At 68.8% G+C, this 54,748-nt stretch carries 56 protein-coding genes, 1 tRNA gene and 2 pseudogenes (1 of these 59 running past the window's edge); 36 read left to right on the top strand and 23 right to left on the bottom strand.

The features are described from left to right. From ACZ4WQ_RS26125 to ACZ4WQ_RS26105, 5 genes and pseudogenes are all read left to right on the top strand, one after another. Positions 1-346, top strand: a pseudogene (locus tag ACZ4WQ_RS26125) (DUF6879 family protein); it begins 146 nt to the left of the window's first position. A gap of 7 nt (positions 347-353) precedes the next feature. Next, on the top strand, positions 354-1,121 hold the full coding sequence (locus tag ACZ4WQ_RS26120) for a Scr1 family TA system antitoxin-like transcriptional regulator (protein WP_398375851.1): 768 nt from the start codon (positions 354-356) through the stop codon (positions 1,119-1,121). Between the two features lie 170 nt (positions 1,122-1,291). Then, positions 1,292-1,447, top strand: coding sequence for a hypothetical protein (locus ACZ4WQ_RS26115; protein ID WP_385347339.1), 156 nt, complete (start codon positions 1,292-1,294; stop codon positions 1,445-1,447). 64 nt (positions 1,448-1,511) lie between these two features. Beyond that, positions 1,512-2,087, top strand: a complete 576-nt coding sequence (locus ACZ4WQ_RS26110; RefSeq protein WP_385347393.1) for an RNA polymerase sigma factor — start codon at positions 1,512-1,514, stop codon at positions 2,085-2,087. Next, positions 2,084-2,689, top strand: coding sequence for a hypothetical protein (locus tag ACZ4WQ_RS26105; RefSeq protein ID WP_398375853.1), 606 nt, complete (start codon positions 2,084-2,086; stop codon positions 2,687-2,689). Before ACZ4WQ_RS26110 ends, ACZ4WQ_RS26105 begins: the two co-directional genes overlap by 4 nt. Before the next feature lie 102 nt (positions 2,690-2,791). On the opposite strand, the pseudogene ACZ4WQ_RS26100 reads toward ACZ4WQ_RS26105, so the two are convergent. Continuing rightward, positions 2,792-3,461 (bottom strand): annotated as a pseudogene (locus ACZ4WQ_RS26100) (nucleotidyl transferase AbiEii/AbiGii toxin family protein). After that, positions 3,458-3,805 (bottom strand): transcriptional regulator, encoded by a 348-nt coding sequence (locus tag ACZ4WQ_RS26095; RefSeq protein ID WP_385347343.1) that lies wholly within the window; start codon positions 3,803-3,805, stop codon positions 3,458-3,460. The pseudogene ACZ4WQ_RS26100 and the gene ACZ4WQ_RS26095 overlap by 4 nt, the downstream one beginning before the upstream one ends. Before the next feature lie 416 nt (positions 3,806-4,221). Between ACZ4WQ_RS26095 and ACZ4WQ_RS26090 the strand changes: the two genes are divergently transcribed. Next, positions 4,222-4,443, top strand: a complete 222-nt coding sequence (locus ACZ4WQ_RS26090) for a type II toxin-antitoxin system VapB family antitoxin (RefSeq protein ID WP_311728473.1) — start codon at positions 4,222-4,224, stop codon at positions 4,441-4,443. Then, complete coding sequence (locus ACZ4WQ_RS26085) at positions 4,440-4,850, top strand: PIN domain-containing protein (RefSeq protein WP_385347345.1); 411 nt, start codon at positions 4,440-4,442, stop codon at positions 4,848-4,850. Before ACZ4WQ_RS26090 ends, ACZ4WQ_RS26085 begins: the two co-directional genes overlap by 4 nt. Positions 4,851-5,722: 872 nt before the next feature. On the opposite strand, the gene ACZ4WQ_RS26080 is transcribed toward ACZ4WQ_RS26085, so the two are convergent. Further along, on the bottom strand, positions 5,723-6,235 hold the full coding sequence (locus ACZ4WQ_RS26080) for a transposase (protein ID WP_468022458.1): 513 nt from the start codon (positions 6,233-6,235) through the stop codon (positions 5,723-5,725). A gap of 109 nt (positions 6,236-6,344) precedes the next feature. Here ACZ4WQ_RS26080 and ACZ4WQ_RS26075 point away from each other — a divergent pair, with 109 nt between their 5' ends. Together ACZ4WQ_RS26075 and ACZ4WQ_RS26070 are read left to right on the top strand one after the other, a co-directional pair. Then, positions 6,345-6,677, top strand: a complete 333-nt coding sequence (locus tag ACZ4WQ_RS26075) for a hypothetical protein (protein ID WP_398375858.1) — start codon at positions 6,345-6,347, stop codon at positions 6,675-6,677. Continuing rightward, positions 6,670-7,251 (top strand): hypothetical protein, encoded by a 582-nt coding sequence (locus ACZ4WQ_RS26070; protein ID WP_398375860.1) that lies wholly within the window; start codon positions 6,670-6,672, stop codon positions 7,249-7,251. The genes ACZ4WQ_RS26075 and ACZ4WQ_RS26070 overlap by 8 nt, the downstream gene beginning before the upstream one ends. Positions 7,252-7,796: 545 nt before the next feature. On the opposite strand, the gene ACZ4WQ_RS26065 is transcribed toward ACZ4WQ_RS26070, so the two are convergent. After that, on the bottom strand, positions 7,797-8,873 hold the full coding sequence (locus ACZ4WQ_RS26065; RefSeq protein ID WP_398375862.1) for a hypothetical protein: 1,077 nt from the start codon (positions 8,871-8,873) through the stop codon (positions 7,797-7,799). Between the two features lie 668 nt (positions 8,874-9,541). Between ACZ4WQ_RS26065 and ACZ4WQ_RS26060 the strand changes: the two genes are divergently transcribed. Next, positions 9,542-10,957, top strand: coding sequence for a hypothetical protein (locus ACZ4WQ_RS26060; RefSeq protein WP_398375864.1), 1,416 nt, complete (start codon positions 9,542-9,544; stop codon positions 10,955-10,957). 359 nt (positions 10,958-11,316) lie between these two features. On the opposite strand, the gene ACZ4WQ_RS26055 is transcribed toward ACZ4WQ_RS26060, so the two are convergent. The 3 genes from ACZ4WQ_RS26055 to ACZ4WQ_RS26045 all read right to left on the bottom strand — a co-directional run bounded on the left by ACZ4WQ_RS26055 (position 11,317) and on the right by ACZ4WQ_RS26045 (position 12,528). After that, positions 11,317-11,637: a hypothetical protein gene (locus tag ACZ4WQ_RS26055; RefSeq protein ID WP_398375866.1), complete on the bottom strand. Its 321-nt coding sequence runs from the start codon at positions 11,635-11,637 to the stop codon at positions 11,317-11,319. Beyond that, on the bottom strand, positions 11,634-12,056 hold the full coding sequence (locus ACZ4WQ_RS26050; protein WP_468022457.1) for an ATP-binding protein: 423 nt from the start codon (positions 12,054-12,056) through the stop codon (positions 11,634-11,636). The genes ACZ4WQ_RS26055 and ACZ4WQ_RS26050 overlap by 4 nt, the downstream gene beginning before the upstream one ends. A gap of 64 nt (positions 12,057-12,120) precedes the next feature. Continuing rightward, on the bottom strand, positions 12,121-12,528 hold the full coding sequence (locus tag ACZ4WQ_RS26045) for an NUDIX hydrolase (protein ID WP_398375932.1): 408 nt from the start codon (positions 12,526-12,528) through the stop codon (positions 12,121-12,123). 111 nt (positions 12,529-12,639) lie between these two features. On the opposite strand from ACZ4WQ_RS26045, the gene ACZ4WQ_RS26040 reads away from it, so the two are divergent. The 11 genes from ACZ4WQ_RS26040 (at position 12,640) to ACZ4WQ_RS25990 (ending at position 19,789) form a co-directional block, all read left to right on the top strand. Further along, on the top strand, positions 12,640-13,425 hold the full coding sequence (locus ACZ4WQ_RS26040; RefSeq protein ID WP_398375870.1) for a GntR family transcriptional regulator: 786 nt from the start codon (positions 12,640-12,642) through the stop codon (positions 13,423-13,425). Positions 13,426-13,620: 195 nt separating this feature from the next. Next, positions 13,621-13,971: an SCO3933 family regulatory protein gene (locus ACZ4WQ_RS26035; RefSeq protein ID WP_398375873.1), complete on the top strand. Its 351-nt coding sequence runs from the start codon at positions 13,621-13,623 to the stop codon at positions 13,969-13,971. A 5-nt stretch (positions 13,972-13,976) separates the two neighbouring features. After that, on the top strand, positions 13,977-15,350 hold the full coding sequence (locus ACZ4WQ_RS26030; RefSeq protein WP_398375875.1) for an FtsK/SpoIIIE domain-containing protein: 1,374 nt from the start codon (positions 13,977-13,979) through the stop codon (positions 15,348-15,350). An 80-nt stretch (positions 15,351-15,430) separates the two neighbouring features. Next, complete coding sequence (locus ACZ4WQ_RS26025; protein WP_398375877.1) at positions 15,431-15,640, top strand: hypothetical protein; 210 nt, start codon at positions 15,431-15,433, stop codon at positions 15,638-15,640. 15 nt (positions 15,641-15,655) lie between these two features. Then, positions 15,656-16,249: a DUF2637 domain-containing protein gene (locus ACZ4WQ_RS26020; RefSeq protein WP_398375879.1), complete on the top strand. Its 594-nt coding sequence runs from the start codon at positions 15,656-15,658 to the stop codon at positions 16,247-16,249. An 11-nt stretch (positions 16,250-16,260) separates the two neighbouring features. Continuing rightward, the gene (locus ACZ4WQ_RS26015) at positions 16,261-16,449 is read left to right on the top strand and encodes a mobile element transfer protein (RefSeq protein ID WP_014177726.1); all 189 of its coding nucleotides are present in this window, start codon (positions 16,261-16,263) and stop codon (positions 16,447-16,449) included. A 12-nt stretch (positions 16,450-16,461) separates the two neighbouring features. Beyond that, positions 16,462-16,647 (top strand): hypothetical protein, encoded by a 186-nt coding sequence (locus ACZ4WQ_RS26010; RefSeq protein WP_398375882.1) that lies wholly within the window; start codon positions 16,462-16,464, stop codon positions 16,645-16,647. 39 nt (positions 16,648-16,686) lie between these two features. After that, a complete protein-coding gene (locus tag ACZ4WQ_RS26005; protein ID WP_398375885.1) occupies positions 16,687-16,983 on the top strand; it encodes a hypothetical protein in 297 nt (98 codons plus the stop codon). A gap of 160 nt (positions 16,984-17,143) precedes the next feature. Then, positions 17,144-18,427, top strand: coding sequence for a replication initiator (locus ACZ4WQ_RS26000; RefSeq protein ID WP_398375889.1), 1,284 nt, complete (start codon positions 17,144-17,146; stop codon positions 18,425-18,427). Beyond that, complete coding sequence (locus ACZ4WQ_RS25995; RefSeq protein ID WP_361192641.1) at positions 18,420-18,632, top strand: excisionase family DNA-binding protein; 213 nt, start codon at positions 18,420-18,422, stop codon at positions 18,630-18,632. Before ACZ4WQ_RS26000 ends, ACZ4WQ_RS25995 begins: the two co-directional genes overlap by 8 nt. Then, positions 18,632-19,789 carry a tyrosine-type recombinase/integrase gene (locus ACZ4WQ_RS25990; protein ID WP_398375892.1) on the top strand — a complete coding sequence of 386 codons (1,158 nt, stop codon included), beginning with the start codon at positions 18,632-18,634 and terminating at the stop codon, positions 19,787-19,789. Before ACZ4WQ_RS25995 ends, ACZ4WQ_RS25990 begins: the two co-directional genes overlap by 1 nt. A 61-nt stretch (positions 19,790-19,850) precedes the next feature. Here ACZ4WQ_RS25990 and ACZ4WQ_RS25985 read toward each other — a convergent pair. Beyond that, positions 19,851-19,924 (bottom strand) — tRNA-Gly (locus ACZ4WQ_RS25985). Between the two features lie 511 nt (positions 19,925-20,435). Here ACZ4WQ_RS25985 and dcd point away from each other — a divergent pair. Both dcd and ACZ4WQ_RS25975 read left to right on the top strand, forming a co-directional pair. Then, positions 20,436-21,011 (top strand): dCTP deaminase, encoded by a 576-nt coding sequence (gene dcd, locus ACZ4WQ_RS25980; protein ID WP_385347375.1) that lies wholly within the window; start codon positions 20,436-20,438, stop codon positions 21,009-21,011. A 6-nt stretch (positions 21,012-21,017) separates the two neighbouring features. Then, positions 21,018-21,515 carry a phosphoribosyltransferase gene (locus tag ACZ4WQ_RS25975; protein WP_311729184.1) on the top strand — a complete coding sequence of 166 codons (498 nt, stop codon included), beginning with the start codon at positions 21,018-21,020 and terminating at the stop codon, positions 21,513-21,515. 57 nt (positions 21,516-21,572) lie between these two features. Here ACZ4WQ_RS25975 and ACZ4WQ_RS25970 read toward each other — a convergent pair whose 3' ends face one another. The 3 genes from ACZ4WQ_RS25970 to ACZ4WQ_RS25960 all read right to left on the bottom strand — a co-directional run bounded on the left by ACZ4WQ_RS25970 (position 21,573) and on the right by ACZ4WQ_RS25960 (position 25,820). Then, positions 21,573-22,496 (bottom strand): Yip1 family protein, encoded by a 924-nt coding sequence (locus ACZ4WQ_RS25970; protein ID WP_398375897.1) that lies wholly within the window; start codon positions 22,494-22,496, stop codon positions 21,573-21,575. 143 nt (positions 22,497-22,639) lie between these two features. After that, complete coding sequence (locus ACZ4WQ_RS25965) at positions 22,640-24,172, bottom strand: FG-GAP repeat domain-containing protein (RefSeq protein ID WP_385347379.1); 1,533 nt, start codon at positions 24,170-24,172, stop codon at positions 22,640-22,642. A 115-nt stretch (positions 24,173-24,287) separates the two neighbouring features. Then, the gene (locus ACZ4WQ_RS25960; protein ID WP_398375899.1) at positions 24,288-25,820 is read right to left on the bottom strand and encodes an FG-GAP repeat protein; all 1,533 of its coding nucleotides are present in this window, start codon (positions 25,818-25,820) and stop codon (positions 24,288-24,290) included. Positions 25,821-26,308: 488 nt separating this feature from the next. On the opposite strand from ACZ4WQ_RS25960, the gene ACZ4WQ_RS25955 reads away from it, so the two are divergent. Further along, positions 26,309-29,389, top strand: a complete 3,081-nt coding sequence (locus ACZ4WQ_RS25955; RefSeq protein WP_398375901.1) for a SpoIIE family protein phosphatase — start codon at positions 26,309-26,311, stop codon at positions 29,387-29,389. Between the two features lie 89 nt (positions 29,390-29,478). Here the strand turns inward: ACZ4WQ_RS25955 and ACZ4WQ_RS25950 are convergent, their stop codons facing one another. Then, positions 29,479-31,782, bottom strand: coding sequence for a (Fe-S)-binding protein (locus tag ACZ4WQ_RS25950; RefSeq protein ID WP_398375903.1), 2,304 nt, complete (start codon positions 31,780-31,782; stop codon positions 29,479-29,481). Positions 31,783-32,083: 301 nt separating this feature from the next. Here ACZ4WQ_RS25950 and dnaK point away from each other — a divergent pair, with 301 nt between their 5' ends. The 4 genes from dnaK to ACZ4WQ_RS25930 are packed head-to-tail and all read left to right on the top strand — an operon-like array spanning position 32,084 to position 36,283. Further along, positions 32,084-33,952: a molecular chaperone DnaK gene (dnaK, locus tag ACZ4WQ_RS25945; protein ID WP_311729178.1), complete on the top strand. Its 1,869-nt coding sequence runs from the start codon at positions 32,084-32,086 to the stop codon at positions 33,950-33,952. After that, complete coding sequence (grpE, locus tag ACZ4WQ_RS25940; RefSeq protein ID WP_311729177.1) at positions 33,949-34,596, top strand: nucleotide exchange factor GrpE; 648 nt, start codon at positions 33,949-33,951, stop codon at positions 34,594-34,596. Before dnaK ends, grpE begins: the two co-directional genes overlap by 4 nt. A 36-nt stretch (positions 34,597-34,632) precedes the next feature. After that, on the top strand, positions 34,633-35,814 hold the full coding sequence (gene dnaJ / locus ACZ4WQ_RS25935; protein ID WP_311729176.1) for a molecular chaperone DnaJ: 1,182 nt from the start codon (positions 34,633-34,635) through the stop codon (positions 35,812-35,814). Positions 35,815-35,818: 4 nt separating this feature from the next. Then, a complete protein-coding gene (locus ACZ4WQ_RS25930; protein ID WP_311729175.1) occupies positions 35,819-36,283 on the top strand; it encodes a heat shock protein transcriptional repressor HspR in 465 nt (154 codons plus the stop codon). Positions 36,284-36,384: 101 nt separating this feature from the next. On the opposite strand, the gene ACZ4WQ_RS25925 is transcribed toward ACZ4WQ_RS25930, so the two are convergent. The 5 genes from ACZ4WQ_RS25925 to ACZ4WQ_RS25905 all read right to left on the bottom strand — a co-directional run bounded on the left by ACZ4WQ_RS25925 (position 36,385) and on the right by ACZ4WQ_RS25905 (position 40,416). Continuing rightward, complete coding sequence (locus ACZ4WQ_RS25925) at positions 36,385-37,176, bottom strand: ABC transporter permease (RefSeq protein WP_311729174.1); 792 nt, start codon at positions 37,174-37,176, stop codon at positions 36,385-36,387. Continuing rightward, entirely contained in the window at positions 37,173-38,171 is a 999-nt protein-coding gene (locus tag ACZ4WQ_RS25920) for an ATP-binding cassette domain-containing protein (protein ID WP_468022456.1), read from the bottom strand. The genes ACZ4WQ_RS25925 and ACZ4WQ_RS25920 overlap by 4 nt, the downstream gene beginning before the upstream one ends. 62 nt (positions 38,172-38,233) lie before the next feature. Next, a complete protein-coding gene (locus ACZ4WQ_RS25915) occupies positions 38,234-39,079 on the bottom strand; it encodes a DUF4097 family beta strand repeat-containing protein (RefSeq protein WP_311729172.1) in 846 nt (281 codons plus the stop codon). Between the two features lie 85 nt (positions 39,080-39,164). Further along, positions 39,165-39,683, bottom strand: a complete 519-nt coding sequence (locus ACZ4WQ_RS25910) for a hypothetical protein (protein ID WP_398377428.1) — start codon at positions 39,681-39,683, stop codon at positions 39,165-39,167. Positions 39,684-39,981: 298 nt separating this feature from the next. Then, on the bottom strand, positions 39,982-40,416 hold the full coding sequence (locus ACZ4WQ_RS25905) for an ATP-binding protein (protein ID WP_398377427.1): 435 nt from the start codon (positions 40,414-40,416) through the stop codon (positions 39,982-39,984). Positions 40,417-40,603: 187 nt separating this feature from the next. Here ACZ4WQ_RS25905 and ACZ4WQ_RS25900 point away from each other — a divergent pair, with 187 nt between their 5' ends. The 3 genes from ACZ4WQ_RS25900 (at position 40,604) to ACZ4WQ_RS25890 (ending at position 42,678) form a co-directional block, all read left to right on the top strand. Further along, positions 40,604-41,455: a helix-turn-helix domain-containing protein gene (locus ACZ4WQ_RS25900; RefSeq protein ID WP_398377426.1), complete on the top strand. Its 852-nt coding sequence runs from the start codon at positions 40,604-40,606 to the stop codon at positions 41,453-41,455. 11 nt (positions 41,456-41,466) lie between these two features. Further along, positions 41,467-41,664 carry a DUF397 domain-containing protein gene (locus tag ACZ4WQ_RS25895; RefSeq protein ID WP_311729167.1) on the top strand — a complete coding sequence of 66 codons (198 nt, stop codon included), beginning with the start codon at positions 41,467-41,469 and terminating at the stop codon, positions 41,662-41,664. Between the two features lie 165 nt (positions 41,665-41,829). Next, on the top strand, positions 41,830-42,678 hold the full coding sequence (locus ACZ4WQ_RS25890; RefSeq protein WP_398377425.1) for a hypothetical protein: 849 nt from the start codon (positions 41,830-41,832) through the stop codon (positions 42,676-42,678). Between the two features lie 43 nt (positions 42,679-42,721). Here ACZ4WQ_RS25890 and ACZ4WQ_RS25885 read toward each other — a convergent pair whose 3' ends face one another. Beyond that, the gene (locus ACZ4WQ_RS25885) at positions 42,722-43,528 is read right to left on the bottom strand and encodes an SDR family oxidoreductase (protein ID WP_398377424.1); all 807 of its coding nucleotides are present in this window, start codon (positions 43,526-43,528) and stop codon (positions 42,722-42,724) included. A 107-nt stretch (positions 43,529-43,635) separates the two neighbouring features. On the opposite strand from ACZ4WQ_RS25885, the gene ACZ4WQ_RS25880 reads away from it, so the two are divergent. Continuing rightward, the gene (locus ACZ4WQ_RS25880; protein WP_398377422.1) at positions 43,636-44,256 is read left to right on the top strand and encodes a TetR/AcrR family transcriptional regulator; all 621 of its coding nucleotides are present in this window, start codon (positions 43,636-43,638) and stop codon (positions 44,254-44,256) included. A 45-nt stretch (positions 44,257-44,301) separates the two neighbouring features. Here the strand turns inward: ACZ4WQ_RS25880 and ACZ4WQ_RS25875 are convergent, their stop codons facing one another. Then, positions 44,302-45,549, bottom strand: a complete 1,248-nt coding sequence (locus ACZ4WQ_RS25875; protein WP_385351562.1) for an RNA polymerase sigma factor — start codon at positions 45,547-45,549, stop codon at positions 44,302-44,304. A 47-nt stretch (positions 45,550-45,596) separates the two neighbouring features. Continuing rightward, positions 45,597-45,953 carry a YciI family protein gene (locus ACZ4WQ_RS25870; protein WP_311729162.1) on the bottom strand — a complete coding sequence of 119 codons (357 nt, stop codon included), beginning with the start codon at positions 45,951-45,953 and terminating at the stop codon, positions 45,597-45,599. A gap of 309 nt (positions 45,954-46,262) precedes the next feature. Here ACZ4WQ_RS25870 and proP point away from each other — a divergent pair, with 309 nt between their 5' ends. Then, entirely contained in the window at positions 46,263-47,798 is a 1,536-nt protein-coding gene (gene proP, locus ACZ4WQ_RS25865; RefSeq protein ID WP_398377434.1) for a glycine betaine/L-proline transporter ProP, read from the top strand. 74 nt (positions 47,799-47,872) lie between these two features. Further along, a complete protein-coding gene (locus tag ACZ4WQ_RS25860; RefSeq protein WP_311729161.1) occupies positions 47,873-48,241 on the top strand; it encodes a cupin domain-containing protein in 369 nt (122 codons plus the stop codon). A 55-nt stretch (positions 48,242-48,296) separates the two neighbouring features. On the opposite strand, the gene ACZ4WQ_RS25855 is transcribed toward ACZ4WQ_RS25860, so the two are convergent. Then, a complete protein-coding gene (locus ACZ4WQ_RS25855; protein ID WP_358849397.1) occupies positions 48,297-48,701 on the bottom strand; it encodes a pyridoxamine 5'-phosphate oxidase family protein in 405 nt (134 codons plus the stop codon). 132 nt (positions 48,702-48,833) lie between these two features. Here ACZ4WQ_RS25855 and clpB point away from each other — a divergent pair, with 132 nt between their 5' ends. Then, positions 48,834-51,425, top strand: a complete 2,592-nt coding sequence (clpB, locus tag ACZ4WQ_RS25850; protein ID WP_311729159.1) for an ATP-dependent chaperone ClpB — start codon at positions 48,834-48,836, stop codon at positions 51,423-51,425. 167 nt (positions 51,426-51,592) lie between these two features. After that, complete coding sequence (locus tag ACZ4WQ_RS25845; protein ID WP_311729158.1) at positions 51,593-52,129, top strand: YbjN domain-containing protein; 537 nt, start codon at positions 51,593-51,595, stop codon at positions 52,127-52,129. 63 nt (positions 52,130-52,192) lie between these two features. On the opposite strand, the gene ACZ4WQ_RS25840 is transcribed toward ACZ4WQ_RS25845, so the two are convergent. Then, a complete protein-coding gene (locus tag ACZ4WQ_RS25840) occupies positions 52,193-53,401 on the bottom strand; it encodes a hypothetical protein (protein ID WP_398377420.1) in 1,209 nt (402 codons plus the stop codon). 134 nt (positions 53,402-53,535) lie between these two features. Further along, entirely contained in the window at positions 53,536-54,726 is a 1,191-nt protein-coding gene (locus ACZ4WQ_RS25835) for a pyridoxal phosphate-dependent aminotransferase (RefSeq protein ID WP_398377419.1), read from the bottom strand. Between the last annotated feature and the right edge of the window lie 22 nt (positions 54,727-54,748).

Below are 54,748 nucleotides of genomic sequence, written 5' to 3'. Positions count from 1 at the left end.
GCGTGTCACGGGTGAGGGAAAGACCGTCAGGCGCGTGCGTGTCGTCACGGAGCCTCACTCCCAGTACGTCGGCTGGGAGCACTCATTGACCCACCTCAACCTGGAAGCCGCCGAGGACATCCGATGGCTTCCTCGGCACCAGTTGCCGCAGGAAGTGACCTTCCCGGTCGACGGCAACGACTGGTGGTTGTACGACGATCGCCTTCTTGCCGTCGGCCACTTCGACCCGGAGGGCCGAGTGCTGGGGTCGGAAATCATCGAAGATCTGGACATCGTGGCCGACTGCATCCGCGTGCGTGACCTTCTCTGGTCCGCCGCCATCCCCCACGCCGAGTACAAGCCCTGACCCATCAGTGAGCAACCAGGCACAAGAAGCACGACAAGCGCTGGGCGCCCGGCTCCGCGGTTTCCGCAAGGATGCGGGATTCGCGAGCGGCCGGGCGCTCGCCCGCGCGCTCGGCTGGCAGGAATCGAAGGTCTCACGACTCGAAAACGGAAAGCAGAACGCCAGCGAGGACGACATCAGACTCTGGTGTACGGCGACAGGGCGGCAAGACCACATTGATGACCTAATCGCGACCGTGCGCCACATCGACGAACTCTGGCAGGAATGGCGCCGACTACTCCAGACAGGCGCGGAGAAGCGACAGAGCCAGGGCCTTCAGGTCTACGCCAAGACCAAGGTCTTCCGTATCTGGCATCCCACAGTCGTGTGGGGGACGCTCCAGACAGCCGACTACGCCGCAGAGACCTTCAGACAGGTTGTCGACTACTACGAGATCCCCGACGACGCGGAAGCCGCCACGGCCAAGCGGCTTGAACGACAGCAGTACCTGTATCAGGGGAGTCGGATCTTCAACGTGTTGCTCGGCGAACAGGCTCTCTACAGCAACCTTGGCGGCCCGGAGGTGATGAAGGGGCAGCTCGACCGCCTGCTGGCTGTGATGCGGCTAGCTGCGGCCGCCGCCGCCCACGACCGGCACCATCGTGTACGGCTCAAGCCACGACTCCGGCAATGCCCAGAGCAGCGTTCTCTACCTCAGGTGCGTCTGAGAATGGCTCTTGTGCACGGGCGCCAGTCCGCCAGCGCCCGTGCACAATGCCCGAATGAACCCTGCTGAGGCCAACGCCACCCACTGGTCACTGTCCAAGGAGGCAACCGGTCGGCTCATCACCGCGGCCGATCAGAGTGCCGGCCTGCGAGACGAGCAGCAAGAACGCTTCGCGGCCTGGGAGATCGATGCGCCAACAGGCCGGGCCCTCACGGAGACCCTCATCCCCAGCCGCTGTTGTGGCCGGGGGAGGCCAGGCCAAGGACCTCTTCGGCGGTGTCGAGGGCCCGCTCGCAGGCTCGGAGGTCGCCAAGGCCCGCGTATGCCTCGGCCTGCACGGCGGCTACCCAGTGGCGGGCTGGCAGCAGACCATGGACGACGCCCTGAACTCCTGACGCGTCCGTACGCCCTCGCCTGAAAGGATCCGGCCGGTGCCGGACAGGACGGGTTGTGGAATCCATGACGGAAGAGGAGTCGCGCCAGAGGCGGCAGGCGCGCTTCGAAAGATTGGCGCACGTGGTGGTGGAACCGTTGCACCGGTATCTGTTGCGACGGACGAGCGCCGACATGGTCGACGACATCCTGGCGGAGGCGATGCTGGTGCTGTGGCGCCGTATTGACGACGCCCCCGGCCTGGGGCCGGCGCCAGGTTCCCTGCCCGACCCCGATGACGTGCTGCCGTGGTGCTACGGGGTGGCGCGGGGCTGCTTGGCGAATGCCCGCCGTGCCGACGGGCGCCGACTCCGGCTGGTGGAGCGGTTGATCCGGACGCAGGAACAGCAGCTGGCTGGGGTCGCCGACCACAGCGGTCTGCACGCCGCGCTCGCCGCCCTCGGGGCGCTGGACCGCGAGGTGGTGCGGCTGTGGGCGTGGGAGGAGCTGGCACCCCGGCAGATCGCGGAGGCGACCGGGCTGACGCCCAACGCGGTGAGCATCCGGCTACACCGGGCGAAAAAGAAACTCGCCGATCAGTTGGGGCGAAAGCATGACGAACCATCCGGACACAAGAGGGATGAAGGAAGGAGCGGTCAGTGAATGACGACGAGTTGCTGGCCCGGCTGAAGTCCGCGGACCCGGCGCTGACCCCGCATGCTCCGCTGCCCGACATCGACCGACTTGTGGAGGACATCTTGACCACCGACACCGCGCTCCAGACCGGCAATACGGCCCCCGCGAAGACCGCTGCGCGACGGAGCCGCCGTCAGCTCTTCGGACTCGCGGCAGCTGCCGGTCTGCTTCTGCTCGGCGGCGGCATCGCCGGAGGAGTCATGGCGAACAACGACAACGGGCACTCGGACTCGGCCGGCCCATTGACACTCACCACCCACAGCGGCTTCGGCAGCCAGAAGTGTGTGACACCCAGTCCCGACACCCTGCGCGGGTACCCGACCCTCTTCGTGGGAACGGTCACCTCCATCAAGGGCTCCACGGTCACCTTCCGCGTCGACTACTGGTTGAAGGGCGGCGACACGGCGACGGTCGTGCTCGACAGCGACGCGAGCCGGCCGGAGGCGCTGACGTTCTCGAAGGGTGAGCGCTACATCGTGGCTGCCGAGAACGGCGTCGTCCCGGTGTGTGGCGCGAACGGGGCCTCGGATGAGACCGTCGACGAGTTCCGCCAGGTATTCGGGAAGTAACGGAAAGCAGCTGCACGGACGATCCGAGCCCACCGACGGTCGCGGTGGGCTCGGGCCGGTTCGGGAAGTCGGATCGAGAGCTGATCTACCCCACCTGCCGCGCTACTCGTCATCGACTTCCAGCTCGTGGAGCCGCTCCGTGATGTCGTCGGCCCACGACTGTGCCCATCTGCGCAGTTCGGCGGTGGCTGCTTCGTCGAGGCCGTACGCGGCGAACTCGGCGTCGTCGATCCAGTCGATGCCGGTGAGCCGGGCCTGGAGGTCGTCGAGGTCGAAGGTGTCGCGGGCATGGCGTCGGCCGAGTGTCTCCAGTTCAGTATTACTCCAACGGTCCGCCGCAGCTCGGACATCAATCAGGTCGCGGGCGAGCCCGCGGTCGGCCAATGCGCGCACCTTGGTACCGACCACGTCTTCGAGGGAGAGCACCAGACCGTGTTCTGTCTTCACAGGCGGGCGCCAGAGTGCTTCTTTGAGGATGTCGACCTCACACTCTTCGCCGCTGCCGACATCAGTGACGATCAGCCGCGCGGACAGTGGATCGGTTTCCAACGCCCGGACGTGCCAACCGCGTTCTTCCAGTCCCGCGCGTACCGTCCGAGCGATGTTTGTCCATCCGTTCCGGATTCTCTGTAGCGACGTCCAGATCCTGGCTGAGCCGGTCGACCAACCCATGCGCTTGCACCGCGTAGCCGCCGGTGAGGACGAGCGGGTAGGCACCTCCCACGGCAAGCACATCTGAGAGCAGTCGACGGTGCAGGTCTGTGAGGTTCACGCGACGGCCTGGGCATGGTGAGCCAGCTCGGGAAAGGTGCTCTCCCAGGCGTCGCGGATGTCGCGACTGATCAAAGTGCGGAGGACGGGCCACATGCTGACCAGCAGGTCCTGGTTGAGGTACTGCACCAGATCGTCGTGCATCCCCTCGGCCAAGGCGATCCGGTAGAAGCTCATCCTCAGCCGGGGCTGGTCAAGATCGAAGTGAGTTAGCCCCGACCATGCCATGTGCAGCGGGAGGCCGACGATGCCATGGGCCGGGCCTGCGAGCGCCGAGAGCTCGGCGGGGAGCCGCCGAGTGAACTTGCCGCGGTGGGCCTCGGAGGCGCTGGGCGTTGATGCCATGTCTCGATTATTCCGCAGGGCAAAGCCGCTGGGGGCCTGCTGGAGAGAAGGGCTTGGTCAACAAACAAGGCCCGGGTCGCTGACCTGGGCCTTCGTCGTGGAGCGGGTGACGGGAATCGAACCCGCGCTCTGAGCTTGGGAATCACCGGCCAAAACGATCAGGATGTGTGCCTGACCTGCACGAACGCCTCCTCGGCCGGTTGCTCCGCGAGCTTTGTCATGGCCGCTGTTGTCCGTGGTTCCCCGAGCGTTCTGGCACGCATCTGGCACGGTCATGCTCCGGCTGAGCTCTGGGGTGGTTCCCGCACGGGTTGGTCGATGACTGCCGCGGAATGGGCGCCCAGCGGCTACGTGGCAGGGTCCATGTTGGTCGCGTACAATGCAATGTACATCACCAACATCGCGGGAGGTGCGGCATGTCCGTGACGCAAATCGATATCGATGATGACGCTCTGCAGCGGGCTATGGAGCTTTCCAAGGTGAGAACAAAGAAAGAAGCCGTCAACCTCGCACTCCACTTCTACGCCGAGCAACAGGAACGGGCGGCCCGTATCACTCGGCACTTCGAGCGGGCGCGTGAGTGGGGTGCCGTCGACGATGCAGAGGCGCTGCATGAGGCGGAGAAGCACAGTCGATGATGTATCTCCTCGATACGTCGGGTCTCGTCCGGCTGCTCCGTGAGCCAAAACTGCAGTCGGCCTGGTACGACGCGATCGATGCCGGGACCATTGCGTCCTGTTATCCCCAGCGTGCGGAGTTCTTGTACAGCGCCCGGAACATGCGGGAGTACAACGAGATCACGGAGATGTTCACCGACCTCTACCCTGACGTGTCGGTGCCAAAGAACGCGGGGCGCTGGATCGGCGCGGTACAGCATCGCATGGCCCAGGCCGGGGAACACCGCAGCGCCTCACCGGTGGACCTGATGATCGCCGCTACGGCAGCTCACCATGGTTTGGTCGTCCTGCATGACGATGCTGACTACCGCGTTGTCGCACGGCACGCATCGGATTTCGACGAGCACAGCATCCTGGGAACGGTATGACGTGGGCTTACCGTGGACTTGTTGTTGACGACAGGCCGCAGGCAGGTCGCGACCACTGAGCAGACCGGCGGGCGAGCACCGTCGGCGGCGGTGAGGAAGTGTTGGCGCGTAGCCGTACCGTCGGCGAGAAGCGCCGCGCAGCAGAGTGCCGGGATGAGCTTCGGGGTCACCCCTTACCTGACGGGATGTGGCCGGCTCTAGCCGATCTCAAAATCAGGGAGTGCAAGTGAGCACGGTCAGTTGGGAGGAGACCAGGCGCAAGGCACGCGAGCGGCGCGAGGCTGCCGGGCTGCCGGTGCGATCGGCGCAGGAAAAGCAGGCAGCGATGGACCGGCTGAACCGCAGAGGTACGCGCTCACAAGCTCGCAGAGGTCCGGCGTGAGCAGGCGCTGACTCAGCGCCAAGTTGCCGCGCCCCTGGGAGTCTCCACGTCCCGGGTGTCGAGGCGCTGGGCGGTCGGCTTCGTGTGGCCGCGGACTTCGGGGATGCCGAGTACACCGTGGCCGGAGAACGCGTCGGCCCCGGGCATCCGTGTACAGAGACGTGAGTCGGCTCCAGCGGCACGGGAACGCAACGGGCACGAGACGCTTGGCGAGGTCTAGACAACAAACAAGGCCCGGGTCGTTGACCTGGGCCTTCGTCGTGGAGCGGGTGACGGGAATCGAACCCGCGCTCTGAGCTTGGGAATCACAGGGCCTGGCGCGGCGCCAAACCTGTTCTGACCTGCTGGAACGGGCCATCTGGCCTGCCACGCGGGGCTCATCTTCGCCCGTGATTGACCCTGGTTCACCGCCCCATCGGGCACACAACGGGCACGCCGGGGGGTCACGCCCTGGATGCGGAGGACACGGCGGTATGGACACGTCCGAGCGTCATGGCTGGTGTCGGCGCGAAGCTTGCCGGGGCGGCGTCGGCGTGGTCCGCGGCGGGAGCGGATGGCGGGTATCCCGCAGATCAGTGGCTTGAGGGCGAGGCTGTCGTAGGTGTTCGCTGCGGACACGGCGACGGCCAGCGGGATGCCCTGGGCCTCGGACAGCACGTGCAGTTTGCTGCCCTTCTTGCCGCGATAGACCGGATTCGGCCCGGTCAGCGAGCCCCCTTTTCGCCCGCACCGACGCCGCGTCGACGATCGCGGAGGTCCAGTCCAGCTCGCCCCGGGCGCCGAGTTCGTCCAGGACCGCCCGGTGCAGCCGCCGCCACAGCCCTGCTCTCGTCCACACAATGAACCGGTGGTGCGCGGTGGCGGGCGAGACGCCGAACGTCTCCGGCAGATGCCGCCAGGAACACCCGCTGGTCAGGACGTACACCACCGCCGTGAGCACAGCCCGCTCGTCTCGCGGAGCAGTCCCGCCGCCTTGCGGACGGGACTTGAACGACGGCCCCACCGCCGGGGTCGCCCGTCCAACCACCCGTCAGGTTGGAAACGGCTCCTTGTATGTGCAGAGATGCGAGAGACAGCCAACACGCAACGGGGACTGGCAATAGTCTCGGCCCATGGCGACCTTCAACCAGCAGAACCAGACCGTTTACGGCGGCCAGAACAACGCCGAGACCATCAATCAGGTCCAGTACAGGACAGAAGGCATCACTCTGGAAGCAGCTCGTGAACAGCTGGACGAGGTCATCGATGTCGCGTGCGCAGAGGACTCCCAGCTTGACCAACTAGGGCGAGACGAGCTAATTGCGGCCCGTCAAGACCTGGAGACAGGCGACACCGCTACCGCAAGGCGGCGCCTTGAGCGTGCACGTGCTTGGCTCGCAGATTCTGTTGGGTTGGCGACACTGGCAGCAACCGTCGGCCAGATTGCCGGGGGCTTGAGTGGCTGAAGCAAGTTTCAATCAGAGCCGACAAAGCGTCACAGGAAACCAGTACAACGCTGAGCATATTGTTTTCGGGGCGACGGGCGGGCTGGATAGAGTCCGCCATGAGCTGGTCCTTGATATATACGCAGAGGGGAATACCCTACTGGACGACTTCTGTCGCACCGTGAGAGAGGTGCCGTTTCTGCATCTCGCCGACTGGTCAAAGAAAGTCGAATACCCTAAAGAATTCGAGTCGCGGTGCGATTCACTGCTGCGCCTACTACTGAAGGCCAAGGCGCTCGGCGTTCAGACACGCGACTCCCCGCTAGATGATGTCCTCTCGATCCTACTCACCTGGATCAGGAGTATAAGAGAATTTATCGCTGGTGACCCGACGATTCAGCGAGCAACCGCAATGGAGGCGATCTTGGCGTACATGTATTCTTCGGAACATGAAGAAGATGCGCCTACAACCGGGGATCTAGTGGAATTGATGGCGGGGGACAAGATTCTATTGGGGTATAGCAATGTGGTACTCAGGAAATCAGTAACAGACGCCCTAGACATGCTGCGACATGCTGAATTTGGCGTCTGGTGACGCCATCGCAGACCTGACGACGGGCCGGCCGGTACATCGAGATGGCGTCGCGCCCCCGAACCGGCCCTGCTCGATCTCGCCGCGCTCGCGATCTATGGGTGGGTGAAGCGGTAGGCAGCGGTTGTCAGTGCCGTATGGGATGGTGCGCTTCAGACCTGACTACTGGGAGGGGCCATGAGTACTTCGGACCGTCGTTCATACATAAGAGGATGTCTCACGTGGGCGTTCGCTGATACGGCATGATGTTGGATCGTGGGGGCTGATCTGTCGCGTCGGCTTGTGCCGGACGAGCTGTGGGAGCTGACCGCTCCGTTGTTGCCGAGATTCATGACGACGCGCTCTGTCGGCGGCAGAGATCTTCCTCCCCAGGCTGGATCCGATGTCGGCGACAACCGCTTTAGGAGTTCGGTCCGGCGGGCTTAGGGGTCGGCTGGTACGGCGTCTGACCTGTTCTCCTGGGTCGTCTGGATTCGCTGGCGTCCGGTCTCGTTGATGTCAGCCGTTGATGTCAGTAGCGGCCCGACGGCTCAAGGACGCCTACTCCGTTACACCACGCGGATCCGCAGGCCGGTTCCGTCACTTCCGACCGAGACGGCTTGGTGGGGTCCGCTTGCAACCGTACCTGTGGCGACGGTCGCCCATGCATCGCGAAGTCGGTGAGCCCTTCGCAGGTAGGCACTCATTCTGCCCTCACGAAGATTTTCGTACATCCCCTTTTCGACGCCTCTGAAAATTTCAAGTGAGGCCCCATTGGGGAGTGGCATGGAATACTTGAGGCCAACGAACGGGTGTGAATCGATTCTAAACTCGGATCCTACAGTGAAACTCTGCCAGTCCGGGGCCGGATCGTCTAAGGGTAAGCGCTGGTAATCTTCGGCTCGTGGGGAGGTGAATTGCGATGCAGAAGTATTGTCGCCCGCGAACCGCAGAACAGAGTGGGCTGCGCTTCTCGCTAGAATTCGGAATAGCCACTCTTTCCCACTCTCGGGCACCTGGAAAATAGTGGGAAGTTCCTCCAGGCTTGCCTCGTACGCGGTGTGCGCGGTCGCCAATTCGGCATCACTAGGCTCGAATTCTCCAACTCCGAGAAGTTCTCGCTGCCGTGCATGGAACTGTTCGAAGGTGGGCTTTCCTGACGTCCACTGCTGAGGGCCAGGGTCCTCGGACAGTAACGCATCGAGTTCTGCAGGTTCTCCCTCCCATAGGTCGTCATTTCCAGGCGGATCGAGTACGTCAATGGAGACGCCTGATGTGGACAGGCGAGATGCTACGATTAGGCTTGGCAGGGTTCGAGCCGCTACCTCAACGGAACCTACTTGAAGAGAAGCTGTGGCCAACTGCTTCCTAGAATGGTAGGAATTACCGTGCGTGCCTTTGCACTCCAAGACGTACACCTTGCACCCTGAATTTCCGCCTCCGGCGCGACGGCCGACTAGGAAATAATCTGGGCGCATTGTTGCTTTGTTCTTCTGTCTGACTAAGCCTACTCCTTCAATAAAGCCAGCTGCGAGGGCGACGTCCACGTCAACGCCCGAAAACAGCCATCCGGGGTGTTTTCGCTCAAGGATTCTTTTCGCCACTACAAGAGCCAAGCCAACCCCGAGTTGTTCCGACTGTGCCACCTTGTGATGGTGGACTATGTCGGAGCCTGCCTGAGTTAGGGACAAGATCTGCTTTTGATTGCTCACAAGAGTGGCGCAGTAGCGTACGTGTGCCCAGTGGCGCGCTATGTCGGCGAAAGGTGAAGCAGTAATGAATGTAGTGGCCAACCCTAATTCGCGCAGTACTTCCGCCGGGCTTGATTCGATCCCGGTAAATAACTTGGACGGGATTGCGTACACTGGCTTCCGATAGAGGCTGGAAGCACCGCGCTTTGGACCGACGCGTTCCCGGGCTTCTTTTTCGACCTCTTCCGCTAATTCCGGTGTGGAGCTCACAATGAGCTTGGAAGGCGTTCCCAGCGCGCGCACTAAGGCGCTAAAGTCAAGTTGCACGCTTCCCCCTAGTGCGTAGCACTACTTGGCAGATCGACGGTAGATGCACAGACAGGCCGGCACAAGACCACCTGCCGCGACGCAAGCATGGTGTGTGCTGGAGCCGGGGGCCGTGTTGATGGTCGTCCGCTTCCAGTGGGCCTCGGTGCGCTGAGATACGCCCGGCCCGCTGAGGTGACCGCGGATCTAGCCCTGCTGTTCAGCCACTTGACGGGGTGTTCGCTGAGGTCGCCTGTTGCCGTGAGGCATATCCGTGAACAGCAGACTTGCAACCCGACATCCCTCACAATGGGTTCATGGACGTCAAAGATCTGCGGCTCCCGGACCGATTTGAGCGACTTCGCGACCTTGGTGATGAAACGCTGACCTCGATCATCGTCCCGGTCGAACCGATGCTCGAGGAGCTGGACGAGCGTTTCATGGACATGCGTGCTGCCGATCGGGGGTCGCTCATGATCCTCCGAGGCACGTCCGGGGCAGGGAAGTCCACCTTTCTCGACACCGTCGGCTTCTTTCGTCAGCGTGTCTCAACTCGCCGAGTTGCCCGGGATGTAGATGTCGCCCAAGCTCTCCGTGAATCCTTAAGTGCAGATAATACCGTTATCGTACTTGAGGGCCGTGAGGCCCTAAGGGATGTCTCCGGGGCTGAGATTGAATCCGCCATGCATGAGATCAATCAATTCGTTAGGTCGGAGGCGGGGAAGCGTTCTCTCGTTGTCTGGCCGACTAACCGCGATGATCTCGCCGAGTTGCTAGTCGGCATTGGGGAGAGTCTGGGGCGAGAGGCCCTTTTCGGTATTTCGAACCCTGTTACTTCTTTTAAAGGGCCACCTAAAACAGAGTTTGCAAGGATTGCCCAGCAGACCGTCTCTGTTCTGAATGAGGGTGCGTCGCTCGACGCTTTGGGTATTTCTGTGGACTTGGCCAACAATCTTGCAGAGCAGTCCGATACCATCGGCAGCTATCTCGCCAGGATTCGAATGGCTGCGGTCCGTGCTGGTGCTCGGGTCGAGAAGCTTCTTGCAAAGGAGCGTTATCGAATGTGGACTCTAACCGTATCTGGGAATGACGTGGAGGGCGACGTTGCGGCGCTGACTCGAGGAGGATTCTCCGCCGCTGACGTTGATCGGCTTTTGAGTTCCACTGGCGCTAATGTCGTTAGTGATCTTAAGAAGCATCCAGAACAGACGGGTATTCTCGGCACTGTCCTTGATGCGCGCATCGTGAACATGGATATGGTTTGCATGCTCGCTGCGACCAGAACATACGGCAGCCCTGAGCTACATAAGGTCATGCAATCCAAAGACATGATCACGGCGCGAGATGGTAGCGCCGCGCGTCGGCTCCTTGAGAGTGATCTAGGCATCCTGCTGCAAGATAATCCCTTGGGGACGCGAAAGCGTGGTCCCAAGCCGGGTTCTAATACCAAGGATGCGTTCGCGAAGCTGGTGGAGATCTCCAGGACTAATGATGGGCTTCTGAACGATGCGCTAGGGCGGGGTTTGGTTGAAACGGGGCTCATCGACAGCTACGAAACTGAGCGGAATCTCGGAACAGACCTCGTCTTCAACAGTGACATCTACTGCCTTAAAAACGGAGCGCCGATTCGCCTGGAGTTGATGTGGCGAGCGAAGACGGGCCGAGCGACCATCGCGAACTACGTACTTGGAAAGATCAACAACTACGGGAAGGCGATCGGAGTTATCAAGTAGCGGCGGCTCCGAAGCGAGGTCGGTGGAGCGGCTTTGGGGTGGCGCTGCTTTGGCGCGAGTGATCATGGCCCCGTAAGCTTCCGGCGCGTCGGGCAGTCTGTGGACCTGCCCGGTAAAGCACGACGTTGGGGCCATGATCTTCGAGGCTCGCGCCAAAGTGGCTCCGTAAAGCCGTGGAGCCGACCGCCCCAGCCACTACGCACCCCTTCTCTGACATCAGCGGCTGATTGCTGTGCGCGCGGCACGGGCGGCGGCCGGGCTGGAGCGGGGCGGAGACAGGAGCGCAGGCCCGGCCGGGGGCCGGGCCGCGCGCGGCGAGCGGATGCGAGCCGACTTGAACCCGTAGAGAAGGTTGTAACTCACTGCTTGCGCTTGGCGTTGTCCGATCCCGGTAGATGCTTGGCGCGTTCGTGCTCGATGTACTTCATGACGAACTGGGCGCCCTCAATGATCCGTTGAAGCTTGTCGAGCACGTCTTCGCGGGCCGTCTGCATGAGTTGTTCCGGTGATGGGGTGCCCTCGCTGGTGTCGGCTGGGGTCCAGAAGGTCTTGTGACTGCGGTCGCGGACGATCTGCTGACACGTGCGGATGACCCAGTTCATCGCCACGGTGATCTCGTCACGGTGGAGCTGGTCCATCTCCCAGCCGTCGTTGCGGCCCGAGGTCGGTGGGGTGGTCATCCGGCCCCTCCTTGTGGGGCGAGTGCGGTTGGGGTGAGGAGTTCGGCTGTGACTGTGCGGCCGTGTTCGTCGCCCGTGATGCCGAGGTGGTTGGCGAGGGCCATGACGATGCTCAGGCCCCGGCCGTGGGTGGCGTCCTGGTCCGGCTCGATCGGGTGAGGCTTCCCCGGCTGGCCTCCGGCGTCGGTCACGGAGATCGCGACGACTTGTGCGGACAGGGCGAGTGCGACGTGGAAGGTCCCTGTGGGCTTGCCGCTGGCGGTGTGGGTCACGGCGTTGGTGCTCAGTTCGCTGACGATGAGCGTTGCCATCTTGGCGCATGGGTGGTCGCTGAGGATGTCGCGGGTCCAGCGGCGGGCGCGGCCGATCTCTTCTGGGAATCCTGGGCAAGTCAGTCCCCAGGCACGAACGCTACTCATATACTCGTGCATACAAGTTCCTCTATGCTGGTAGGGGCCATAGGCCATGGGTCATGGGTTCGTGCTAGATGAGTCGAACGCCGTCGTGGGCGCGGACGGCCGGCGGGGTCGTGTGGTCGAGCGCGTCCAGGACGCGGATCGCGTACGCCTCGTCGGCCAGCTCGATGACCTCTTCGCGGGTGGCCCAGCGAAGTGCCCGGGTCTCCGCTCCGGTGGTCGGGGTGCCGTCGATCGCCTCGCAGCGGAAGACCATGGAGACGATCAGGCGGGCCATGTTCTTGTAGACGCCAGTGAGGGTCGCGGGGAGCGCGATCTTGATGCCGGTCTCCTCGAGGACTTCGCGCTGAAGTGCGTCGGGGATGGTTTCTCCGGGTTCTAGCACTCCACCGGGCGGTTCCCACTTACCGTTGTCCCGTCGCTTGATCAGCAACGCGCGGCCAGCGTCGTCGACGATGACTCCGGCGACGCTCACGGAGTGCGGGCGATCAGTGCTCACGTTCCTCTGCCCTCCCGGCTGGCTAGGCTCTCCACCGTAGCAACCAGGGTCAGCCGCTCGTCTAGACACCTAAAGGAGTAGAAACACATGCCTTCTCTGACTTCCGTCCTGGGCGCGCTGGACCCGACCAGCGATCGGGCCGTGTTCCGGCAGATCGCCGACCGGCTGCGCGAAGCGATCGACAAGGGCCGCTTCAAGGAGGGCGACAAGCTGCCCTCGGAAACTGAGCTCGTCGAGCACTTCGGCGTCTCACGGATGACCGTCCGCAACGCGCTGGCCCTGCTCCAGCAAGAAGGGCTCGCCGTCTCCGAGCACGGCAAGGGTGTCTTCGTCCGGCCCCGGCCGCCCGTGCGGCGCCTGGCCTCGGACCGTTTTGCGCGGCGTCATCGTGATCAGGGCAAGTCGGCGTTCACGGTGGAGGCGGAAGCCGCGGGAAGCCGCCCCGAGGTGGACAGCCTGGAGGTCAAGGAGGAGCGGCCCTCGCAGGACATCGCCGCCCGGCTCGGCTCGCCACGGAAGGTGCTCGCCCGTCGGCGCCGGTATCTGCTCGATGGGCGGCCGGTGGAGTTCGCCACCTCGTACCTGCCGCTCGATCTCGCCCGGGACACCCCGATCGCCCAGCCCAACCCCGGCCCCGGCGGCATCTACGCCCGGCTGGAAGAGATGGGCCACCACCTGGACCACTTCGACGAGGAGATCCGCGCCCGGATGCCCTCCCCGCAGGAAGTCCGCACGCTGCACCTCGCCTCGGGCGTACCGGTGATCCACCTGATCCGCACGGCCTACGACTCAGAGGGGCGGGCCGTGGAGGTCTGCGACACCGTGATGGCCGCTGACGCTTACGTCCTCTCCTACCAGCTGCCCGCCACCTGACAGGCGGGCCGGATGGCGCGCTCGGCGGCTGCGGTGGGCCGCTTCTCTCGACTCGTACACACCAAGACACATACTCGTATAGACGAGTGGGCAAGTTGTGTGGCATGGTGGTCCCCGTTCCCCGCCCGTTCGGGTCGGAGGGCAGCAACTCATCTAGATGACTAGATGGTTGAAGTGTGAGAGAAGGAGAAGCAGTTGCGTTCCATCCGTGTTGACGTGTCTTCCGCGACGATCCTGCTGACTGAGGCACCTGAGCCGAAGGTGAAGGACCGGCAGACCGGCGAGATCGCAAAGGATGCCCAGAGCGGTGAGGCCCTGATGCGCTTGGGAGTTGTCTACATCGACGGCGGGGAGTCCTCCCTGCTTCAGGTGACCGTGCCGGAGAGCGGGGTGACGGACGGGCTGGCGCTTGGTTCGCCGGTCACGCTGATCGGGTTGATTGCGCGGCCGTGGGAGAGCGTGTTCAACGGGCAGCAGCGGCACGGCATCGCCTTCCGGGCCGACGCCATCGCCCCGGCCGTCATACCGGTCGGTGCGGGGGCCTGAGCCTGATGACCGATGTGACGACGCTGCTGGAGGTGGGTGGTCCCGTTGCCGCGACGGTCGGCGGGGCCGCCTACCTCCGGGCCAAGCATCCGGCCGCGTACTGGTCGACGGTCGGTCTGCCGGTCTCCACGGTGAAGCTGCTCGGGTCGTACGGGGCGGTGATGGACGCTTGCGGGCTGACCGTGCCGCCGTCCCGGCTCCGGGCCTGGGCCATACAGGCACTCACCCGCCGGGAGGTCCGGCCGGTCCCGCCGCGACGCGGGATCATCCGGCCGACATCGACCGGGCTGCGGGTCCGCCTGCGGCTGGCCCCGGGACAAGAACCCGCCGACGTGGCGGCCTCGGCCGAACGGCTCCGGCACGCCTGGGGCGTCCACGGCGTATACGTCGAGGAGATCAAGCCGGGCGTCGTGGAGCTGAGGCTGATCGGCTTCGATGTCCTGCGGAAGGTCCGGATGCCCCGTAAGACGGTGGGCGGCTTCCTCAAGGTGCCGGTGGCGCTGCGGGAGGACGCCACGCCGTTCGTACGGGACTACCGGGCCATCCCACACCAACTCACCCTCGGCGCCACGTTGTCGGGGAAGTCGATGTTCCTGCGGCACCTGATCACCGGCCTGGCGCGGCAACCGGTCGCGCTGGTCGGGATCGACTGCAAACGGGGTGTGGAACTGGCGCCGTTCGCCCCGCGACTGTCGGCGCTGGCCACCGATCCTGTGCAGGCGGCCGAGCTGCTGCCGGTGCTCGTTGAGTTGATGGAGGACCGGTACGACCTGATCAAGGCCCGGCAGGGCATCGCCCCGAGCACTCCGGACGAGGAGATCACCTCCGACATCTGGGGGCTTCCGGAGGATGAGCGGCCGGTGCCGGTGGTGCTGCTCGTGGACGAGGTGGCCGAACTCTTCCTCGTCGCCACGCGGAAAGACGAGGAGAGGCGGGACGAGATGGTCACCCAGCTCATCCGGCTCGCCCAACTCGGCCGCGCGGCGGGCATCTACCTGGAGGTGTGCGGGCAGAGGTTCGGCGCCGAGCTGGGCAAGGGCGCCACCATGCTGCGGGCTCAGCTCACGGGTCGGGTCTGCCACCGCGTGAACGATGAAGCCTCCGCCAAGATGGCGCTCGGCGACATCGCCCCCGAAGCGGTCGGCGCGGCCTGTGCCATCGCGCCCGAACGGCCCGGCCTCGCGGTCGCCGGGGACACCTCCGGCGGCTGGTCCCGCATCCGCACCCCCTACCTGTCACTCGCAGACGCTGCCGCCACCTGCCGCGACAACGCGCACCTGGTGCCCGACCTGCCCGCGCTCGAACCATTCCGGCTCGCCGTGCCGGCCGTCCCGGCGAGCGCTCCGACGCTGGTCAAGCCCGTTCCGGCTACCGAGTAACCCCTTCATCCCACGGTCGGCGTGACCGTATCGCGCCAAGTCCCTACCCCCGCCATGCCTGAACCCGGAAGGAATCGACCATGTCCCGACCCTCGATCTCCGAGGTCTCCGCCCTCATCGCTGACCTGGCCAACTACCGCAAACACAGAGTCGGCGACCTCGCTGACCTGATGAGCCGCAAGGCAGACCTGTTGGAACGCATCGCCGCCGACAGCCCTGGTGACACCGAGGCTGCTGAGGTCGCCGCCATTGCCCGCGACAGGGCCGACGCGCTCAAGGGCGCCGACTGAGCGGGAGGGAAGACTATGCGTGCTCATCTGGCGCGTGTTGACGCGGTGCTCGTACAAGCGGTCATCGCCGCCGCGCTGTCCTTCGCTCACCTGCACGACCTGGCCTCGGCGGCCGGACAGGACGGGTGGAAGGCGTGGGCCTATCCGGTGTCCGTGGATCTGCTGCTCGTGGCGGCTTGGCGGCGGTTGCGGTCCGGGGCGTCCAAGGCGGCGGGCTGGTGCTGGTTCGTCGTCGCCCTGGCTGCGTCGCTCGGGGCGAACGTCGCCACCGCCGGGCTGCTCGACCTGGCCGACGTACCGGCCTGGCTGCGCATCCTCGTCGCCGGATGGCCCGCCGTCGCCTTCCTCGGCGGGACCCTGCTCGCCCACACCGCGCCCGCTGCCGAACCCGCGCCGGTGGCTGTCGAGCGGGAAACCGCGGGTCCACCCGCCGAACCCGAGAAGCCGCAGCTGCCTGTCCCGCATGTTCCGGCCGCGCTCGTCACCCACGCGCGCAAGCTCGCCGACGAACACCACGCCCGCACCGGCTCACCCATCGGCCCCGACACCCTGCGCGCCCGCCTCGGCGTGCCCGCGCCGCTCGCCGACGCCATCGCCGCCCGTCTCTGAGAGGAGTCCCCATGTCGCTCCGCCGCTTCCGCAACATCGCTCGCATCGGCCCTGTCCGGGTCGGTACCGCCTACGACCAGCGGGGCCGCGAGAAGCACACCGCCGTATGCACCGCACCGCGCTGCGACTTCTCCGCTGACTACGACACTCGGGCCGCCGCCGAGCTGGCCGCCCGTACGCACCGCTGCCCTGTCCGCTGAAAGGAGATCCCCGTGATCGTTAGCCTGCCTCTGATCTTCGTCCTCGGAGCCATCACCTGGTTCGCGATCAAGTTCCTCGGCGTCCGAGTCTGGGTCGTCGTCGTGATCGCTCTGTTCGGCTTCTGGCTCTCCCACACCGTTCTCGCCCCGGTCATTGAATCCGGCACGCGCTCCGGCGTGGACGTCGTCAACCGCTAACACCACTCACCTAGACGAGTAGCTGAGAGGAGATGCATCGTGTTCCGACCCAAGTTCCCCGAGGCCCCCGCCCTGCCCTCCACCCACGTGATCAGCCCGAGCGTCCCGGCCGTCCAGCACGGGCACGCCCCGGCCTGCTCCTGCCAGCACACCGCCCCCGCGCCTGCGCCCGCTCATCGGATGGTGCCCGGGTTCAGCGCTGGGACCGTCGCCGCCGTGGTCACGGTCGGCATCGTCCTGACGGCTCTGCTCGCTGCTGTCGCCGTCACGGCTATCTCCGTCGCGGTCGCTGCCGTCGTCATGCGCTCACTGCTCGGCAACCAGCGGCGCCGCTGAACCGCAACACGACTGCCGGGGCGGCCTCGATACCGCCAAGCATCCGCCGCCCCGGCAGCCCAACCCCTCCCGACCAGAGTCGAAAGAGGAGAAACCCATCATCACCCGCACCACCCCGCCACCGCTGCCCGAACTCGGCAGCCTGGCAGCACTCGGCACCATGCCCGCCCTGCTGCGCCAACTCTCCGGCCTTGGCGGCTGCACGCACCCCATCCGCCTCGACGGCCACCGCACCGAGCACGAGGTGAACCGGGGCACCGGCGAGATTGGGCGCGTCCTCCGCCACCTGGACTCCGCCGAGCTGCCCGCCGGGCATCTGCTGGTCCGCTGCAACAACCGCCGTGTCACCCGCTGTCCGGCCTGCGCTGAGGTCTACCGCCGCGACACCTTCCACCTGATCACCGCCGGACTACGCGGCGGCAAAGGCACCCCTGAGGAGGTAGCCACGCACCCGCGCGTCTTCGCCACCTTCACCGCCCCCAGCTTCGGCCCGGTCCACAACCGGCCCACCGGCCCCGTCCGGCGCTGTCGCTGCGGCGTCTGCCACGACCAGGACGACGATGCGCTTGGCGCTCCACTGAACCCGGACACGTACGACTACGAATCCGCGGTGCTCTGGAACACCCGCGCCGGGCCCCTGTGGCGACGGTTCTCGATCTACCTGCGGCGGGAGGTCGCCAAGCGGGCCGGACTCACGCAACGGGCCTTCCGGGACCACGCCCGGCTGTCCTTCGCCAAGGTCGCCGAGTATCAAAAGCGCGGGGCTGTGCACTTCCATGCTGTGATCCGGCTCGATGGCCCGGAAGGCGGTGACACCCTCCCGCCGGCCTGGGCCACAACCGAGCTGCTGGCTGATTCGATTCGCGCTGCGGCAGCAAAGGCAGAGGTGAAAGGGCCGATGATCGACGGCCGGGCTCACCGCTTCGTCTTCGGCCGCCAGCTCGACGTACGGCCCATCCGTGGGCCCGAACTCGACGGCGGAACGGCGCTGACCGATCGAGCTGTCGCCGCGTACATCGCCAAGTACGCCACCAAAGGCGCCGAGACGGCGACCGGCGCTCTCGACCGGCCGATACGGCTCATCGCCGAACTCGCTCAGATCGACGTTCCCGAACACACCCGCCGCCTGATCCGCACTGCCTGGGCCCTCGGCGCTCGCAAGGATCTGGAACCTCTCCGGCTCCGTGCCTGGGCTCACATGCTCGGCTTTCGGGGCCACTTCTCTACCAAGTCGCGTCGGTACTCAACGACTCTCGGGGCTCTTCGTGAGGCCCGCGCCGCATGGCGACGGGTCCAAGTCGCCGCCGAGCTGGAGCAGGAAGACACCACGCTCGTCCTCGCCCACTGGGTCTATGCCGGAACGGGCCTGACCCCTGCCGAGGAATGGCTCGCCGCCACCATCACCCCCGCCCCCGGTACGGAAGGAGAACCGACACATGCGTGACCGGTACCTCAGCGTCAGAGAGGTCGCCGAGCTGCTGGGCACCACCGATCGCTTCCCTCGGCGCTTGGTCGCCGAGCGGCGCATCGCCTACGTCAAGGTCGGTCGCCACGTCCGTATCCCGGCGAGCGTCATTCAGGAGTACATCGACGCCAACACCGTGCGGCCGGTACAGCCTCGGCGGCGTCGCCTCGGGAGGGCTGCCTGATGGGGAACAAGAAGGGCAACCGGCGCCGCTTCGGCTCGGTCCGTCAGTACCGCTCGGGGCGCTGGACAGCGAGCTACCTGGCGCCGGACGGGCAAGAGCAGCGTTCGCCGGAGACGTTCGACACCAAGAAGGATGCTGAGGTGTGGCTGTCTCAAGTTGAGGCGGACCTGACGCGCGGGGACTGGCAGGACCCCGACGCGGGCGCCGTCAACTTCGAGGAGTACGCCTTGCGGTGGGTGAAGGAGCGTGGGCTTTCTCCCACCACCGAGGAGTTGTACCGGCGACTGCTGCGGCTGCATATCCTGCCGACCTTCCACGTCTGGGACCTGGGCGAGATAACGCCTCCACGCGTCCGCACCTGGCGCGCTGAGCGTCTGGAGACGATCGGGGCCACGACTGTCGCGAAGTCGTACCGGCTGCTGAAAGCCATCCTGGAAACGGCCGTTGAGGACGAGCTGATCCGTCGCAACCCGTGCCGGATACGCGGTGCGGGCAAGGAATCCGCCAGCGAACGACCCATAGCCACCGTTGAGCAGGTGGACGCCCTGGCGGACGCGATTGGGCCCCGGTGGCGGCTCATGGTCTACATCGCCGCGTACGGCCCTGCTCGCCCCGAGGAGCAAGCCGAGCTGCGGCGGCCGGACGTGGACCTCGATGCGGTCGGGGTGTGGGTGCGCCGGGCCGCGCCTGAGCTGACAACCGGTCGGCGGGTGGTGGGCGATACGAAGTCCGAGGCGGGGAAGCGGTTCATCGTGTTGCCCGGCTTCATGCGCAAGGACCTGGAGCGGCATCTGAAGTGGTTCGCCGAGAAGGAGCCCAACGGGCTGCTCTTCGTCGGGGAGAAGGGGGCGCCGTTCCGTCGGTCTTCCTTCGGGCGGAAGTGGCGACGGGCGCGGGCGAAAGTCGGACTTCCCGACGACTTCCGTTTCTACGATCTTCGTCACACCGGGCACACCCTCTCGACCCAGTCAGGCGCGACGCTCAAGGACGCCATGGTCCGCGCCGGGCAGTCCTCCGAGCGCGCCGCGTTGATCTATCAGCACTCGACCACAGAGCGGCAGAAGGAGGTGGCCGCCGGGATCGATGCCCGGGTGCGGGCCGACCGGCAGAAGGCCGCCGAGGCGGCATCTGGTGCGGATCTGGTGCGCGACGCTTAGAAAGCGCTAAATAGGTCTAGACAACAAGCAAGGCCCGGGTCTGTGACCTGGGCCTTCGTCGTGGAGCGGGTGACGGGAATCGAACCCGCGCTCTGAGCTTGGGAAGCTCATGTTCTACCATTAAACTACACCCGCGAGAGACACTGTCCGTCCGTGTCGCATCGTCGCACACTGTACCCCATGCCTGACCCCCGGCGCATTCGCCGTGGGGTTTTCGCGTTGTTCGGGAGAGTTTGCCCGTTGGGCGTGGGTGTGGGGTGGGGGTGGGGAAGCGGCTAGGGGGGTGGGGGAGTTGGGGCGTACGGTGGGGCGGAGTGCCGCGTGGAGTGGTGGGTGGTTGATCCCCTAATGTGGCTTTTGTCGTCCACGTTCATGGGGAAGGGACTCAATGGAGCGCACCGTCGTCCGTTGTGCCGAAGGGCACGTGTTCAGCACCGCTTCGTTCCCGATGCAGCACCTCACCGTCGACCGGATCGGTCCCGGTCGGTTGCTGCGCTGTCCGCGTTGTGCGCGGTTGCGGCAGGCGGTGCCGGTGGGTGCCGGCGGGAAGCGTTAGGGCTGTGACCGCGTCCTGACTGTCGCGACGGGGGCCCGGTCCGATTGGGCCGGGCCCGGAGCACGGGGTTCGTTTGCGTATCCTCGTTGCGTGCTTCTCTCAGACAAGGACATCCGGACCGAGATCGACGCCGGACGGGTACGGATTGATCCGTTCGATCCGGTGATGGTGCAGCCGTCGAGCATCGATGTGCGGCTGGACCGCTTCTTCCGGGTGTTCGAGAACCACCGTTATCCGCACATCGACCCGGCGGTGGAGCAGCCGGATCTGACGCGGCTGGTGGAGCCGGAGGAGGATGACGCGTTCATCCTGCACCCCGGGGAGTTCGTGCTCGCCTCGACATACGAGGTGATCTCGCTGCCGGACGACATCGCCTCGCGGCTGGAGGGGAAGTCGAGCCTGGGGCGGCTGGGGCTGCTGACGCACTCGACGGCCGGTTTCATCGACCCGGGGTTCTCGGGGCATGTGACCCTGGAACTGTCGAACGTGGCGACGTTGCCGATCAAGCTGTGGCCGGGAATGAAGATCGGGCAGCTGTGCATGTTCCGGCTGACCTCGCCGGCCGAGCATCCGTACGGATCGGCGCATTACGGCTCCCGCTACCAGGGGCAGCGCGGGCCGACGCCGTCGCGGTCGTACCAGAACTTCCACCGGACGAAGGTGTGAGCCGGGGTGAGTGACCAGCGGGAGAACCTGACGTACGAGCGCTTCGGCACCGCGGTGCGGGAGCTGGCGCAGACGATCGCGGACGACGGGTACGAGCCGGACATCGTGCTGTCCATAGCGCGGGGCGGGGTGTTCGTCGCGGGTGGGCTGGCGTATGCGCTGGACTGCAAGAACATCCACCTGGTGAATGTGGAGTTCTATACCGGCGTGGGGACCACCCTCGATATGCCGGTGATGCTGGCGCCCGTGCCCAACGCGATCGACTTCTCCGACAAGAAGGTGCTGATCGCGGACGATGTCGCGGACACCGGCAAGACGCTGAAGCTCGTCCGCGATTTCTGCGCCGACACGGTCGCCGAGGTGCGCAGCGCGGTGATCTACGAGAAGTCGCAGAGTCTCGTCAAGTGTGAGTATGTGTGGAAGCGCACGGATGACTGGGTGAACTTCCCCTGGAGCGTCGCGCCGCCCGTCGTGCGGCGCGGTGGGCAGGTGCTTGACGCCTGACGACCCCGCCGGGGAGGCGGAAAGGTGGAGGGGCCCTGGTGGGCCCCTCTCGGCGTCTTACAGCGTGCCCAGCTTCAGCAGCGACAGCAGCGCGATCAGCTGGATCGCCGACGCGCCCAGCGCCTTCTGCCAGGGCAGGTCGTGCGACTTGCTCACCATCGAGGTGAACAGCGCGCCCGCCGCGAGCCAGGTCGCCCACCCGAGCACCTGCACCGTCGGGCTGTCCCCGCCCAGGAACAGGGCGAACAGCAGGCGCGGCGCGTCCGTGATGGACATGATCAGCATCGACAGGCCGATGGTCGGGGCGTACGAGCCGTCGCCGCCGAGCTGGCGGGCCAGGGTGTGGGTGACCGCGCCCAGGATCAGGCCGCTGATCACGACCGCGACGCCGGTGACGAGGATCCACGGGATGCTGTTGCCCATCGAGGCGTTCAGCACGTCCGCGCGGGCCTGGTCGAAGCCGAAGACCACGAGCAGGCCGTAGACGAACGTCACGATCAGGGCGGGGCCCCACATCGCGTAGTCGCGCATCTGCCAGAAGGTGGCCGAGGGGCGCAGCACGATGCCGCTCAGCAGCTGCTTCCAGGGCAGGCGCGGGCCGGCGGGCGGGGCGGTGGAGGCGCCGGCGCGGTAGGTGTTGCCGTAGCCGTCGTCGTACGAGCCGGGGCCGGGGCCGTAGCCGGGGTCCTGGCCGTACGGGTCGTAGGCGTCGGGCGCCTCGCCGACGCTGAACTGCTGGGTATGGCCCGGATTGTTGTTGCTGTACGAGCCGCCGCCGCCCTGGCCCTGATGCGGGTCGTAGTACGGGTCCTGGCCGCCGAAGTACTCCGGCTCGCCGTGTGAGGCGGGCTGCTGCCACTGCGGCGGCTGCCCGCCGTGCGGCGGCGGCTGCCGGCCGTACGGCTGCTGCTGCGGTGGTTGCTGCTGCCCTTGTTGCGCGGACCGGGAGTCCCGTCCGCGTCCGATCCTGAATCCAGCCACGAATCGAACGTACCCGGTCGTCGGGACTGGGGTGCCGGACCTCTCATATCAGGTCCGGCATTGCGGCCGAGCTGTGACATCCCTTAGGGGGACCCTGGGGGGTTTTCCCCCGCAGGGGGCGGGGGCCAGCCGGTCAGTGGGTGTCAGTCGGTGTCGGCGGCGAAGGGCTTGTCGCTGAACGCGGTCTTGTCGGCGGTGCCGTCGGTGATCCACCACCACTCCGGCCGGTCACCGTACAGGGCGAACACGGGGTCGCGGCCCCAGGCCAGGACGGCCTCGTCCTTGCCGTCGTGGTCGTAGTCCCCGGCGCCGTGGAGCCGGGCGGCGCGTCGGTCCTTGCGGATCTTCTCGCCGTCCACGCGGGCGGGGGCGGTACGGGTCAGGGTGTGGCGGCGCGCGATGTCGCCCGGGGAGTCCGGCCGGACGGTGATGATCTCGACGCCGCCCGCTTCGAGCGCGACGGCCAGCTCGTCGGTGCCGTCGCCGTCGGTGTCCGCGGCGGCCAGGCCGCCCGCCATGTTCGCGATCTTGATGGGTATGTTCTTGAAGGTCTTCTTCGTGTAGACCGTCAGTGTGTGGTCCACGTCCGGCGCCTCCGTCTCGTAGCCCGGCTCGTTGTTGCGGGTGCCGCTGTCGCCGACCGCCACATCCCGCAGACCGTCCCCGTCGAAGTCGCCGAAGGCGATCGCGTTGCCCTCGCGCAGCTTGTGACCGGTGCGGGCGAGGCCGCCCGGGCCCGCGGCCAGCAGGACGGAGGCGGACTGATCGTCGTCGTTCATGGCGTGCACCACCAGATCGGTGGGCCGGTCGCCGTCGACGGTGTCCGCGATCAGCTCGCTGATGTCGCCGCCGCTGTCGCCGCTGCCGAGCGGGGTCTCGTACGGCACCGCCCTGGCGGCCTTGCCGTCCCGGCCGAACGGCCCGTACAGCACGAGGAAGGACCCGCGGTCCGCGCGCACCAGCGCCAGGTCGTGGTGGCCGTCCCCGTCGAAGTCGCCCACCGCCGGCCGCCGCGCGTCCACGCTGTCGTCGGGGCCGGTCAGCGTGGCGCGGGTGGCCTTGGCGCCGCGCCGCGGGCCGTCGGCGTCGCCCCAGGTGATGTACGGGACGGTCCGTACGGTGGTGTGGAGGCGGTCGGAATCGGCCTCGCCGAGCCGCTCGTTCACCGGGGTGACCAGGTCGGCGTAGCCGTCGCCGTCGAGGTCGGCCGTGGCGACGTCGGTCGGGGGCACGGCCGGCGTGTCCGCGTCGCGGGCGGGCAGGCCGAGGTCCTCGGGGGTGAGCACGGTGCGGGTGGCGGGGTTGAGGCCGCCCGGCGAGCCGTGGACGAAGGCGAGGAGGGTGGGACCGGTGTCCTCCTCGTTCGCGAAGAGCGGGAGCGCGAGCTCGGGATAGCCGTCGCCGTTGAGGTCGTCGGGCAGTTCGCTGCCCTTGCCCCGGGGGACGGGCGCGGTCGCGGTGGGGGTGATGACCGGGGCGCCGGTGCGGGCGCCGCCGGGTGCCGAGGTCTGCCCGTTCTTCGACGCCTTCTTCGACGCCTTCTCGTCCTTCGGGTCGCCCCCGCCGTCGCCGCCCGCACCGCACGCGGTGAGCAGCGCCAGCGCCGCGGCGCAGGCCAGCGTCGCGGAGCGGCGGCGGGGGAGGGGCGAGGGAGATCGGCCATGGTGGCTGTGCATGTGGCGGCTGTGCACGTGGGGGCTCCCAGGGCGGGTTTCGGGGTGTCAGGGGTGCCAGGGGTGTCAATGGGGGGTGTGGGCGCCGGGCCCGTCCCACGGGCCCGGCAAGCCCCGGTCAGCCGCCCAGCACCGACCCGAACTCGTTGTTCGTGTACGTGAAGCCGAACTTCGGCGCGCTGAAGGACGTGGCCCCCGTCGTCGTGATCCCGCCCCGCGCCCCGCGCAGCGACCACACCGCGCCGTCCGCCGTCGCCCCGGGGGTGACGTCCTCGCCCCTCGCGCTGATGGCCAGGTCCGCCCTGCCGTCGCCATTGATGTCGGCGGCGCCGAGGGCCGAGCCGAAGTGGTCGTCCTTCTCGCCGACGCCCGGGACGCCCGCGGTGTCCTGGTGCACGGCCTGGGCGCCGGTGCCGGTCAACCCGCTCGCGCCGCCCTTGAGCAGCACCACGGACCCGACCCCGGCCACCCCGTCGACCTCCTCGCCGGGCAGGCCGACCGCGAGGTCCGCGTAGCCGTCGCCGGTCACATCGCCGGCCGCGAGGGAGGCGCCGAAGTGGTCCACGTACTCGTTCACCCCGGGCACGCCCGCCGTGCCCTGGTGGATGAGTACGGGGCGGCGGCCGCTGCCGAGGCCGTTCTGGGCGCCGTAGTAGACGGTGATCTGGCCGGCGGACTCGGACGGGTCGTTCACCGAGTCGGGGCAGCAGTTGGTGCCCGAGCCGGTGACCAGGTCCGCGCGGCCGTCCTTGTCGAAGTCGCCGACCGCGGCCGACTCGGGCACGGCCGAGGCGCCGTCGGCCAGTTCACGCTGGAACTCGACCCCGGCGGGGCCGCCGCTGTAGACGGCGGTCCAGGCGCCGCTGGTCTCGTCCGTGTCCTGCGAGCCGTAGACGACGATGTCGCTGCTGCCCGATCCGGTGAAGTCGCCCGTGGCCAGGGCGTGGGGGTTCTCCCGGATGGAGTCGGTGACGGGCATGGCGGCAGAGGGCGCGGTACGGGTGAAGCCGTCCGCGTACGGGACGAGGCTGCCGCCGGTGAGCACGATGAGGTTCTGGCCCTGGTCGCCGTCGATGTCGGCCACGGCGACGTCGATGCCGAACGGGTCGCCGACCGGAACGCCCGCCCGGTCCGCGGGGACCGCGGTGCCGCCGTTCTTCAGGCCGTTCCGGCCGCCCCAGATGACGGTGACCGAGCCGGTCCGGGTGGTGGTGCCGTCGGTGGTCTTCTCGCCGCTGGAGGCGACCACGAGGTCGTCGTAGCCGTCGCCGTCCAGGTCGCCGCTCGCCACGTCGGAGCCGAAGGCGTCGCCCGCCTCGGGGGTGCCGGGGACGCCGGCCGTGGCCTGGGTGAGGGTGGTGGAGCGGGACGGGGCGACGCCGTTCGCCGAGCCGTAGAGCACCACGACGCTGCCGGCGCCGGCCCGGCCGTTGACGGGGGCCTTGGGGGTGGCGGTGACGAGGTCGTCGTAGCCGTCGCCGTTGAAGTCGTGCTGCGCGGAGGCCGCGGCGGCGCGTGCGCCGGACGCGCTCGCGCTCGCCGTGGGCGAGACGGAGTCGGCGGGTGCCGCGGGGGCGGCCTGGGCGCCGAAGGTGCCGGCAGCGACGGCCGCGACGGCGATGGCGAGGTTCCGTAGACGCGAGGTCGGCACAAGAGCTCCAAGGGTGGGGCGGGACGGTGGGGTGGAGCAGGGAGCTCCCGCCGGTGTGACTCGCGGGGCGTGCGGAGGGTTGCGCGTTCATGCTGCGGGGGTGTTGTGAAGGTGAACGGACGGGGGACGTGGGTCAGTTGTCGTTGTGTCGGGTCGGGGAGAGTGGGGTCCGGGCGCCCTTTGGCTCAAAGGCGCGGTATTCATGTATCAGCACCTTCCAGGGCATTTCAGTTTCGGAACATCTGCTTGGCTGTAGAGATGACTTATGGTGCGGAAGGGCTGTTCAGGACATTCCTGTGCAGAGGTTTGGGGCATGATCCTGTAGAGATCCGCAACCTTGTTGTGAGAAGCGTCATTTCGCGGTCAGGATCGAGTCATGTTCGGAGCGGTTGAGGCGGGGGCGGCCATGGTCGTACTGCACGGCATGCGGGTGGTTGTTGATTCGAAGAAACGTTCATGGGGGGAGGGGGTGGGTGGAGCGTAGTCAGATGTCCGATGCAAGTGGTCGGCCGGCCGCGGCGGATGCCGCTCGCCCGCCGGAGGACGAGAGCGGCGGAAGCGGCGACGGCGGCGGAAGCGGCGACAGCGGCGGAAGCGGCGACAGCGGCAGACGCGGAAGCACGGCCAGATCGTTCGGTCTGTCCCGGGTTCCGTCGGCCCGCTCGCTGAGCGACCGGCAACGGTCGGCGGAGCCACAGCCGTTACCGCCGCCCGGCGGCCCTGAGCCGGCCTCAGCGCCCACGGGCCGCACCCGCGAAAGCCACGAGTCCGGCCCTGACTCCGGCCGTGAGTCCCAAGGCCGCGCCGCCCGGACCGCGCCCACCGCCCGGCCCACCGGGCCGGTCCGGCCCAACCGGCCCACCCAGCCGGCCCGGTCCGCCCGATCCGTACGGCGCGCCGTGCTGCGCCTCACCCGTACGGTCGCCAGCCAGGTGTTCTTCCTCCAGGTGGCGGTCGTGCTGCTGCTCGCCGTCGCCGCCGGGGCGGCCCTCGTACTCCAGTCCCGGCACGACACCGACCAGGAGGCCCGCCGCCGCTCGCTCGCCGTCGCCGAGTCCTTCGCGAACGCCCCGGGCATGGTCGAGGCGCTGCGCTCCCCCGACCCGACCGCGATCCTCCAGCCGCGCACCGAGCGCGCCCGCCACCGGGCCGGCGTCGACTTCATCGTCGTCCTGACCACGGACGGCATCCGCTACACGCACCCCGAGAGGGAGCAGATCGGCCTGCACTTCCTCGGGAGCTACCGCGCAGCCGCGGAGGGCGGCACGGTCACCGAGACGTCCACGGGCGTCCTCGGCCCCTCCGTACGGGCCGTGGTGCCCGTCACCGACAGCCGGGGCAAGATCGTCGGCCTGGTCGCCGCCGGGATCACCGTGGAGAAGGTGAGCGGCGCGGTCGACAAGCAGCTGCCGATCCTCCTCGGCGGCGTCGCCGCCGCGCTCATCCTGGCCACGGGCGGCACGGCGCTGGTCAGCAGGCGGCTGCGGCGGCAGACCCACGGCCTGGACCCGGGCGAGATGACGCGCATGTACGAGCACCACGACGCGGTGCTGCACTCCGTACGGGAGGGCGTGCTGATCGTCGACGGGGACGGCCGGCTGCTGCTGGCCAACGACGAGGCGCGCCGGCTGTTCGACCTGCCCCCGGACGCCGAGGGCCACCCGGTCACCGAGCTCGGCTTCGACCCGAGCACCGCCGAGCTGCTGGTGTCGGGCCGCCCCGCCACCGACGAGGTGCACAAGGCGGGGGAGCGGCTGCTGACCGTCAGCCACCGGCCGACCGACCGCAACGGCGGGCCGCCCGGCAGCGTCGCCACGCTCCGCGACACCACCGAGCTGCGCACCCTGTCCGGCAAGGTCGACGTGGCGCGCAAGCGGCTTCGGCTGCTGTACGACGCGGGGGTGCGGGTCGGCACCACGCTGGACGTGGTGCGTACGGCCCAGGAGCTGACCGAATACGCGGTGGAACGGTTCGCCGACTACGTCGCGGTGGATCTGGTGGACCCGGTGCTGCGCGGCGAGGAGCCGACCGGCGCGGCCACGGGCAGCGGCGCCACCGCGCGCACCTCGCTGCGCCGCACCGCCCTCAGCGGCATCCGCGAGGACGTAGGGCTGTATCCGCTGGGCGGGCTGATCCGCTACGGCCCGTTCACGCCGCAGGCCAGGGGGTTCGCCAGCGGTGAGACGACCGTGGAGGCCGTGCTCGGCGACTTCTCCGGATGGCAGGAGCACGACCCGGACCGGGCGCAGCGGATCGTCGCGGGCGGCATCCACTCCATGATCGCGGTCCCGCTGCGGGCCCGGGGCGTCATCCTGGGCATCGCCACGTTCATGCGCTCGGAGAAGCCCGAGCCCTTCGAGATGGACGATGTGTCCCTCGCGGAGGAGCTGGTCACCCGGGCCGCGGTGTCCATCGACAACGCCCGGCGGTACACGCGCGAGCACACCATGGCGGTGACGCTCCAGCGCAGCCTGCTGCCGCAGGTGCTGCCCGAGCAGAGCGCGCTGGATGTGGCGTACCGCTATCTGCCCGCGGAGTCGGGGGTGGGCGGTGACTGGTTCGACGTGATTCCGCTGCCGGGGGCGCGGGTGGCGCTGGTGGTGGGCGATGTGGTGGGGCACGGGCTGCACGCGGCGGCCACGATGGGGCGGCTGCGTACCGCGGTGCACAACTTCTCCACCCTCGACCTGCCGCCCGACGAGATCCTCTCCCACCTCGACGATCTGATCGACCGGATCGACCAGGACGAGCGCTCGGAGAGCCTGGCGGGCGGCGGCGTGATCACCGGCGCCACCTGTCTGTACGCGATCTACGACCCGGTGTCCCGGCGCTGCACCATGGCCCGGGCCGGACATCCGCCGCCCGCGGTGGTGTCCCCGGACGGCTCGGTGGAGTTCTCCGAGGTGCCGGCCGGGCCGCCGCTCGGCCTGGGCGGGCTGCCCTTCGAGACGGTGGAGCTTCAGTTGCCCGAGGGCAGCCACCTCGTCCTCTACACCGACGGCCTGGTCGAGAAGCGCGACCGGGACATCGAGGAGGGCCTGGAGCTGCTGCGCGCGTCCCTCTCCCACGCCGGGCGGACGCCGGAGGAGACCTGCACGGCGGTGCTCGGCGAGATGCTGCCGGACACCCCCAGCGACGACATCGCGCTGATCGTCGCCTGTACGCGGGTGCTGGAGCCGGAGCGGATCGCGGACTGGGAGGTGCCGTCCGACCCGGCCCTGGTCTCCGCGGTGCGCGCCGCGGTGGCGGCGCGGCTGGCCGAGTGGGACCTGGGCGACGTGGCGTTCACCACCGAGCTGATCCTCAGCGAGCTGATCACCAACGCGATCCGCTACGCGACCGGGCCGATCCGGGTGCGGCTGCTGTGCGACCGCAGCCTGATCTGCGAGGTGTCCGACACCAGCAGCACCTCGCCGCATCTTCGGTACGCGGCGACGGAGGACGAGGGCGGGCGCGGGCTGTTCCTCGTCTCGCGGTTCGCCGACCGGTGGGGGACGAGGTACACGGCGGAGGGCAAGGTCATCTGGACCGAGCAGACGCTGCCGCAGCGCGGTAAGCGGCGCTACTAGGCCCCGGCCCCGCGCCGAACGCGAAGACGGGCCTGATCCGGTCGGTCGGCCGGATCAGGCCCGTCGGGATGACGAAGGGGACGTTGGCGCTACTTCACCGGCTCCGGCTCGGGCTCGGGTGCCGTCTCGCCGTCGTCCTCCGGCTCGGCGGGCGTCTTGACGGAGTCGAGCAGCAGCTGCGCCACGTCCACGACCTGGAGCGACTCCTTCGCCTTCCCTTCGTTCTTCTTGCCGTTGACGGAGTCGGTCAGCATGACGAGGCAGAACGGGCAGGCGGTGGAGACGATGTCCGGGTTGAGGGACAGCGCCTCGTCCACGCGCTCGTCGTTGATGCGCTTGCCGATGCGCTCTTCCATCCACATGCGGGCGCCGCCGGCACCGCAGCAGAAGCCGCGCTCCTTGTGGCGGTGCATCTCCTCGTTCCTGAGCCCCGGCACCTTGGCGATGATCTCGCGCGGCGGGGTGTAGACCTTGTTGTGGCGGCCCAGGTAGCAGGGGTCGTGGTAGGTGATGAGCCCCTCGACCGGGGTGACCGGGACCAGCTTGCCCTCGTCGACGAGGTGCTGGAGCAGCTGGGTGTGGTGGATGACCTCGTAGTGGCCGCCGAGCTGCGGGTATTCGTTCGCGATGGTGTTGAAGCAGTGCGGGCAGGTCGCGACGATCTTCTTCTTGGACTTCTCGACGACGACGCCTTCCTCCCCCTCTTCACCTTCGGCGGACTCGCCGAATGCCATGTTCAGCATCTCGACGTTCTGCTGGCCGAGCTGCTGGAAGAGGAACTCGTTGCCCAGACGGCGGGGCGAGTCGCCGGTGCAGGACTCGTCGCCGCCCATGATCGCGAACTTGACGCCCGCGATGTGCAGCAGTTCCGCGAAGGCCTTGGTGGTCTTCTTGGCGCGGTCCTCCAGGGCGCCCGCGCAGCCGACCCAGTAGAGGTAGTCGACCTCGGTGAGGTCCTCGACGTCCTTGCCGACGACCGGCACCTCGAAGTCGACTTCCTTCGTCCAGGCGAGCCGCTGCTTCTTGGCCAGCCCCCAGGGGTTGCCCTTCTTCTCCAGGTTCTTGAGCATCGTCCCGGCCTCGGAGGGGAAGCTGGACTCGATCATGACCTGGTAGCGGCGCATGTCCACGATGTGGTCGACGTGTTCGATGTCGACGGGGCACTGCTCGACGCAGGCGCCGCAGGTGGTGCAGGACCACAGCACGTCCGGGTCGATGACGCCGTTCGCCTCCAGCGTGCCGATCAGCGGCCGCTCGGCCTCGGCCAGCGCCGACGCCGGGACGTCCTTCAACGCCTCGGCGGACGCCTTCTCCTCCCCCTCCGGCCCCGCGGCGGCAGCCGCTGATGTCACAGCGCCGCCGCCCGCGAGCAGATACGGCGCCTTGGCGTGCGAGTGGTCGCGCAGCGACATGATCAGCAGCTTCGGCGAGAGCGGCTTGCCGGTGTTCCAGGCGGGGCACTGCGACTGGCAGCGGCCGCACTCGGTGCAGGTGGAGAAGTCGAGCAGGCCCTTCCAGGAGAAGTGCTCGATCTGGGAGACGCCGAAGACGTCGTCGTCGCCCGGGTCCTCGAAGTCGATCGGCTTGCCGCCCGACGTCATCGGCTGAAGCGCGCCGAGCGCCACCTCTCCGCTCGACTCGCGCTTGAACCAGATGTTGGGGAAGGCGAGGAAGCGGTGCCAGGCGATGCTCATGTCGATGTTCACGGAGACCGTGATCATCCAGACCATCGTCGTGCCGAGCTTGATCATCGCGAACAGGTAGGTCAGGTTCTGCACCGCGCCGATGCTGAGGCTCTTGAAGAGCAGCACCAGCGGATACGAGGCGAAGTACTCCGGCTCGTAGGAGTCCACATGGTGCAGCGCGCCCTCCGTGCCGCGCAGCACCATGATCGCGATGCCGATGATGAGGATGACGTACTCGACGAAGTACGCCTGCCAGGCCGTGGAGCCGGCGAACCGCGACTTGCGGCCGGCCCGGCTGGGCAGGTTCAGCAGCCGGATCACGATCAGGGTCGCGATGCCGAGCGTGGTCATGGTGCCGATGAACTCGATGTACAGCTCGTAGGGGAGGAAGCCGCCGAGGACCGGCAGCGTCCAGTCCGCCTGGAAGAGCTGGCCGTAGGCGTTGATGATGGTCGGCGGCAGGGTCAGGAAGCCGATCGCGACGAACCAGTGGGCGACGCCGACGATGCCCCACTTGTTCATCCGGGTGTGCGCGAGGAACTCCCGGACCAGCGTCACACTGCGCTGGTAGGGGTTGTCGGTCCGGGCGCCCGCCGGCACCGGCGTGCCGAGCTTGAAGAAGCGCACGAACTGCGCGATGGCGCGGCCGAGCAGGGCAACGCCGACCGCGGTGAGGACCAGCGACACGATGATCGCGGCGAGTTGCATGGGGGCTCCTCGAACCTGCGAGAGCGGAAGTACGCGGAAGTACGTGGATTACTAAGCAGTAACTTATCTGGTCTTGACCGAGATTACCCGGGGAGCCGGTGGCTCATGTAGCCGACCGGCCGGTGATCTGTGTCGCTCGGTGGTACCACCTCGCGCGCCCTCCCGTCGCCTTGTCCGTGTCCTGTAAATAAGAGCTGCATAAAAGTTGAGTCGGTCCGGCTCAGGTCTGTTGACACGGCGGATTCGGTCGGGCACTCTTGAGCCTGTTCCACTCAATGCTGTGTAGCTGGAGGATTGCGAAATGGCTCGTGCGGTCGGCATCGACCTGGGTACGACGAACTCCGTCGTCAGTGTGCTCGAAGGCGGTGAGCCCACCGTCATCACCAACGCCGAGGGCGCCAGGACCACGCCGTCCGTCGTCGCCTTCGCCAAGAACGGCGAGGTCCTGGTCGGTGAGGTCGCCAAGCGCCAGGCGGTGACCAACGTGGACCGGACCATCCGGTCGGTCAAGCGCCACATGGGCACCGGCTGGAAGATCAACATCGACAACAAGGACTTCAACCCGCAGCAGATGAGCGCCTTCATCCTGCAGAAGCTCAAGCGGGACGCCGAGGCCTACCTGGGCGAGAAGGTCGCGGACGCGGTCATCACCGTCCCGGCGTACTTCAACGACGCCGAGCGCCAGGCCACCAAGGAGGCCGGTGAGATCGCGGGCCTCAACGTTCTGCGTATCGTCAACGAGCCTACCGCTGCCGCCCTCGCCTACGGGCTGGAGAAGGACGACCAGACCATCCTGGTCTTCGACCTCGGCGGCGGCACCTTCGACGTCTCGCTGCTGGAGATCGGCGACGGCGTGGTGGAGGTCAAGGCCACCAACGGTGACAACCACCTCGGTGGTGACGACTGGGACCAGCGCGTCGTCGACTACCTGGTCAAGCAGTTCAACAACGGCCACGGCGTCGACCTGTCCAAGGACAAGATGGCCCTCCAGCGCCTCCGCGAGGCCGCTGAGAAGGCGAAGATCGAGCTCTCCAGCTCCACCGAGACCACGATCAACCTGCCCTACATCACGGCCTCCGCCGAGGGCCCGCTGCACCTGGACGAGAAGCTCACCCGCGCCCAGTTCCAGCAGCTGACCAGCGACCTGCTCGAGCGCTGCAAGGTCCCCTTCCACAACGTGATCAAGGACGCGGGCATCGCCCTCTCCGAGATCGACCACGTGGTCCTGGTCGGCGGCTCGACCCGGATGCCGGCCGTCGCCGAGCTCGTCAAGGAGCTGACCGGCGGCAAGGAGGCCAACAAGGGCGTCAACCCGGACGAGGTCGTCGCCATCGGCGCCTCGCTCCAGGCCGGTGTCCTCAAGGGCGAGGTCAAGGACGTCCTCCTGCTGGACGTCACCCCGCTGTCCCTCGGTATCGAGACCAAGGGCGGCATCATGACCAAGCTGATCGAGCGCAACACGACGATTCCGACCAAGCGCTCGGAGATCTTCACCACGGCCGAGGACAACCAGCCGTCCGTGCAGATCCAGGTCTACCAGGGCGAGCGCGAGATCGCGGCGTACAACAAGAAGCTCGGCATGTTCGAGCTGACCGGCCTGCCGCCGGCCCCGCGCGGCGTGCCGCAGATCGAGGTCACCTTCGACATCGACGCCAACGGGATCATGCACGTCGGTGCCAAGGACCTCGGCACCGGCAAGGAGCAGAAGATGACCGTCACCGGCGGCTCCGCGCTGCCGAAGGACGACATCGACCGCATGATGCGCGAGGCCGAGCAGTACGCGGAGGAGGACCACAAGCGCCGCGAGTCCGCCGAGACCCGCAACCAGGCCGAGCAGCTGGTCTACCAGACCGAGAAGTTCCTCAAGGACAACGAGGACAAGGTCCCCGGCGACGTCAAGACCGAGGTCGAGACCGCGCTCGGCGAGCTGAAGGAAAAGCTCAAGGGCGACGACACCGCCGAGATCCGCACCTCCACCGAGAAGGTCGCGGCCGTCAGCCAGAAGCTGGGCCAGGCGCTGTACGCCAACGCCCAGGCGGACGGCGCGGGCGCGCCCGGTGCCGCGGGCGCGGCCGCCGGTGACGGCCAGGCCAAGGCCGACGACGACGTCGTGGACGCCGAGATCGTGGACGACGAGAAGAGCGACAAGGGTCGGGGTGGTGCCGCGTGACGGAGGAGACCCCGGGCTTCGAGGAGCAGCCCGACGTCCCCTCCGAGGCCGCACAGACCCCTGACGATGCGGCCAAGGGTGCCGCCGGGTCCGCCGACAAGGCGGGCCCGGAGGCCCAGGCAGGGGACCTCGAGCAGGTGGCCATCCAGGCCCAGCTGGACCAGGTCCGTACGGCGCTCAACGAGCGCACGGCAGACCTCCAGCGGCTCCAGGCGGAGTACCAGAACTATCGACGCCGGGTCGAGCGGGACCGGGTGACGGTCAAGGAGATCGCCGTGGCGAACCTCCTGACCGAGCTGCTGCCCGTGCTCGACGACATCGGCCGCGCTCGTGACCACGGCGAGCTCGTCGGCGGCTTCAAGTCCGTCGCCGAGTCGCTGGAGACGACCGCGTCCAAGATGGGCCTTCAGCAGTTCGGCGCGGAGGGCGAGCCCTTCGACCCGCTGGTGCACGAGGCGCTGATGCACTCGTATGCGCCGGACGTCACCGAAACCACGTGCGTGCAGATTCTGCAGCCGGGGTATCGAATCGGCGAGCGTACGATCCGCCCGGCGCGGGTCGCGGTCGCCGAGCCCCAGCCGGGCGCCCAGCCCAAGGGGGACGAGACGCCGGACGAGGAGAGCGGTGGCCCGGAAGAGGGCTGACGTGACAGCGGTGGCAGGAGAGGAGGGACGTCGAGGATGAGCACCAAGGACTTCGTCGAGAAGGACTACTACAAAGTCCTCGGCGTCCCCAAGGACGCGACCGAGGCGGAGATCAAGAAGGCGTACCGGAAACTCGCCCGCGAGTTCCACCCGGACGCCAACAAGGGCGACGCCAAGGCCGAGGAGCGCTTCAAGGAGATCTCCGAGGCGAACGACGTCCTGGGCGACCCCAAGCGCCGCAAGGAGTACGACGAGGCGCGCGCCCTGTTCGGCAACGGCGGCTTCCGCCCCGGGCCGGGCGCGGGCGGCACCGGCAACTTCAACTTCGATCTGGGCGACCTCTTCGGCGGCGCCCAGCCCGGGGGCGGCGCCGGTGGCGCGGGCGGCTTCGGCGGCGGCCTCGGGGACGTCTTCGGTGGCCTCTTCAACCGTGGCACCTCCACCCGTGCCCAGCCGCGCCGCGGCCAGGACATCGAGTCCGAGGTGACGCTGAGCTTCACCGAGGCAGTGGAGGGGGCCACGGTCCCGCTGCGGATGTCCAGTCAGGCCCCGTGCAAGGCGTGCTCGGGCACCGGCGACAAGAACGGCACCCCGCGGGTGTGCCCGACCTGCGTCGGCACCGGGCAGGTCAGCCGCGGCGGCGGGGGCGGCTTCTCGCTCACCGACCCGTGCGTGGACTGCCGGGGCCGCGGCCTGATAGCGCAGAACCCCTGCGAGACCTGCAAGGGCAGCGGCCGTGCCCGCAGCGCCCGCACCATGCAGGTCCGGATCCCCGCGGGCGTCAGCGACGGCCAGCGGATCCGGCTGCGCGGCAAGGGCGCCCCGGGCGAGACCGGCGGGCCGGCCGGCGATCTGTATGTGGTGGTCCATGTCGACCCCCACCCGGTCTTCGGCCGCAAGGGCGACAACCTCACCGTCACCGTGCCCGTCACCCTCCCGGAGGCGGCGCTCGGCGGCGAGATCAAGGTCCCGACGCTCGGCGGCCCCCCGGTCACCCTGAAGCTGCCGGCCGGCACGCCCAACGGCCGCACGATGCGCGCCCGCGGCAAGGGCGCGGTGCGCAAGGACGGCACCCGCGGCGACCTGCTGGTCACCGTCGAGGTCACCGTCCCCAAGGACCTCAGCGACAAGGCGCGCGAGGCGCTGGAGTCGTACCGGGAGGCGACCGCGGGGGAGGACCCGCGGGCGGAGCTGTTCCAGTCCGCGAAGGGAGCGTGACCCCATGGAGACGTCTGGGCTCGGAGGCAGGAGCCGCAACCCGTACGAGCTGACCGACGAGTCGCCGGTGTACGTCATCTCGGTCGCCGCTCAGCTCTCCGGGCTGCACCCCCAGACCCTGCGCCAGTACGACCGGCTGGGCCTGGTCTCCCCCGACCGCACGGCCGGCCGCGGGCGCCGCTACTCGGCCCGCGACATCCAGCTGCTCCGCCAGGTGCAGCAGCTCTCCCAGGACGAGGGCATCAACCTCGCCGGCATCAAGCGCATCATCGAACTGGAGAACCAGGTCGCCGCCCTCCAGGAGCGCGTCGCCGAACTCCAGTCCGCGGTCGAGGGCGCGGCCGCGGCGATGCAGCAGCGCGAGGCCGCGGTCCACGCCTCCTACCGCCGCGACCTGGTCCCCTACGACCAGGTCCGGCAGACCAGCGCGCTGGTGGTGTGGCGTCCCAAGCCCAAGCGGTCGGAGTAGCGGCCGCGCGTTGCGCGCCGGCCTCACCCCATCGAGTGGCCCGGTGACCGATCCGTCGGTCACCGGGCCGCTTTCTGTCGGCGTGAGGGCGTTGTCCTCGGCTACTTCGGGTCGCGGTTGAAGGTGGCCTGGGACCAGCGGTAGCCGAGGGCTGTCAGGGCCAGGCACCAGGTGATGCTGATCCACCAGTTGTTGCCGATGTCGGTGCCGAGGAGGAGGCCGCGGACGGTTTCGATGGTGGGGGTGAAGGGCTGGTATTCGGCGATCGGCTGGAACCAGCCGGGCATGGCGTCGATGGGGACGAAGGTGCTGGAGATGAGGGGGAGGAAGATCAGTGGCATGGCGTTGTTGCTGGCGGCTTCCGGGCTGGGGCTGACCATGCCCATGCCGACGGCGATCCAGGTGAGTGCCAGGGCGAAGAGTGCGAGGAGTCCGAAGGCTGCGAGCCAGTCGAGGGCGGTGGCGTCGGTGGAGCGGAAGCCGATGGCCACGCCGACGGCGCCGACGAGGATCACGCTGGCGATGGCTTGGAGGACGCTGCCGATGACGTGGCCGATGAGTATGGAGCCGCGGTGGATGGCCATGGTGCGGAAGCGGGCGATGATGCCCTCGGTCATGTCCATGGAGACGGAGACGGCGGTGCCGATGGTGGTGCTGCCGATGGTCATCAGCAGGAGCCCGGGGACGAGATATTTGAGGTACTCGGAGCGGTCGGCGCCGCCACCCCCGATGCCCGCGCTCATGGTGTCGCCGAAGATGTAGACGAACAGCAGCAGCAGCATGATCGGCGTCAGCAGCAGATTCAGGGTCATCGACGGGTAGCGCCGCGCGTGCAGGAGGTTGCGCCGCAGCATCGTCGACGAGTCGCGGACGGCGAGGGAGAGGGAGCTCATCGGACAGCCTCCTTGGGCTGGTTCGGCTGGGTGGTGCTGGTGAGGGCGAAGAAGACGTCGTCGAGGTCGGGGGTGTGGACGGTGAGTTCGTCGGCTTCGATGCCGGCGGTGTCGAGCCAGTCGAGGATGGAGCGCAGTTCGCGTTGGCTGCCGTCGCTGGGGATCTGGAGGGCGAGGGATTCGTCGTCGCGGGTGGCCTCGCGGAGCGTGGTGGCGGCGGTCTGGTAGGCGTCGGGGTCGGTGAAGCGGAGGCGGATGTGTCCGCCGGGGATGAGGCGTTTGAGCTCTTCGGCGGTGCCTTCGGCGGCGATGGTGCCGTTGTTGAGGACGGCGATGCGGTTGGCGAGTTCGTCGGCTTCGTCGAGGTATTGGGTGGTGAGGAAGACGGTGACGCCGTCGGTGACGAGTTCGCGGATGATCTGCCACATGTTGTGGCGGGAGCGTGGGTCGAGGCCGGTGGTGGGTTCGTCGAGGAAGATGATCCGTGGGTTGCCGACGAGGGTCATGGCGATGTCGAGGCGGCGTTTCATGCCGCCGGAGTAGGTGGAGGCGGGCTTCTTCGCGGCCTCGACCAGGTCGAACCGCTCCAGGAGTTCGGCGGCGCCCCGCCGTCCCTCGCGCTTGGAGAGGTGGTGGAGGTCTGCCATGAGGAGCATGTTCTCCTCGCCGGTGATCAGGCCGTCGACGGCGGAGAACTGCCCGGTGACACCGATCGCGGCACGCACCCCGTCCGGTGACGTGGTGAGGTCGTGGCCCGCGACCTGCGCCTGTCCGCCGTCGGCTGAGATGAGCGTGGACAGGATCTTCACGGCGGTGGTCTTGCCGGCGCCGTTGGGCCCGAGCAGTGCGAACACGGACCCGGCCGGGATGTGCAGGTCGATGCCGTCGAGGACGGTCTTGTCGCCGTACGACTTGCGCAGACCGACGGTGGAGATGGCGGCCGGCGACTGCGGACCATCGCCCCGACTGGATGTGGGCATGACAGAAGAAGGCATGAGGCCCTCCCATTCGAAGGCAGAAGTGACGGGGGGAGTGCGCGAGTTGGCGGGGCCGGTGCTCAGGCCTTGGCGCGGAGGACGTCGATGTTGCCGTACCGGGTGCGGGCGCGGACCTCGACGGTGTCCTCGGCCTTCTCCGGGCTCTCGGAGGCGGTGAGCGTGTTGCGCACGTGCCCGGAGCCGGAGCTGGCGTCGACCCAGGCGGCCGTGCCCTCGCGGATGCCGACCTCGATGGAGCCGAAGGAGGTCTCCAACTGGACGGTGCCACGGGCCACGTCGGCGACGCGCAGGGTGCCGTGGGCGGTGGTGGCGACGACCGAGCCCTCGGCGCGCGCGATGTCGATGGCGCCGTGGGCGCCGCTCACCCGCAGGTCGCCGCTCGCGGCCCCGACGGTCGTGGAACCGTGCGAGTTCTTCAGGACGGCGGAGCCGTCGACGAAGCCGACGCGCACGCTGCCGGTGCTGGTGGTGATCTCGGCCATGCCCTCGATCCGGTCGACGGTGATCGAGCCGTGGGAGGCGGTCAGCTTCAGCGGCCCGGTGGTGTCGAGGCGGACGTCACCGGCCGAGGTCTTCACCCGGGCCTCGCCGAGCCGGCCCTCGCCGAGCACCTGGGCCCAGGCACCGGTCATGTCGATGCGTGAGCCCGTGGGCAGTTCGACCGTCACATCGACGATGCCGGGGCGGCGAAGCGAACTGCGGTGCTTGGGGGTCCTGACGGTCAGGGTGCCGCTCGCGTACGTGACCTCGGCCTGCTCGGCGGCGCGCACGTCCCGGTCCTTCTTCGGGTCGCGGGGCTGCACCTCGACGACGGTGTCGATGCGGTCGCTCGCGGTGAAGCGGATCGAGCCGGCCTCCACGTGGGCGGTGACGGAGATCGCTTCGGGAGTGTCGAAAGAAGGCATGGCTGTCCCGTCCTCTTGGGTCTTGGTGGCGTCCCTGCTGGTGGGACGCGGTGGGTGAGTGAAGTGGTGCGGGCGGGCGGCGCGGCTATCGCACCCAGCCCGTGAAGCTCTGTCCGACGCTGTGGGTCTTCGTCGTCGTACGCGGCCGGGTGCCGCCGTCGACCGCGGCCGACACGGCCCGCACCAGCCACGAGTTGACCGACAGGCCCTCGCGGCTCGCGGCCTCCTCGGCGCGGGCCTTGAGGTGGGCCGGCAGCCGCAGATTGACGCGGGCGGTGCCGCCCTCGTCGCCGTCGGCCGGGGGCGGGGGGCTGAGTGGTTCGGCGGGCGCGGTCGGCTCCGCGGGGACGCCGCTTTCGGCGGGCGGCAGTGTCACCACGAAGTCGGGGTCCAGCCCGCGCAGCCGTACGTCGACCGAGCCGGGGGCGAGTTCGCGAGTGATCTCGTCCATCGCGGCGGAGAGCACGTTGAGCATGACCAGCCGGGTCGCCGACTCCAGGGGGGCGGTGAGCCGCTCGGCCAGCTCGCGGGCGTCCTCCCCGCCGGCTTCGGCGGCCACCGCGAGTTCGCGGCGGAGGGTGTCGACATACGGGGTGAGGTCCATGACGTCATCATGGCACCACTATGGCGCCATCCGCAATCCCTGATGGCGTCTTATGGGGTTCGGGTTCGAGGGAAGCCGCCCTGAGCTGCGGAGACGTGAAAGCGGTGGCCTGAGTCATGGTGGCGCCATGCGCCCGCATGTGCTTTGAGGGGCCCGGAATGGCGCCGGGTGGCGCCGGGTGGCACCGGATGGCGCCAAGCGGTGCCATGTGGTGTTCCGGCCTGGCCGACGACTTTCGCGTCGAGTTCCGCCGCGTGGCCGTCGCCGTCCCCTGGCGGGCGGCGACGGGCCCGGCGCCTCAGCCCCAGCCTGCGGGCGGCGTCCGGCTGATCTCGCACCAGACCACCTTGGATGCGGGGCTCCATAGCTCGCCGGTGAGCGGGAAGTGATTCCAGCTGTCGGCGAGCAACTCCAGCAGCTGTAGCCCCCGCCCGCATTCGCTGTCCGTGTGGATCTCCCGGCGGTTGGGGGGTGTCGCGCTGGTGTCCCAGACCGTCATGCGCAACCGCTCGGCGGACCACTTCACCCGCAGGTCGGCCTCACCCCCGGCGTGCACGATCGCGTTGGTGAGCATCTCGCTGGCCGGCAGCTCGGCCCGATCGACCAGTTCGGGCAGCTCGTGCGCGGTGAGGGCGGTGCGGAGGGAGGCCCGGGCGACGCGGACGGCGCGGGGGTCGTGGGGGATGTGCAGGCAGTATTCGAAGGGCGCGACGGCAGGGGTGGCGAGGGGCATGAGGGCCTCCTGTGGCGCGGCGGGGTGTGCGAACTCCGGCCGACCGGACGTTTCGCTCGGTGAGTGATGTGATACTCAACGCAGGGTGCTACGTAGCACCGGCGCAACGTAGTACGCCACGTTCGCTCAAACGGGGCGGTCCATGGCAGGGTGGCGCGGCAGTTGCTGAGTAGCAGGGAGTAGGCGCATGCCGCCGAGGAGTAACCCCACCGCCCGTCAGGAGCGGCTGGGCGCCGAGCTGCGGAAGCTGCGGGAGCGGGCCGGGATGACCGCACGAGAGGCCGCCAAGCGCCTGGGCGTGAGCCCCATGCAGATGAGTCACATGGAGGTCGGCCGTCTCGGCGTCAGCGAGGAACGGCTGCGCACACTCGCCGACCAATACCGCTGCGGGGACGAGGCGTTGGCCGACGCACTGGCGGCGATGGCGACGGAGCGGGTGCGAGGCTGGTGGGAGGAGTATCGCGGCACCCTCGCCTCGACGTCGCTGGATCTCGCTGCTCTGGAGTGGCACTCCCGTGGGATGCGAAGCTTGCAGGTGGTGCACATTCCGGGGCTGCTCCAAGTGGAGCCGTATATGCGGGCCCTGTTCACCTACGCGCGCTCCGTCCACGCCTCGGACCACCTTGAGGCGGTCATCGACTTCCGTCTGCGACGTCGTGCCGTGCTTGAGTGTGAAGATCCGCCCAGCTTCACGGCGATCATCCACGAGGCCGCGCTGTTGATGAAGGTCGGCGACCCTAAGACGTCTCGTGAGCAGCTGGGCTTCATCCTGGAGACTTCCGAACTCCCGAACGTCACCGTACGGATCGTGCCCTTCTCGGCGGAGGGGTTCGCGGGCATGGGCTACGCCATGACGTACGCGGCAGGTCCTGTTCCGGGACTCGATACCGTGCAGATTGACCACATGCATGGCATCGACTTCCTGCACGCGGAGGCGCAACTCAACTACTACCGCGCTCTCCTCAGTACCGTCGAGGCATCGGCGATCAGCCCCGAGAAGTCGCGAGACTTCATTCACCGCATCGCACGAGAGCTGTAGAGGATCAGGACATGCATCAAGCCCGCTGGCGAAAGTCCTCCTTTTCCGGGACCGGCCCCGACAACAACTGCCTGGAACTCGCCGCCGCCAACGGCGCGATACACCTCCGCGAGAGCGAGGCCCCCGGCACAGCCATACGCACCGCCCCGCGCCCGCTCGCGGCCTTCATCCGGGCGGCCAAGGCGGGGGAGTTCGACCACTTGTGGTGAGTATGAGACGGCGACACGCCGACGGCACGGCGTGTCGCCGTCTCATACTCACCACAAACCGGGTTGTCCACAGGCCCAGGCGGGGCCGGCGCCCAGGGCGGCGTGGTGCTGACGGCTCAGGCTCTGGCGGGCGGGTGGAATCAGAGCCAGTTGAACCGATGCCTGGTGAGCGACGGGTGGACGCGCATCGGTCGCGGGGTCTGGGCGGAGCCGGGGCGGGCGGTGGACGTGGTGACGCTGTTGTGGGCGAACCAGCTCGCGCATCCGCAACTGGTGGTGAGCCATACGGCGGCTGCCGTACTGCACGACATCGAAACGTGCATGGAGCGCGTGGAGTTCACCGGGCCCCGCAGCCGTAGACCCACGTTGCACGGTGGGGTGCTGCATCGGCTGCCGTTGGGCGCGGATGAGATCACCACCGTGGCCGGGGGGCTGAGAGTCACGACCGTGGCGCGCACCATGGCGGATCTGTTGCGGGCTGGGCCGCGGGACTGGGCGTTGGTGGCTGTGGAGTCCGCCGTGAGCCGGCGTCCCCGCCGGGGCCAAGATGGAGCGGGACGGCGGCGGGAGCCGTGCACCACGCTCGGGGAGATCGCCCGCGCCCTGGAGAGCGGGACCCCGCCGCAGGGCACGAGGGCAGCGCGCGAGTGGCTGGCGATGGCGGACCCGAAGGCCGGGTCGCCCGCGGAGACGGTTGCCCGGCTGCGGATGAACGACGCGGGGCTCTACCCGGAGTCACAGGTGGCACTCATCGCCCCGGCAGGGCGGCGGATCTTCCCTGACTTTCTGTTCCGGGGGCAGGGCTTGGTGGTGGAGATCGAGGGCTACCGGTGGCACGGCAGCCGGGCCCAGCACCAGAGGGACACGGTCCGCTTCAACGACCTGATGTCGTGCGCGGAAGTGCGCCGCATTCTGAGGTTCACGGCGAGCGATGTGTACCGGCGCCCCGGCGCGATGATTCGCGACATCCGGGGCGCCTTGGCACAGCTGTCTGGTGTCCGGACCGCTTCGTAGCGGGCTGAGCCGTCGGCGACGTAGCGGAACGGCAGGCTCGTCGTCAGGTGAGGGTTTCGCCGCCGTCGACGGTGATGACCTGGCCGGTGACGTAGTTGTTGGCCATGAGGAAGAGGGCCGAGGCGGCGGCTTCTTCGGCGGTGCCGAAGCGGCCGAGGGGAGCGGTCGATCCGGCGGCGGCGATCGCTTCGTCGGAGTCCAGCCCCGGCAGCGAGCGCAGGAGCGGGGTGTCGATCCGGCCGAAGCGGACGGTGTTCACGCGCAGCCGTGCGGGGGCGAGCTCCACGGCGAGGGCCTTGGTGAGGGTCTCCACGGCACCGCCGACCGACAGCGGGGCGGTCATTCCGGGCATGGGACGGACCACGAGGATCCCTGAGCTGAATGTGAGCGAGCCTCCCGCGGGAAGCCGGGTCGCTGCTGCGCGGGCGGCTGCGAAGGCCGGCCAGAGGCGGGAGTTGAAGGTGGTGCGGATGTCGTCCGCCGACAGCCCGGTCAGGGGGCCGGCGCCGCTGAGGCCGCCCGCGGTGAGGAGCACATGGTCGACGTGGCCCGCCCTGTCGAAGGCCTCGGCAAGGGTCCGCTCGTCGCCGCCGTCGCCGGTCACGCCCAGCACGGCGTCGTCGGGGTCCTCGGCGGGGTCCTCGGCCGGGCTTGCGCTGCGCACCCGGGCGACGGCGGCCCCGAGTCGGTCGGGGTCGCGGCCGATCAGTACGACGCGGGCGCCGACCGAACGCAGCAGGACGCCCGCGGCCAGCCCGATGCCCGAGCTTCCGCCGATGAGGACGGCGGTGGTGCCGGAGAGGGCGCTCGTCAGGGGCGAGCGAACGGGGATGGGAGTCGAGGTGTTCAAGGGAAAGGGCCTTCCGGTGGGTGGAATAAACCATCTGGTTGTTTTATTGCTGGGATCGATACTGCTGCCTGGGTGGAGAGGAGTCAACCGGATGGTTTAATTCGCTCATGGCCTATGACGCGGAGGACACCAGACGGCGGATCTTCGACGCCGCTGCCGCCGAGTTCGCCGAGCACGGCCTGGCGGGGGCCAGGGTCGACCGGATCGCGACGGTCGCCAGGGCCAACAAGCAGGCCATCTACCTGTACTACGGGAGCAAGGAGAAGCTGTTCGCCGCCATCCTGCGGGCGAAGCTCGAGGAGGTCCACGTCTGCGTCGCCGTCGATCCCGACGCGGTGGGCGAGTCGGTCGGGCAGCTCTTCGACTGGTACCAGGAACACCCGGAGCTGATCAGGCTGCTGCTGTGGGAGGCGCTGGAGGCGTCCGGCGAACCCGATGAGAGCGAGCGGGAGCGCCGTGACGGTTTCCGCGAGAAGGCTTGCCGGCTCGTGGACGGAGGCATGGCCCGCCACCTTCCGGAGGCTACACGCGTTCGCGCCGCGCAGGACCTGCTGTTCACCTTCATGGGACTGATCGCCTGGAACTTCGCGGTGCCCAGGATGTGCCGCATGATCCTGGACGAGGAGACCGACCAGGCCGCCCTTGCCCGCCGCCGCGAGACGGTGATCGAGGCCGCTCGCACACTCGCCACCGCCGCTGGACGCCGCCACGGCGAGGTTTCGGAGTAACGGAACTCAGCCGAACCCACCCCCTGCGATGAGCCGACGGCGATGTCACCGAGGCGCGCAGCGGGCGGCCCGTTCCAGGAGGAGTCGGCGTTCGCGGGCGTTGTGGGTCTGGGCGGCCGCTCGCTCGAATTCGGCGCGGGCTTCCGCCGGGCGGCCCAGGCGTTCCAGGAGGTCGCCGCGGACGCTGGGGAGCAGGTGGTAGCCCTTCAGGGCTGGGTCCTCGGTGAGGGCGTCGACGATTTCGAGGGCGGCCGCGGGGCCCTGGGACATGGCGACGGCGACGGCGCGGTTGAGCTCGATGACGGGGGAGGGGGTCAGGGTCATCAGCCGGCCGTACAGGGTGGCGATCGTGGTCCAGTCGGTGTCCTCGTAGCGGACCGCCTGGGCGTGGCAGGCGGCGATGGCGGCCTGGAGGGAGTACGGGCCGTGGCCGGCGCGGTGGAGGGACTCGACGCCGCGGCGGATGAGGAGGCGGTTCCACTTGGCGCGGTTCTGGTCGGCGAGGAGGACGGGTTCGCCGTCGGGGCCGGTGCGGGCCGGGATGCGGGAGGCCTGGAACTCCAGGAGTGCGGCCAGGCCGTGTACCTCGGGTTCCTTGGGCATCAGGCCGGCCAGGACGCGGGCGAGACGGAGGGCGTCCTCGCACAGGGCGGGGCGGACCAGGTCGTCGCCGGCGGTGGCGGCGTAGCCCTCGTTGAAGACGAGGTAGATGACTTCGAGGACGGAGGCGAGGCGGGCGGCCCGGTCGTCGCCGTACGGGACCTCGAAGGGGACGTCGGCCTTGGCGAGCGTGCGTTTGGCGCGGACGATGCGCTGGGCGACCGTCGGCTCGGGGGCGAGGAAGGCGCGGGCGATCTCCTGGGTGGTCAGCCCGCCCAGCAGCCGCAGGGTGAGCGCGACCCGGGCTCCGGTCGGCAGCACGGGGTGGCAGGCGGTGAAGATCAGCCGCAGCAGGTCGTCGTCGATGTCCTCGGCGGGGTCCTCGGAGTACTCGGGTGGGGAGGCGTCCGTGAGGGTCCGGCCGACCTCGGCCAGCTTGCGCGCGTAGGTCTCCTTGCGGCGTACGAGGTCGATCGCGCGGTGCTTGGCGGTGGCCATGAGCCAGGCGCCCGGCTTGTCCGGGACGCCCGACTCCGGCCACTGCTCCAGCGCGGCGACCAGAGCGTCCTGCGCGAGCTCCTCGGCCAGCCCCACGTCCCGCACGATGCGGGTGACGCCGGCGATGATCCGCGCGGACTCGATTCTGAAGACCGCCTCGATTGCCTGGACCGCTTCCGAGCTTGCTCCCGTCACGTCCACCCATCAGAGCAGCCGCGCCAGGTCGGGGCAAGCTAGGCCGGTCAGCCCTCGGCGATCTCGCGGACCTCGGCGGTGATGGTCCAGTAGTCCTCGTGGGTCTGGAGGAACCGCTTGGTCCACTCCAGCGCCTCGGCCTTGTCCTTGGCCTGGACGATCGAGTAGCCGCCGATGACCTCCTTGCTCTCGGTGAAGGGCCCGTCGGTGTAGCTGAGCTTGCCGCCGGACCAGGTCACCCGGGTGCCCTCGGAGGTCGGGGTGAGCCCGGCCGTGTCCAGCATCACTCCGGCCTTGGTGATCTCCTCCAGCAGCGCGCCCATGCGCTCCATGAGCTCGGGGCTGGGGCCCTCGGCGGGGGCGTTCTTCTCGTCGACGCGGATCAGGGTCATGAAGCGCGGCATGGTGTCTCCTTGGTTCCTTGGTTCCGTGGTTCCTTGGTTCTTCGGTACGGAGGGCGGGGGCTCTCTTCCCGCTCTCACCCTTGCGTCGAACGGGAGACGGCCGGATCGACAGCTCCGGTAAAAAATCTTCGGAGAGTTTTCCGCCCCGTGCGGCCGTGTGCGCCCGGGCGCAGGATGGGGGAAGGGGGCAGCAGGTGCCGACGCCCGTCGGCAGGGAAGTGGATGAGTACTGGTCGCACGCCACCCCGTCATCCCGTGCGCCGCACCCGCAGGGCGGGGCGGGGCGCCGGGAGCGAGCGCACCGATCGGATGCTGCGGACGCTGCTGCGCCGCCGCAAGGAGCCGTTGTCCCTCTCGGATGTCACGGTCGTGGACCGGCCGCGGCTGCGCCGGGCGGTCGCCGCCACGGCGGTCGGAAACACCATGGAGTGGTTCGACTTCGGCGTCTACGCGTATGTCGCGGTCACCCTCGGCAAGGTCTTCTTCCCGTCGAGTTCACCGGCGACGCAGGTGGTGTCGACCTTCGCCACCTTCGCGGTCGCGTTCCTGGTGCGCCCGCTGGGCGGGCTGGTCTTCGGGCCGCTGGGGGACCGCATCGGGCGGCGGCGGGTGCTCTCGACCACCATGATCATGATGGCGATCGGCACCTTCGCGGTGGGGCTGCTGCCCAGTTATGCGTCCGTCGGCATCGCGGCCCCGCTGCTGTTGCTGGCGTGCCGGGTGGTGCAGGGGTTTTCGACCGGGGGCGAGTACGCGGGGGCGACCACGTATATCGCCGAGTTCGCCCCGGACCGGCGCCGGGGCTTCCTGGGGAGCTGGCTGGACTTCGGGACGTTCGTCGGCTATTCGCTGGGGTCCGGTGTGGTGACGGTGTTGGCCGCCGTCCTCGGCGACCGGGGGATGGTCGACTGGGGCTGGCGGCTGCCGTTCCTGATCGCGGGGCCGCTGGGGCTGATCGGGCTGTATATGCGGCTGCGGCTGGAGGAGACCCCGGCGTTCCAGCAGGAGGCGAGGCGGGCGGCGGAGGCGGTCGGCGCCGGGCGCGCGGGCGTGGATCCGGTGGAGGAGGCGCGCCAGTCCGGCAGGGGCAGGCTGAAGGAGATCTTCACCCGGCACTGGCAGGCCGTGCTGATCTGCATGGGGCTGGTGCTGCTCTACAACGTCACCAACTACATGGTGACGTCCTACCTGCCGACGTATATGACCTCCACCCTCGGCCAGGACGCCACCACGGCCCAGGTGCTGGTGCTGGGCACCATGATTCTCGTCGCGTTGACGATCACGGTGGTGGGCCGCTCCTCCGACCGCTGGGGGCGCCGGCCGATGTTCATGGCCGGCAGTGTGGCGATGATCGCGCTCGCGCTCCCGGCGGTGCTGCTGATCCAGGCGGGCGGCATCCTGATGCCCGCCGTGGGCTGTGTGATTCTGGGGCTGCTGCTGGTGGTCTTCGCGGGGACCAGCGCGGCCACGCTGCCCGCGCTGTTTCCGACCCGGCTGCGCTACGGCGCCCTGTCGATCGCGTTCAACATCTCGGTGTCGCTGTTCGGCGGCACCACCCCGCTGGTCGCCTCCTGGCTGGTCGCCACGACCGGCGACACCCTGGTGCCGGCGTACTACCTGATGGCCGCGGGCGCCGTCGGCCTGATCTCCACGGTCTTCCTGCACGAGACGGCGGGCAGGCCGCTGCGCGGCTCCGGGCCCATGGTCGAGACCGTCGACGAGGCCCGGAGGCTGGTGGCCCTGAGCCGGGCCCGGGCGGGGCGGCGGGCGCGGGATGTGTGGATCAGACTGCGTCACCCGTGGGCGGCGGTGCAGCACCACCGGGACGGGGACGAGGGTCGGTGAGTTCGGTTCGTCCGATGTGTGCGGGTGCGGGGTTCCGAGGCGCACGATGGAAGTACGGCACAGGAGGTAACGCCATGTTGGAAGTCAAGACGATCGATAAGCCCGACGAGCGGCGCGACTTTCCCCGGGGCCACATCGAGGCCCTGCACCTGACCGGTCTCGATTTCGCCGTCGGCACCTTCGAGCCCGGCTGGCGCTGGAGGGAGTCGGTCCAGCCCATAGTCGGGACGGAAACCTGCGAGGTGCCGCACCGCGGGATCATGGCCCAGGGGCGGATGCGCGTCCGGATGGACGACGGGGCGGAGTCCGAGATCGGACCCGGCGATGTCTATGTCGTCCCGCCGGGGCATGAAGCATGGGTGGTCGGTGACGAACCGGCCGTGTTGTACGACGTCGCCGGCGAGATGGCCACCGACTACGCGAAGGCCAAAGGTTCGAGCTGAGTGGCGATGGGGGACAGGGGCGTCGCCGGGCGAGACCCGGCGGCGTCTCTCGTGCTCATGCCCGGCCCAGCGCCCTGGTGAGCGTGATCTCGATCAGCACCCGGTCCGGGTTGGGCGAGGGGGTGCGCTCGTAGCGCTCGGCGTAGCGGCGCACCGCGTCCTCGATGAGCTCGGCCTCGGTACGGATCACCGCCCGGCCCTCGAGCGTCGCCCACCGTTTCCCGGCGAACTGGCAGACGGCGACGGGCGCGCCGGAGGGGCCGGCCGCCTGGACGTGGGCGACCTTGCGGCTGTGCTTGTTGGCGATGACCCGAGCGATTCCGGCCGCCGGGTCGTATGTGACACCGACGGGGACCACATGCGGCGTGCCGTCGGGGCGCGGTGTGGTCAGGGTGCACACATGGCGCTCGCGCCAGAAGGCGAGGTAGGCGGGGTCGGGGTCGCGGGGGTCGAGAGCCATGGTGGCCAATCTATCGGCCAGGGCGTTCCCTCTCTCGACCGGCCACACTTGAGTGGAATAGACTCAACTTTACGGATGTTGGGCACGGCAGGGATTGAGTGCCATCAGCACGATGAGGAGGAGCACGGGGACGTGGACGCCGAGCTGACCAACAAGAGCCGGGCGGCGGTGAGCGCCGCCAATGACCGCGCCGTCTCCGCGGGGCACGCGGACCTGACGCCCGCGCATCTGCTGCTGGCCCTGGTGCAGGGCCAGGACAACGAGAACCTGATGGATCTGCTGGCCGCCGTGGACACCGACGCGGCCGTGGTGCGCGACGGCACCGAGCGGCTGCTGGCCGGGCTGGCCAGCGTGCGCGGGTCGACGGTCGCCCCGCCGCAGCCCAACCGGGAGCTGCTGGCGGTGCTGGCGGACGCCGGGCAGCGCGCCAAGGACCTGGGCGACGACTACGTCTCCACCGAACACCTGCTGATCGGCATCGCCGCCAAGGGCGGCCGGGCCGGCGAGCTGCTGGCCGAGCAGGGCGCGACCGCCAAGAAGCTGCTCGCCGCGTTCGAGAAGGCCAGGGGCGGGCAGCGGGTGACCAACCCGGACCCGGAGGGCACGTACAAGGCCCTGGAGAAGTTCGGCACCGACTTCACGGCCGCCGCCCGCGACGGCAAGCTCGACCCGGTCATCGGCCGGGACCAGGAGATCCGCCGCGTCGTCCAGGTGCTGTCGCGGCGCACCAAGAACAACCCGGTGCTGATCGGCGAGCCCGGCGTCGGCAAGACGGCCGTCGTCGAGGGCCTGGCCCAGCGGATCGTGAAGGGCGATGTGCCCGAGAGCCTGCGGAACAAGCGGCTGGTGGCGCTGGACCTGGGCGCGATGGTCGCGGGCGCCAAGTACCGCGGCGAGTTCGAGGAGCGGCTGAAGACCGTCCTGGCCGAGATCAAGTCCAGTGACGGGCAGATCATCACCTTCATCGACGAGCTGCACACCGTGGTCGGCGCGGGCGCCGGCGGCGACTCGGCCATGGACGCGGGCAACATGCTCAAGCCGATGCTCGCCCGCGGCGAGCTGCGCATGGTCGGCGCCACCACCCTCGACGAGTACCGCGAGCGGATCGAGAAGGACGCCGCGCTGGAGCGCCGCTTCCAGCAGGTGCTGGTCTCCGAGCCGACCGTCGAGGACACCGTCGCCATCCTGCGCGGGCTCAAGGGCCGCTACGAGGCGCACCACAAGGTGCAGATCGCGGACGGCGCGCTGGTCGCCGCCGCCACCCTGTCCGACCGCTACATCACCTCCCGCTTCCTCCCCGACAAGGCCATCGACCTGGTCGACGAGGCCGCCTCCCGGCTGCGCATGGAGATCGACTCCTCGCCCGTCGAGATCGACGAGCTCCAGCGCTCGGTCGACCGGATGAAGATGGAGGAGATGGCGCTCGCCCGGGAGACCGACGAGGCCAGCAGGCAGCGGCTGGAGAAGCTGCGCCGCGACCTCGCCGACAAGGAGGAGGAGCTGCGCGGGCTGACCGCGCGCTGGGAGAAGGAGAAGCAGGGCCTCAACCGGGTCGGCGAGCTGAAGGAGACCCTCGACGAGCTGCGCGGACAGGCCGAGCGGGCCCAGCGGGACGGGGACTTCGACTCCGCGTCCAAGCTGCTGTACGGGGAGATCCCCGCGGTCGAGCGCGAGCTGGAGGAGGCCTCCGCGGCCGAGGCCGAGGTCCAGGAGGGCCGCGGCACGATGGTCAAGGAGGAGGTCGGCCCGGACGACGTGGCCGATGTGGTCGCCTCCTGGACCGGGATCCCCGCCGGGCGGCTGCTGGAGGGCGAGACCCAGAAGCTGCTGCGCATGGAGGACGAGCTCGGCCGGCGGCTGATCGGCCAGACCGAGGCCGTACGGGCCGTGTCCGACGCGGTGCGCCGCACCCGGGCCGGGATCGCCGACCCCGACCGGCCGACCGGGTCGTTCCTCTTCCTCGGCCCGACCGGCGTCGGCAAGACCGAGCTGGCCAAGGCGCTCGCCGACTTCCTCTTCGACGACGAGCGGGCCATGGTCCGCATCGACATGAGCGAGTACGGCGAGAAGCACAGCGTCGCCCGGCTGGTCGGCGCGCCCCCCGGCTACGTCGGCTACGAGGAGGGCGGCCAGCTGACCGAGGCGGTGCGCCGCCGCCCGTACAGCGTGGTGCTGCTGGACGAGGTCGAGAAGGCCCACCCCGAGGTCTTCGACGTGCTGCTCCAGGTCCTGGACGACGGGCGGCTCACCGACGGCCAGGGCCGGACGGTGGACTTCCGGAACGCCATCCTGATCCTCACCTCCAACCTCGGCAGCCAGTACCTGGTGGACCCGCTGCTCAGCGAGGAGGAGAAGAAGCAGAGCGTGCTGGAGACCGTGCGGGTCTCCTTCAAGCCGGAGTTCCTGAACCGGCTGGACGACCTGGTGGTGTTCACCGCGCTCGGCCGGAGCGAGCTGGCCCGCATCGCCGAGCTCCAGGTCGACCGGCTCGCCGAGCGCCTGGCCGAGCGGCAGCTGAAGCTGGACGTCACCCCCGCCGCGCTGGCCTGGCTCGCGGAGGAGGGCAACGACCCGGCGTACGGGGCGCGGCCGCTGCGCCGCCTGGTCCAGACGGCGATCGGCGACCGGCTGGCCAAGGAGATCCTGGCGGGCGAGGTCCGGGACGGCGACACGGTCCGGGTGGACCGGGTCGGCGACGACCTGCTGGTCGGCCCGGCACAGTAGGCGCGTCGGACGGCCTGAGAGCGGCCGGCGGGGGCCCGTGGCGCCGGCGCCACGGGCCCCCGCCGGGGCCTTTCGATGAACGGATGCCGTAACCAGTACGTCCGGGCTTGCACGGTGGGGGCGGGTGTGAGGGAGGATGGCGGTATCCAGACGAAGGGAAATCCACGGTGAGCATCGACCCGTCCTCGATTCCGAATTTCGGGGGCCAGCCCGAGCCGCAACCGACGGGTCCGACGGGCCCCGTGCTGCCCGACCAGGACCTGGTCAAGCAGCTGCTGGAGCAGATGGAGCTGAAGTACGTCGTCGACGAGGAGGGGGACCTCGCCGCGCCGTGGGAGCAGTTCCGCACCTACTTCATGTTCCGTGGTGAGGAGGAGCAGCAGGTCTTCTCGGTCCGGACGTTCTACGACCGGCCGCACGAGATCGACGAGAAGCCGCGGCTGCTCGAGGCGATCGACGACTGGAACCGCCGCACGCTGTGGCCGAAGGTCTACAGCCACACCAACGACGACGGCACGGTCCGGTTGATCGGCGAGGCGCAGATGCTGATCGGCACCGGCGTCAGCCTGGAGCACTTCGTGTCCAGCACGGTCAGCTGGGTGCGGGCCTCGATCGAGTTCGACAAGTGGCTGGTCGAGCAGCTGGGCCTGGAGGCCGACATCGAGTCCGACGGCGACGAGAAGCCGGGCGACGACGAGGCCTGACGGCCGCCGCCCCACGGCCCCGCCCCGGCGGGAGCGCTCGTGTGCCCACATGGGGACCCGCGCTCACAGGGGGGCGCGGGCCACGGTCAGCAGATACGTCCCATAGACGAGGGAGAGCCCGGCCAGCGCGCCACCGGTCAGCACGGCGGCGCGCGGCCGGGCTCTCGCCATGGCCAGCGCCATCGGCAGCAGCAGCGGGAAGGCGGGCAGCAGAAAGCGCGGCTTGGAGGCGAAGTAGTTGCTGCCCCCGAGGGTGATGGCGACCAGCACCAGCGTGTAGACCAGCAGCGACATCGGCGGCCGGTCCACCGCGAGCAGCGCGAGCAGCAGCAGCGACACGCCCAGGATCACCAGCGCCACGAAGTACGTGAACGACGCCTTGCCGATGAGCAGGTACCGGACGAACCGGAGGGCGTTCGCGCCGAAGTCGAACCGGGACCCCCACTCGTCCTGGACGGCGAAGTAGCCGCGCCAGCTGCCGCGCCGATAGCCCACCCAGGCCAGATAGCCGAGCCAGCCCAGCGGCGAGAGCGCCGCGCCCGCCCACACCCGCCAGGACCCCTGTGCGCGGCCCCGGCCCCGCCACAGCTCGGCGGCGGCGCAGCAGCAGACCGCCGCCGCGACGGCGATGCCGTTCGGCCGCGAGGCCCCGGCCAGCAGGGCCAGCGCCCCCGCCCACACCCAGCGCCGGGTCAGCACCGCGTACAGCGACCAGGCGGCCAGCGCGGTCAGCAGCGGCTCGGTGTACGCCATGGACTGCACGATCGCGTGCGGCAGCAGCCCCCACAGCACCACCAGCACCGTGGCCACGCGCCGCCCGTGCAGCCGCTCCCCGATGGCGTGGATCCCCCAGGCCGCGACGCCCGACGCCACCCAGGCGACCAGCAGCCCGGCGGTCACCGCCGTGATGGGCAGCACGGTGGTGAGGGTCCGCATGAGCATCGGGAACAGCGGGAAGAAGGCCATGTCGCTGAAGGGGACGCCGTGCTTGGCGGGGTCCGGCGGCAGGGCGCTGTTGTAGCCGTGCCGGACGATGTCCACGTACCAGACGCTGTCCCACGAGTAGCCGAGCAGCGTCCGCGGGTGCTTGCCGACCCACCCGGCCCAGACCGCCATGCACACCAGCCCGGTCAGCCGGCTCGCGGCGTACAGCCCGAGCGCGGGCCCGGCCCGGCGCAGCGACGCGCGCAGCCGGTGCGCGGTGCGTCGCTGATCAGGGGGTTGTGCGGGCGGCTCCGGGGCCCGTATGGGCGCGGTGGTGTCGGCTGACACGGGGCACCTCCCGGAGGGGTACACACGGCGGTCGCGTGCCGAGCCCCGGGAATGCGGCGGGGCTCGGCACACCCTGACCATGCGCCCTCCCGCGCCCCGCCGCGACCGGGGTGACCCGTACGGGGGGCGTGGCTTCAGGCCGCGAGGGTTTTGAGGCGGGTCGCGGCCTCTTCCAGGACGCTGTCGCGCTTGCAGAAGGCGAAGCGGACGAAGGGGGCGCCCTGGTCCTGGTGGTCGTAGAAGACGGCGTTCGGGATGGCGACGACGCCGCAGCGCTCGGGGAGGGCGCGGCAGAAGGCGAAGCCGTCGGTCTCGCCGAGGGGGCGGATGTCGGTGGTGATGAAGTACGTGCCCGAGGGGCGGAAGACCCTGAAGCCCGCGTCGGCGAGGCCGCCGGCCAGCAGATCGCGCTTGGCCAGCAGGTCCTCGCGGATGCCGTGGAAGTAGCTGTCCGGCAGCCGCAGGGCCTCGGCGACCGCGTACTGGAAGGGGCCGGAGGAGACGTAGGTGAGGAACTGCTTGGCGGAGCGGACCGCCGCGACCAGCTCCGGCGAGCCGGTGATCCAGCCGACCTTCCATCCCGTGAAGGAGAAGGTCTTGCCCGCCGAGCTGATGGTGACGGTGCGCTCGCGCATGCCGGGGAAGGAGGCGAGCGGGGTGTGCTCGGTGCCGAAGACCAGGTGCTCATAGACCTCGTCCGTCACCACCAGCAGATCGCGCTCGACCGCGAGCTCGGCGACCGCGGCGAGCTCGGCGCGGCTGAGCACGGTGCCGGTGGGGTTGTGCGGGGTGTTGAGGAGGATGAGCCGGGTGCGGTCGGTGACCGCGGCGCGCAGCTCGTCCAGGTCGAGCCGGAAGGCGGGGCGGGGCCCGGTGACGTCCGGGCGGAGCGTGACCGGGACGCGGGTGCCGCCGGCCATCGCGATGCAGGCGGCGTACGAGTCGTAGTACGGCTCGAGGGCGATCACCTCGTCGCCCGGCTCCACCAGCGCGAGCAGCGAGGCGGCGATGGCCTCGGTGGCGCCCGCGGTGACCAGCACCTCGCGGTCCGGGTCGTAGGACAGCCCGTACCACCGCTGTTGGTGCTCGGTGACGGCGGTGCGCAGCTCGGGGACGCCCGGTCCGGGCGGGTACTGGTTGCCGTGGCCGTCGCGCAGCGCGCGGACCGCGGCCTCCCGTACCTCTTCGGGGCCGTCGCTGTCGGGGAAGCCCTGGCCGAGGTTGATCGAGCCGGTGCGCACGGCGAGCGCGGACATCTCGGCGAAGATCGTGGTGCGGAATTCGGCCAGGCGGCGGTTGAGCAGCGGTCGTCCCATGGGGGCCATCCTGCGCCTAACCTCTGGAGTT

The sequence above is a fragment of the Streptomyces sp. NPDC028305 genome (assembly GCF_055569495.1).
This window is presented reverse-complemented; position numbering and strand designations above follow the sequence as displayed.

Excerpts from the sequence above, each read along its gene's own strand:
- ACZ4WQ_RS25905 (WP_398377427.1), bottom strand. The coding sequence starts at position 40,416 with ATGCCCCTCGCCACCCCTGCCGTCGCGCCCTTCGAATACTGCCTGCAC.
- ACZ4WQ_RS25990 (WP_398375892.1), top strand. The coding sequence starts at position 18,632 with ATGGGGAACAAGAAGGGCAACCGGCGCCGCTTCGGCTCGGTCCGTCAG.
- ACZ4WQ_RS25900 (WP_398377426.1), top strand. The coding sequence starts at position 40,604 with ATGCCGCCGAGGAGTAACCCCACCGCCCGTCAGGAGCGGCTGGGCGCC.
- ACZ4WQ_RS25965 (WP_385347379.1), bottom strand. The coding sequence starts at position 24,172 with ATGCACAGCCACCATGGCCGATCTCCCTCGCCCCTCCCCCGCCGCCGC.
- ACZ4WQ_RS25930 (WP_311729175.1), top strand. The coding sequence starts at position 35,819 with ATGGAGACGTCTGGGCTCGGAGGCAGGAGCCGCAACCCGTACGAGCTG.
- ACZ4WQ_RS25955 (WP_398375901.1), top strand. The coding sequence starts at position 26,309 with ATGTCCGATGCAAGTGGTCGGCCGGCCGCGGCGGATGCCGCTCGCCCG.
- ACZ4WQ_RS26030 (WP_398375875.1), top strand. The coding sequence starts at position 13,977 with ATGACCGATGTGACGACGCTGCTGGAGGTGGGTGGTCCCGTTGCCGCG.
- ACZ4WQ_RS25915 (WP_311729172.1), bottom strand. The coding sequence starts at position 39,079 with ATGCCTTCTTTCGACACTCCCGAAGCGATCTCCGTCACCGCCCACGTG.
- ACZ4WQ_RS25920 (WP_468022456.1), bottom strand. The coding sequence starts at position 38,171 with ATGCCTTCTTCTGTCATGCCCACATCCAGTCGGGGCGATGGTCCGCAG.
- dnaK (WP_311729178.1), top strand. The coding sequence starts at position 32,084 with ATGGCTCGTGCGGTCGGCATCGACCTGGGTACGACGAACTCCGTCGTC.
- ACZ4WQ_RS25950 (WP_398375903.1), bottom strand. The coding sequence starts at position 31,782 with ATGCAACTCGCCGCGATCATCGTGTCGCTGGTCCTCACCGCGGTCGGC.
- ACZ4WQ_RS26025 (WP_398375877.1), top strand. The coding sequence starts at position 15,431 with ATGTCCCGACCCTCGATCTCCGAGGTCTCCGCCCTCATCGCTGACCTG.
- ACZ4WQ_RS26090 (WP_311728473.1), top strand. The coding sequence starts at position 4,222 with ATGTCCGTGACGCAAATCGATATCGATGATGACGCTCTGCAGCGGGCT.
- ACZ4WQ_RS25880 (WP_398377422.1), top strand. The coding sequence starts at position 43,636 with ATGGCCTATGACGCGGAGGACACCAGACGGCGGATCTTCGACGCCGCT.
- ACZ4WQ_RS26020 (WP_398375879.1), top strand. The coding sequence starts at position 15,656 with ATGCGTGCTCATCTGGCGCGTGTTGACGCGGTGCTCGTACAAGCGGTC.
- ACZ4WQ_RS25925 (WP_311729174.1), bottom strand. The coding sequence starts at position 37,176 with ATGAGCTCCCTCTCCCTCGCCGTCCGCGACTCGTCGACGATGCTGCGG.
- ACZ4WQ_RS26110 (WP_385347393.1), top strand. The coding sequence starts at position 1,512 with ATGACGGAAGAGGAGTCGCGCCAGAGGCGGCAGGCGCGCTTCGAAAGA.
- ACZ4WQ_RS26040 (WP_398375870.1), top strand. The coding sequence starts at position 12,640 with ATGCCTTCTCTGACTTCCGTCCTGGGCGCGCTGGACCCGACCAGCGAT.
- ACZ4WQ_RS25895 (WP_311729167.1), top strand. The coding sequence starts at position 41,467 with ATGCATCAAGCCCGCTGGCGAAAGTCCTCCTTTTCCGGGACCGGCCCC.
- ACZ4WQ_RS26050 (WP_468022457.1), bottom strand. The coding sequence starts at position 12,056 with ATGAGTAGCGTTCGTGCCTGGGGACTGACTTGCCCAGGATTCCCAGAA.
- ACZ4WQ_RS25835 (WP_398377419.1), bottom strand. The coding sequence starts at position 54,726 with ATGGCCCCCATGGGACGACCGCTGCTCAACCGCCGCCTGGCCGAATTC.
- ACZ4WQ_RS25860 (WP_311729161.1), top strand. The coding sequence starts at position 47,873 with ATGTTGGAAGTCAAGACGATCGATAAGCCCGACGAGCGGCGCGACTTT.
- ACZ4WQ_RS25910 (WP_398377428.1), bottom strand. The coding sequence starts at position 39,683 with ATGGACCTCACCCCGTATGTCGACACCCTCCGCCGCGAACTCGCGGTG.
- ACZ4WQ_RS25870 (WP_311729162.1), bottom strand. The coding sequence starts at position 45,953 with ATGCCGCGCTTCATGACCCTGATCCGCGTCGACGAGAAGAACGCCCCC.
- ACZ4WQ_RS26095 (WP_385347343.1), bottom strand. The coding sequence starts at position 3,805 with ATGGCATCAACGCCCAGCGCCTCCGAGGCCCACCGCGGCAAGTTCACT.
- ACZ4WQ_RS26075 (WP_398375858.1), top strand. The coding sequence starts at position 6,345 with ATGGCGACCTTCAACCAGCAGAACCAGACCGTTTACGGCGGCCAGAAC.
- dnaJ (WP_311729176.1), top strand. The coding sequence starts at position 34,633 with ATGAGCACCAAGGACTTCGTCGAGAAGGACTACTACAAAGTCCTCGGC.
- ACZ4WQ_RS26055 (WP_398375866.1), bottom strand. The coding sequence starts at position 11,637 with ATGACCACCCCACCGACCTCGGGCCGCAACGACGGCTGGGAGATGGAC.
- ACZ4WQ_RS25855 (WP_358849397.1), bottom strand. The coding sequence starts at position 48,701 with ATGGCTCTCGACCCCCGCGACCCCGACCCCGCCTACCTCGCCTTCTGG.
- ACZ4WQ_RS26085 (WP_385347345.1), top strand. The coding sequence starts at position 4,440 with ATGATGTATCTCCTCGATACGTCGGGTCTCGTCCGGCTGCTCCGTGAG.
- ACZ4WQ_RS25995 (WP_361192641.1), top strand. The coding sequence starts at position 18,420 with ATGCGTGACCGGTACCTCAGCGTCAGAGAGGTCGCCGAGCTGCTGGGC.
- ACZ4WQ_RS26000 (WP_398375889.1), top strand. The coding sequence starts at position 17,144 with ATGCCCGCCCTGCTGCGCCAACTCTCCGGCCTTGGCGGCTGCACGCAC.
- ACZ4WQ_RS26060 (WP_398375864.1), top strand. The coding sequence starts at position 9,542 with ATGGACGTCAAAGATCTGCGGCTCCCGGACCGATTTGAGCGACTTCGC.
- ACZ4WQ_RS26015 (WP_014177726.1), top strand. The coding sequence starts at position 16,261 with ATGTCGCTCCGCCGCTTCCGCAACATCGCTCGCATCGGCCCTGTCCGG.
- proP (WP_398377434.1), top strand. The coding sequence starts at position 46,263 with ATGCTGCGGACGCTGCTGCGCCGCCGCAAGGAGCCGTTGTCCCTCTCG.